This is a genomic window from Streptomyces sp. NPDC001617 (assembly GCF_053596855.1).
On sequence record NZ_JBSFHA010000016.1, the window covers coordinates 85714 to 141997 of the forward strand.

At 71.4% G+C, this 56284-nt stretch carries 53 protein-coding genes and 3 pseudogenes (1 of these 56 cut by a window edge); 31 read left to right on the plus strand and 25 right to left on the minus strand.

Annotated elements, in window-relative coordinates; genetic code table 11:
- Together ACWC09_RS15160 and ACWC09_RS15165 are read right to left on the minus strand one after the other, a co-directional pair.
- A partial coding sequence (locus ACWC09_RS15160) for a lysylphosphatidylglycerol synthase domain-containing protein (protein WP_450850980.1) occupies window positions 1-713 on the minus strand: 713 nt, incomplete at its 3' end.
- A gap of 97 nt (window positions 714-810) precedes the next feature.
- Window positions 811-2316: a hypothetical protein gene (locus tag ACWC09_RS15165; RefSeq protein WP_450850981.1), complete on the minus strand. Its 1506-nt coding sequence runs from the start codon at window positions 2314-2316 to the stop codon at window positions 811-813.
- A 145-nt stretch (window positions 2317-2461) separates the two neighbouring features.
- Between ACWC09_RS15165 and ACWC09_RS15170 the strand changes: the two genes are divergently transcribed.
- From ACWC09_RS15170 to ACWC09_RS15180, 3 genes are all read left to right on the plus strand, one after another.
- Window positions 2462-2845 carry a BlaI/MecI/CopY family transcriptional regulator gene (locus ACWC09_RS15170; RefSeq protein WP_450850982.1) on the plus strand — a complete coding sequence of 128 codons (384 nt, stop codon included), beginning with the start codon at window positions 2462-2464 and terminating at the stop codon, window positions 2843-2845.
- A gap of 121 nt (window positions 2846-2966) precedes the next feature.
- A complete protein-coding gene (locus ACWC09_RS15175) occupies window positions 2967-3854 on the plus strand; it encodes a M48 family metalloprotease (protein WP_450850983.1) in 888 nt (295 codons plus the stop codon).
- A 118-nt stretch (window positions 3855-3972) separates the two neighbouring features.
- Entirely contained in the window at window positions 3973-4458 is a 486-nt protein-coding gene (locus ACWC09_RS15180) for a DUF7144 family membrane protein (protein WP_450850984.1), read from the plus strand.
- A 25-nt stretch (window positions 4459-4483) separates the two neighbouring features.
- On the opposite strand, the gene ACWC09_RS15185 is transcribed toward ACWC09_RS15180, so the two are convergent.
- Entirely contained in the window at window positions 4484-5614 is a 1131-nt protein-coding gene (locus ACWC09_RS15185) for an MFS transporter (protein WP_450851040.1), read from the minus strand.
- Between the two features lie 16 nt (window positions 5615-5630).
- Entirely contained in the window at window positions 5631-5990 is a 360-nt protein-coding gene (locus ACWC09_RS15190; protein ID WP_450850985.1) for an ArsR/SmtB family transcription factor, read from the minus strand.
- Between the two features lie 137 nt (window positions 5991-6127).
- Between ACWC09_RS15190 and ACWC09_RS15195 the strand changes: the two genes are divergently transcribed.
- The 6 genes from ACWC09_RS15195 to ACWC09_RS15220 all read left to right on the plus strand — a co-directional run bounded on the left by ACWC09_RS15195 (window position 6128) and on the right by ACWC09_RS15220 (window position 12043).
- Window positions 6128-7771, plus strand: coding sequence for an AlkA N-terminal domain-containing protein (locus ACWC09_RS15195; protein ID WP_450850986.1), 1644 nt, complete (start codon window positions 6128-6130; stop codon window positions 7769-7771).
- A gap of 8 nt (window positions 7772-7779) precedes the next feature.
- A complete protein-coding gene (locus tag ACWC09_RS15200; RefSeq protein ID WP_450850987.1) occupies window positions 7780-8262 on the plus strand; it encodes a methylated-DNA--[protein]-cysteine S-methyltransferase in 483 nt (160 codons plus the stop codon).
- Between the two features lie 160 nt (window positions 8263-8422).
- Window positions 8423-9061 (plus strand): hypothetical protein, encoded by a 639-nt coding sequence (locus ACWC09_RS15205; protein ID WP_450850988.1) that lies wholly within the window; start codon window positions 8423-8425, stop codon window positions 9059-9061.
- Between the two features lie 113 nt (window positions 9062-9174).
- Window positions 9175-9402 carry a ferredoxin gene (locus ACWC09_RS15210; RefSeq protein ID WP_450850989.1) on the plus strand — a complete coding sequence of 76 codons (228 nt, stop codon included), beginning with the start codon at window positions 9175-9177 and terminating at the stop codon, window positions 9400-9402.
- Window positions 9359-10783, plus strand: a complete 1425-nt coding sequence (locus tag ACWC09_RS15215; RefSeq protein ID WP_450850990.1) for an NAD(P)/FAD-dependent oxidoreductase — start codon at window positions 9359-9361, stop codon at window positions 10781-10783. Before ACWC09_RS15210 ends, ACWC09_RS15215 begins: the two co-directional genes overlap by 44 nt.
- A gap of 24 nt (window positions 10784-10807) precedes the next feature.
- Complete coding sequence (locus ACWC09_RS15220) at window positions 10808-12043, plus strand: cytochrome P450 (RefSeq protein WP_450850991.1); 1236 nt, start codon at window positions 10808-10810, stop codon at window positions 12041-12043.
- Here the strand turns inward: ACWC09_RS15220 and ACWC09_RS15225 are convergent.
- From ACWC09_RS15225 to ACWC09_RS15240, 4 genes and pseudogenes are all read right to left on the minus strand, one after another.
- A pseudogene (locus ACWC09_RS15225) lies at window positions 12040-12327 on the minus strand (NAD-dependent deacetylase); the annotation flags it as partial. The gene ACWC09_RS15220 and the pseudogene ACWC09_RS15225 overlap by 4 nt on opposite strands.
- 177 nt (window positions 12328-12504) lie before the next feature.
- Window positions 12505-13242, minus strand: coding sequence for an SIR2 family NAD-dependent protein deacylase (locus ACWC09_RS15230; protein WP_450850992.1), 738 nt, complete (start codon window positions 13240-13242; stop codon window positions 12505-12507).
- Between the two features lie 187 nt (window positions 13243-13429).
- Window positions 13430-13924 carry an NUDIX domain-containing protein gene (locus ACWC09_RS15235; protein ID WP_450850993.1) on the minus strand — a complete coding sequence of 165 codons (495 nt, stop codon included), beginning with the start codon at window positions 13922-13924 and terminating at the stop codon, window positions 13430-13432.
- Between the two features lie 34 nt (window positions 13925-13958).
- The gene (locus ACWC09_RS15240) at window positions 13959-15032 is read right to left on the minus strand and encodes an ADP-ribosylglycohydrolase family protein (RefSeq protein WP_450850994.1); all 1074 of its coding nucleotides are present in this window, start codon (window positions 15030-15032) and stop codon (window positions 13959-13961) included.
- A gap of 212 nt (window positions 15033-15244) precedes the next feature.
- On the opposite strand from ACWC09_RS15240, the gene ACWC09_RS15245 reads away from it, so the two are divergent.
- Window positions 15245-16363, plus strand: coding sequence for a glycerate kinase (locus ACWC09_RS15245; RefSeq protein ID WP_450851041.1), 1119 nt, complete (start codon window positions 15245-15247; stop codon window positions 16361-16363).
- 74 nt (window positions 16364-16437) lie between these two features.
- Here the strand turns inward: ACWC09_RS15245 and pssA are convergent, their stop codons facing one another.
- From pssA to ACWC09_RS15290, 9 genes are all read right to left on the minus strand, one after another.
- A complete protein-coding gene (gene pssA / locus ACWC09_RS15250) occupies window positions 16438-17256 on the minus strand; it encodes a CDP-diacylglycerol--serine O-phosphatidyltransferase (RefSeq protein WP_450850995.1) in 819 nt (272 codons plus the stop codon).
- A gap of 22 nt (window positions 17257-17278) precedes the next feature.
- A complete protein-coding gene (locus tag ACWC09_RS15255) occupies window positions 17279-17935 on the minus strand; it encodes a phosphatidylserine decarboxylase (protein ID WP_450851042.1) in 657 nt (218 codons plus the stop codon).
- A gap of 170 nt (window positions 17936-18105) precedes the next feature.
- On the minus strand, window positions 18106-19311 hold the full coding sequence (locus ACWC09_RS15260; protein WP_450850996.1) for an acyl-CoA dehydrogenase family protein: 1206 nt from the start codon (window positions 19309-19311) through the stop codon (window positions 18106-18108).
- Window positions 19312-19313: 2 nt separating this feature from the next.
- Complete coding sequence (locus tag ACWC09_RS15265) at window positions 19314-19841, minus strand: MaoC family dehydratase (RefSeq protein WP_450850997.1); 528 nt, start codon at window positions 19839-19841, stop codon at window positions 19314-19316.
- 5 nt (window positions 19842-19846) lie between these two features.
- Window positions 19847-20812, minus strand: a complete 966-nt coding sequence (locus ACWC09_RS15270; protein ID WP_099932428.1) for an HpcH/HpaI aldolase/citrate lyase family protein — start codon at window positions 20810-20812, stop codon at window positions 19847-19849.
- Entirely contained in the window at window positions 20809-22857 is a 2049-nt protein-coding gene (locus tag ACWC09_RS15275) for a protein meaA (protein ID WP_450850998.1), read from the minus strand. Before ACWC09_RS15275 ends, ACWC09_RS15270 begins: the two co-directional genes overlap by 4 nt.
- Window positions 22858-22874: 17 nt before the next feature.
- Window positions 22875-24218: a crotonyl-CoA carboxylase/reductase gene (ccrA, locus tag ACWC09_RS15280; RefSeq protein WP_450850999.1), complete on the minus strand. Its 1344-nt coding sequence runs from the start codon at window positions 24216-24218 to the stop codon at window positions 22875-22877.
- Between the two features lie 414 nt (window positions 24219-24632).
- Window positions 24633-25445: a TetR family transcriptional regulator gene (locus tag ACWC09_RS15285; RefSeq protein WP_450851000.1), complete on the minus strand. Its 813-nt coding sequence runs from the start codon at window positions 25443-25445 to the stop codon at window positions 24633-24635.
- A gap of 160 nt (window positions 25446-25605) precedes the next feature.
- Window positions 25606-27411 carry a 3-hydroxyacyl-CoA dehydrogenase family protein gene (locus ACWC09_RS15290; protein ID WP_450851001.1) on the minus strand — a complete coding sequence of 602 codons (1806 nt, stop codon included), beginning with the start codon at window positions 27409-27411 and terminating at the stop codon, window positions 25606-25608.
- Window positions 27412-27813: 402 nt separating this feature from the next.
- Here ACWC09_RS15290 and ACWC09_RS15295 point away from each other — a divergent pair, with 402 nt between their 5' ends.
- Window positions 27814-28389, plus strand: coding sequence for an adenylosuccinate lyase (locus ACWC09_RS15295; RefSeq protein WP_450851002.1), 576 nt, complete (start codon window positions 27814-27816; stop codon window positions 28387-28389).
- A 7-nt stretch (window positions 28390-28396) separates the two neighbouring features.
- Here the strand turns inward: ACWC09_RS15295 and ACWC09_RS15300 are convergent, their stop codons facing one another.
- From ACWC09_RS15300 to ACWC09_RS15315, 4 genes are all read right to left on the minus strand, one after another.
- Complete coding sequence (locus ACWC09_RS15300; protein WP_450851003.1) at window positions 28397-28924, minus strand: N-acetyltransferase family protein; 528 nt, start codon at window positions 28922-28924, stop codon at window positions 28397-28399.
- Window positions 28925-28964: 40 nt separating this feature from the next.
- Entirely contained in the window at window positions 28965-29363 is a 399-nt protein-coding gene (locus ACWC09_RS15305) for a RidA family protein (protein WP_450851004.1), read from the minus strand.
- 57 nt (window positions 29364-29420) lie between these two features.
- Window positions 29421-31010, minus strand: coding sequence for an alpha/beta hydrolase (locus tag ACWC09_RS15310; protein WP_450851005.1), 1590 nt, complete (start codon window positions 31008-31010; stop codon window positions 29421-29423).
- A gap of 136 nt (window positions 31011-31146) precedes the next feature.
- Window positions 31147-32190: an Rv2578c family radical SAM protein gene (locus ACWC09_RS15315; RefSeq protein WP_450851006.1), complete on the minus strand. Its 1044-nt coding sequence runs from the start codon at window positions 32188-32190 to the stop codon at window positions 31147-31149.
- Window positions 32191-32369: 179 nt separating this feature from the next.
- On the opposite strand from ACWC09_RS15315, the gene ACWC09_RS15320 reads away from it, so the two are divergent.
- From ACWC09_RS15320 to ACWC09_RS15335, 4 genes are all read left to right on the plus strand, one after another.
- Window positions 32370-32813 (plus strand): SRPBCC family protein, encoded by a 444-nt coding sequence (locus ACWC09_RS15320; protein ID WP_450851007.1) that lies wholly within the window; start codon window positions 32370-32372, stop codon window positions 32811-32813.
- Between the two features lie 158 nt (window positions 32814-32971).
- Window positions 32972-35350, plus strand: coding sequence for an MFS transporter (locus tag ACWC09_RS15325; RefSeq protein WP_450851008.1), 2379 nt, complete (start codon window positions 32972-32974; stop codon window positions 35348-35350).
- Between the two features lie 145 nt (window positions 35351-35495).
- Window positions 35496-38018 (plus strand): SpoIIE family protein phosphatase, encoded by a 2523-nt coding sequence (locus ACWC09_RS15330; protein ID WP_450851009.1) that lies wholly within the window; start codon window positions 35496-35498, stop codon window positions 38016-38018.
- Between the two features lie 174 nt (window positions 38019-38192).
- A complete protein-coding gene (locus tag ACWC09_RS15335; RefSeq protein WP_450851010.1) occupies window positions 38193-38918 on the plus strand; it encodes a class I SAM-dependent methyltransferase in 726 nt (241 codons plus the stop codon).
- Between the two features lie 248 nt (window positions 38919-39166).
- On the opposite strand, the pseudogene ACWC09_RS15340 reads toward ACWC09_RS15335, so the two are convergent.
- Both ACWC09_RS15340 and ACWC09_RS15345 read right to left on the minus strand, forming a co-directional pair.
- A pseudogene (locus ACWC09_RS15340) lies at window positions 39167-39238 on the minus strand (hypothetical protein); the annotation flags it as partial.
- Between the two features lie 250 nt (window positions 39239-39488).
- Window positions 39489-40079, minus strand: a complete 591-nt coding sequence (locus tag ACWC09_RS15345; protein ID WP_450851011.1) for a TetR family transcriptional regulator — start codon at window positions 40077-40079, stop codon at window positions 39489-39491.
- A gap of 96 nt (window positions 40080-40175) precedes the next feature.
- Between ACWC09_RS15345 and ACWC09_RS15350 the strand changes: the two genes are divergently transcribed.
- The 8 genes from ACWC09_RS15350 to ACWC09_RS15385 all read left to right on the plus strand — a co-directional run bounded on the left by ACWC09_RS15350 (window position 40176) and on the right by ACWC09_RS15385 (window position 48150).
- The gene (locus ACWC09_RS15350) at window positions 40176-40838 is read left to right on the plus strand and encodes an NADPH-dependent F420 reductase (protein WP_450851012.1); all 663 of its coding nucleotides are present in this window, start codon (window positions 40176-40178) and stop codon (window positions 40836-40838) included.
- Window positions 40839-40910: 72 nt separating this feature from the next.
- Entirely contained in the window at window positions 40911-41666 is a 756-nt protein-coding gene (locus tag ACWC09_RS15355; RefSeq protein ID WP_450851013.1) for a dienelactone hydrolase family protein, read from the plus strand.
- Between the two features lie 499 nt (window positions 41667-42165).
- The gene (locus tag ACWC09_RS15360) at window positions 42166-42999 is read left to right on the plus strand and encodes a M55 family metallopeptidase (protein ID WP_450851014.1); all 834 of its coding nucleotides are present in this window, start codon (window positions 42166-42168) and stop codon (window positions 42997-42999) included.
- Entirely contained in the window at window positions 42992-44296 is a 1305-nt protein-coding gene (locus ACWC09_RS15365; protein WP_450851015.1) for a M20/M25/M40 family metallo-hydrolase, read from the plus strand. The genes ACWC09_RS15360 and ACWC09_RS15365 overlap by 8 nt, the downstream gene beginning before the upstream one ends.
- A 17-nt stretch (window positions 44297-44313) precedes the next feature.
- Complete coding sequence (locus ACWC09_RS15370; protein ID WP_450851016.1) at window positions 44314-46266, plus strand: prolyl oligopeptidase family serine peptidase; 1953 nt, start codon at window positions 44314-44316, stop codon at window positions 46264-46266.
- Window positions 46263-47198 carry a S66 peptidase family protein gene (locus tag ACWC09_RS15375; protein WP_450851017.1) on the plus strand — a complete coding sequence of 312 codons (936 nt, stop codon included), beginning with the start codon at window positions 46263-46265 and terminating at the stop codon, window positions 47196-47198. The genes ACWC09_RS15370 and ACWC09_RS15375 overlap by 4 nt, the downstream gene beginning before the upstream one ends.
- Before the next feature lie 135 nt (window positions 47199-47333).
- Window positions 47334-47579 (plus strand): LapA family protein, encoded by a 246-nt coding sequence (locus ACWC09_RS15380; protein WP_450851018.1) that lies wholly within the window; start codon window positions 47334-47336, stop codon window positions 47577-47579.
- 19 nt (window positions 47580-47598) lie between these two features.
- Window positions 47599-48150, plus strand: a complete 552-nt coding sequence (locus tag ACWC09_RS15385) for a GNAT family N-acetyltransferase (protein WP_450851019.1) — start codon at window positions 47599-47601, stop codon at window positions 48148-48150.
- On the opposite strand, the gene ACWC09_RS15390 is transcribed toward ACWC09_RS15385, so the two are convergent.
- Window positions 48122-48469, minus strand: a complete 348-nt coding sequence (locus ACWC09_RS15390) for a DUF6204 family protein (protein WP_450851020.1) — start codon at window positions 48467-48469, stop codon at window positions 48122-48124. The genes ACWC09_RS15385 and ACWC09_RS15390 overlap by 29 nt on opposite strands.
- 172 nt (window positions 48470-48641) lie before the next feature.
- Between ACWC09_RS15390 and ACWC09_RS15395 the strand changes: the two genes are divergently transcribed.
- Window positions 48642-50570, plus strand: a complete 1929-nt coding sequence (locus ACWC09_RS15395; protein ID WP_450851021.1) for a DUF5107 domain-containing protein — start codon at window positions 48642-48644, stop codon at window positions 50568-50570.
- Window positions 50571-50580: 10 nt separating this feature from the next.
- On the opposite strand, the gene ACWC09_RS15400 is transcribed toward ACWC09_RS15395, so the two are convergent.
- Window positions 50581-50928, minus strand: a complete 348-nt coding sequence (locus tag ACWC09_RS15400) for a VOC family protein (protein ID WP_450851022.1) — start codon at window positions 50926-50928, stop codon at window positions 50581-50583.
- A gap of 116 nt (window positions 50929-51044) precedes the next feature.
- Here ACWC09_RS15400 and ACWC09_RS15405 point away from each other — a divergent pair, with 116 nt between their 5' ends.
- From ACWC09_RS15405 to ACWC09_RS15435, 7 genes and pseudogenes are all read left to right on the plus strand, one after another.
- On the plus strand, window positions 51045-51578 hold the full coding sequence (locus ACWC09_RS15405; RefSeq protein WP_450851023.1) for a phage holin family protein: 534 nt from the start codon (window positions 51045-51047) through the stop codon (window positions 51576-51578).
- 24 nt (window positions 51579-51602) lie between these two features.
- Window positions 51603-51806: pseudogene (locus ACWC09_RS15410) on the plus strand (SDR family NAD(P)-dependent oxidoreductase); the annotation flags it as partial.
- A 499-nt stretch (window positions 51807-52305) separates the two neighbouring features.
- A complete protein-coding gene (locus ACWC09_RS15415) occupies window positions 52306-54162 on the plus strand; it encodes a transketolase (RefSeq protein ID WP_450851024.1) in 1857 nt (618 codons plus the stop codon).
- Window positions 54159-55088 carry a non-homologous end-joining DNA ligase gene (gene ligD / locus ACWC09_RS15420; protein ID WP_450851025.1) on the plus strand — a complete coding sequence of 310 codons (930 nt, stop codon included), beginning with the start codon at window positions 54159-54161 and terminating at the stop codon, window positions 55086-55088. Before ACWC09_RS15415 ends, ligD begins: the two co-directional genes overlap by 4 nt.
- A gap of 44 nt (window positions 55089-55132) precedes the next feature.
- Entirely contained in the window at window positions 55133-55477 is a 345-nt protein-coding gene (locus ACWC09_RS15425) for a gas vesicle protein GvpO (RefSeq protein WP_450851026.1), read from the plus strand.
- A 43-nt stretch (window positions 55478-55520) separates the two neighbouring features.
- Complete coding sequence (locus ACWC09_RS15430; RefSeq protein WP_450851027.1) at window positions 55521-55964, plus strand: gas vesicle structural protein GvpA; 444 nt, start codon at window positions 55521-55523, stop codon at window positions 55962-55964.
- Window positions 55961-56284 carry the start of a GvpL/GvpF family gas vesicle protein gene (locus ACWC09_RS15435; protein ID WP_450851028.1) on the plus strand. 450 nt of this gene lie beyond the right edge of the window, so 324 of the gene's 774 nt are visible here — the first part of the coding sequence; the start codon lies at window positions 55961-55963; the stop codon falls past the right edge of the window. Before ACWC09_RS15430 ends, ACWC09_RS15435 begins: the two co-directional genes overlap by 4 nt.

The following is a 56284-nucleotide window of genomic DNA, read 5'->3' on the forward strand; positions in this document are numbered from 1 at the left end:
CCCGTCCGCTGCGGGAGCGCCGTTTGCTGTCCGAGTCCCGTCCGCTGCGGGAGCGCCGTTTGCTGTCCGAGTCCCGTCCGCTGCGGGAGCGCCGTTCGCTGTCCGAGTCCCGTCTGCCGCGGGAGCGCCGTCCGCTGCCGGTGTCTCGCCTGACGCCCGAGCCGCACGGCCACGCCCACCGCCGCCGCCGCCGCGGCCCCAGCGACCACCGCCCCCACGACCAGCTTCGTCCCGCCCACCGAGGGCAGTCGCAGCACCCCCGGACAGGCCACGGCGAGCCCCGCGACCAGCCCCACCCGCACGACCGCTCCCGCCGCCCCCTTCACCGCCAGCGCCGTCGCCGCCCGTCCGGGTGCCAGCCCGCACCTCGTCAGGAACCGCAGATTGACGGCACCCGCCCCCAACCCGGCGGGCAGCACATGGTTCGCCGCGGACGCCGCGAACTGGGCCGCCACCAGCCGCCCGGCCGGCAGCGCCTCCCGCACCGCACCCTGCAGCGCGAGCGCCGCGCCTGCCCAGGTCAGCACGGAGAGGAGTGCGGCCAGCGACAGCCACCCCCGGTCGGCGACGACCAACTGATCGGCCCCCGCGTCGAGTACGGGCCAGTGCCGCACGGCAAGCCCGGCACCGACCGCCACCGCGACGACCGCGATCAGGGTCTGCCACGGAGCACGCGCGCCCACACCCACGGGCACGTCGACGGGTGCGCTCATCGGGAGAGCCCTTCCATGACAACTGCCGGACAGCAAGGGTGAGTCGGCCGACACACTCTTGCGCGGTGCACTTCTTTTGCGGTGCCTGGGGGCATGCTCACGCCCGTTTCCCCACGGCGACCGGCCCGAGATAGGCATACCCGTCCGGCAGCCGGTACAGCCGCCACCCGTGCGCGTAGGACGGCGGATGGGCGGGGTTGGCCGTCAGGAGGGCCACGGGCATGCGGTGGGCGGTGCGGATCAGCACCGCTGCGGTGGTGTTGGCGTCGTGGCCGCCGATGTGGGCGGAGCCGCAGCCGGCGGAGAAGGCGATCGGGACCGAGTCGCCGCCGGTGAGCAGGCACGGTGGGCGCATGCCGAGGCGGCGCAGGTCCTCGGCGGAGCGCGCCCAGACGCGGTGCTCGGCCGTCGTACGGGACACCGCGGCCTCCAACACCGCCGACTGCACCGCCAGATGACCCGCCACCCCCACGGCCACCAGCGGCACGACCACCGGCCGCCACCGCCCCGTCGGCAGGGTGACCAGGTGGATCAGGGCGTCCGCGACGGGGATCGCGAGCAGCGCGTAGGCGGGCAGCAGGAAGCGGGGTGCCGCGTACCCGATGAGGAAGAGGTAGGGCACGGCCGCCGTCGCGGCGCAGGCCAGCGGCAGCAGCGTCCGCATCGGGCGCCGGGCCCGCACCGCGATCACCAGCGCGGTGAGCGCGAGCAGTGGCAGCACGAACCACCAGGCGATCACCGGGGCGCTCGGCACGGCACCCGTGCACGGACGGCACAGCGCGCGTCCGCCGAGGCTGCGCAGCTGGTCGGTCACCGCGTTGTGCAGGCCCAGGCCCCCCTGGATGCGGGAGGCAGCGGAGAGCCGGGCGCCGAGGCCGCCGTAACGGACGTACGCCTCGACGACCCACTCGGCCGCGCCCGCCGCGAGCCCGCCGCCGAGGGCGAGCAGCAGGCCCGGTCGGCGGTCGCGGAGGAGCAGTGCCAGCAGCGGGAGCACGACCCAGACGGCGTCCGCCGGCCGCATCCAGGCCATCAGCGCGGCGCCGGCGGCCATGCCCCACACGGGGCCGCGGTGGGTGCGGTCGGTGCGGGCGCGGAGAGCGAAGCCCACCATGGCCGACGCGCCCACGGCCACCCAGTAGTTGGGCATCGCCTGAGGCCCGTAGAAGAGAGTGATCCACAGGGACGCGAAGAGCGCGCCGCTGGCCGCGATCACTCGGACCGGGAACAGGCCCCGCCAGGCGCGCAGGGCCCAGTGGAGACCGAGGCCGGCCAGGACCGCGAGATAGACCCGCAGCAGAGGGGTCGACGAGGACCAGGAGGCGATCGGGGCGACCAGCAGCGTGATGCCACGCGCGCGCGGTGCGCTGAAGAAGGCCGCCGGGGCGTGTCCGCTGACCTGGCTGACGTACACCGACTCGTCCCAGCCCAGGCCCATTCCGGGCCGCACCAGGGCGAGTTGGAGGAGGGTGAACGCGCCTGCCACTGCCGCGAGCCACAGCTCGTCCGGGCGACGGCGCCAGCGTGGACGGGCCTGGAGCGGGCCTCCGTCGCGCATGACGCGGGCGTGCTCGGCGGGTGCTGCGTCTGGAGCCCTGGCCATCGTCCGGTCCGTCCGTCCTTTCGGCCCTACAGGTTGTAGGGTCGGCGCCACCCTACAACCTGTAGGTCGGCGCGGAGTGGGAGGTGGGTAAGGCGGAGGTGGGAGTCGGTGACCGGCGGTCGCTACGCGCCGTAAGGTGGTGGCCATGGCAGGCACGACTCCCCGCGGCAGGGCCGAGCGCCGCAGCCCGGGCGAACTGGAGAGCGAGGTCCTCGCCACCCTGTGGGCGACGGACCGGGCCCTCACCCCGGCCGAGATACAGGCCGAACTCGGCGGCGGCCTCGCTTACAACACCGTGCACACCATCCTGCGGCGCCTCCACGACAAGAGCCTCGTCCTGCGCGACGCCGACGGCCGCCGCGGTGCCTACCGGCCCGTGAAGAACGCGGCCCAGATGACCGCCGAGGCCATGCACCAGGCGTTGGACCGGGGCCCGGACCCGATCGCGGCCCTGCAGCAGTTCGTCACGGGACTGAGCCCGACGGAGGAGGCGGCGCTGCGGGAGCTGCTGGGCGAAGGCGGATCGTGAAGGAGGCGGGCTCGGCGGGCCGGCCGGAGATCGGAAGCGGTGCGCGAGGTTCGGCGGCCGCGCCGGGTGCGCTCGGTGCGAACGGAGGGCGAGAGCAGGGCATGAGGACGGGAGGCAGTGCATGAGGATCGACGTCTACACCCCGCTGCTGCTGTCCCTCCTGCTCGCCGCCGTCACCCCTCAGGTCGCCCGGCATCTCGCGCCCGCCCCGGCGGCCCGTGCGCTGACCGTGGCCGCCGTCGTCACCGCGGCCGCCACCACCTGGGCCCTCGTCCTGCTGACCGCCACGCTCGTCGACGCGACCCCGCCGGTCGTCGCCGACGCCCGCGAGGACGGCCGGGCGCTGCCCGAACCGGTCCCCGAGACCGTCGCCCTCGCAGCGCTCGCGCTCCTCGCCCTGGCCCTCTGCCGCGGCCTGCACGCGGTCCGCGCCGAGCGCGCCACGCGCCGCACCCTGCGCCGCCTGTGCGAGGGCCACCCGGCCGACACCGAACTCGTCGTCGCCCAGTCGTCGCGGCCGCAGGCCTTCGCCGTCCCCGGCACCCCCGGCCGCATCCTGGTCACCTCCGCCATGCTCGCCGCGCTGCGCCCCGCCGAACGCCGCGTCCTGCTCGCCCACGAACGCGCCCACCTCACCCACCGCCACGCCCTGCTCGTCCACGCGGCCGGCCTCGCCGCCGCGGCGAACCCGCTGCTGGTACCGGTCCGTACGACGGTCGCCTACCTCGTGGAGCGCTGGGCCGACGAACAGGCGGCCGACGCGGTGGGCGACCGCACCACCACGGCCCGCGCCCTGGCGCGCGCCGCCCTGGTCGCCCACCGCCCGAACCGCACCCTGCACTTCTCCGACCGGGCCGTCACGCGTCGGGTCGCCGCCCTGCAGACCACCCCGCCACCCCATCTCCGCCCCGTGGCCGCGGCGGTCCTCGCCCTCGGCGCCCTCCCGGCCCTGGGCGCGGCGGACGCCACGGGAGATCTCCTACGACTGCTGGCGAGCGCCCTGACCTGAGCCGCTGGACGGGGCCGCACCTTTCACCCGTTCGGCGCAAGCGGGCTGGCTCCCCGCCCCCCGCCCCCGAAGGCTCGGACTCAGCCGACGACGGGGACAGCGGAAGGAACCACCGCCCATGAGCCAGCACGCAGCGAAGCCGTCCGGATCCCCGCGGGGCGAGATAGGCGAGCCCTGGTCCGCCGAGCGCAACCCGCCCACCCCGAAGGACGGCGGCGACGGCCGGGTGACCGGCGGCGCGATGTTCGCCGGCGTGCTGCTGCTGTGCGGCGGGGTGCTCGCGATCCTCCAGGGCATCGCCGCCCTCGCGCACGACGACGTCTACGGCCGTATCGGCAGCTACGTCTACGAGCTCGACCTCACCGGCTGGGGCGTGATCCACGTCGTCCTCGGCGCCCTGGTGGCCGCCACCGGCTGGGGCGTGCTCAAGGGCGCCTCCTGGGCCCGGTTCACCGGCATCCTGCTCGCCTCGCTCAGCCTGATCGCCCAGTTCCTGTTCCTGCCGTACGCGCCGGTGTGGTCCGTCGTGCTGATGGCGATCGACGTGTTCGTGATCTGGTCACTGGCCTCACAGCACGAGACGGCGGGACGCCGGGCGGCTTGAGCCGGTGGCTCTCCGGGCGGTCCGACTACTGGCGCGCCCCGCGCCGCACCACCAGCGCCGCCCCGCCCGCCAGCACCACCGCCAGCGCCGCGTACCCGGACGTCAGAGTCGCCGCCGTAGCCACCGCGGCCACCAGCAACGGCCCGCCCGCGTCGCCGAGTTCGCGCCCGAGCTCGGCCGCGCCCATGGTCTGACCGAGCCGTTCCTTCGGGGTGGAGGAGGCCAGGGCCGCGAAGCCCAACGGGGTGATCAGTCCCGTGCCGACGCCGACGAGGGCCGCGGCCAGGAGCACGCCGGTCAGCCCGGGAAGCATCGCGCAGGCCAGTCCCGCCGCCGCGAGCAGCAGCCCGGCGGTGAGGCCGGTGCGCGTGCCGAGCCGCCCCGCGTCCAACGCCCGCCCCGCACGCGGCTGTACGACCGCCGCGCAGGCCGCCAGCACCGACACCGCGGCCCCCGTCGCCACCGTCCCGAGCCCCGCCGCCCGGCCGGACACCGGCAGGAACCCCACCCCGACCGACAGCGCGGCCGTCGCGCCCGCGAGCGCGGCCGTCGGCACGACAAACGCCGGGTCCGCGAGCCGCCGCGCCAGGTCCAGCACGGTCTGCCGGGCACGGGGGAGCGGCGGTACGACGGGTACGGCGGCCCACGCCCACACCGCGACGCCCGCACCCAGCGCCGCCAGCACGGCGAACAGCAGCCGCAGCCCACCCGCCCACACCAGCACCCCGCCCAGCAGCGGCCCCAGCGTGTAGCCGATCGACTTGTAGAAGCCGTAACTCCCGAACGCCCGCCCCTGCTTCGCCGCCGGATTCAGCCGCGACACCAGCGCGGAGGCGGCCGGTGAGAACGCCGAGGCCGCCGCCCCCTGCCCCAGCCGCGCGGCCCAGAGCCACCCCGGGCTGTCCGCGAGGACGTACATCACGGATGCGAGCGCGAACGCCACCAGCCCGCCGAGCAGCACCGGACGCGCCCCGACCCGGTCGGCCAGCGTGCCGAACACCGGCTTGAGCAGCACTTCCGCACCGTCGTAGAGGGCGAGCAGCCCGCCCAGCACGAGCAGTGAGGTGACGGTGTCCTGTCCGGCGGCGCCGAGGTTCGCGGCGATGCCGTGCGCCCCGAAGGCCGTGGTGAACCCCGCGGCGTAGAGAGGCCACATCCGCCGCCGCGCGGGGTCACTCCCCGGCGTCACTGATCCCCAGTCGCAGGTGCTCCACGTGGTACACGGCCTGGTCGAGGAGCTCGGCGACATGGTGGTCGTGCAGCGTGTACACCACCGACCGCCCGTGCCGCTCGCCGACGACCAGACCCAGGTTCCGCAGCAGCCGCAACTGGTGCGAGCACGCGGACTGCTCCATACCCACCTCGGCCGCCAACTCCGTGGCCGGCAGCGGCCCTTCGCGCAGCCGCGCGAGGATCAGCAGCCGGGAGGGGGTCGACAGGGCCTGCAGGGTGGTGGCCACCTTGGCGACGTTGGCCGCGTCCAGACGTACGCGCTCGTCGGCGTCCTGCGCGGTGGCGGCTCCATGACCCATACGGGCATCCTACCCACCGGGCATGAACAGGTGAACGACCGTTCATGCACCCTGTGATCCGCACCGTCCCAGGACAGCCCACCTTGATGTCGGATATTCGCCAGCCCCGACTTCCTCCCATCGCCGATGCTGGACCCATGCAGAACGGGATGCACACCGACCGAGAGCGCTGCGTACGGGCCGTCCAGTCCAAGGACGCCCGCTTCGACGGCTGGTTCTTCACGGCCGTCCTGACGACCCGCATCTACTGCCGGCCCAGCTGCCCGGTCGTACCGCCCAAGCCCGAGAACATGACCTTCTATCCGAGCGCGGCCGCCTGCCAGCAGGCCGGCTTCCGGGCCTGCAAGCGCTGCCGCCCCGACACCAGCCCCGGCTCCCCGGAGTGGAACCGGCGCGCCGACGTGGTGGCCCGTGCGATGCGGCTGATCGCCGACGGCATCGTGGACCGCGAGGGCGTCCCCGGCCTCGCCGCCCGCCTCGGCTACAGCACCCGGCAGATCGAACGCCAGCTCCTCGCCGAACTCGGCGCCGGCCCTCTCGCCCTGGCCCGCGCCCAACGCGCCCAGACCGCACGTCTGTTGATCGAGACGACCCCGCTGCCGATGGCGGAGATCGCCTTCGCCGCCGGCTTCTCCTCCATCCGCACCTTCAACGACACCGTCCGCGAGGTCTTCGCGCTCTCACCGAGCGAGCTGAGGGCCCGCCTGCCGAAGGGGAGGATCCCGGCGGTGGCGGGAACCCTGACCGCTGCGGGAGCCTTCGGCACTCCGGGCCGTCGGGGTGCGCCCGGCGCCGCGGGAGCCCTCGGAGTCCCGGAGATCCGGGGCGTGCCCGGTGTCCGGGGAACCTCTGGCGTTCCGGGTACCCCAGGCACGACGGGCGTCCCGGGAACCCCGGCCACCCTCACCCTCCGCCTCCCCTTCCGCACCCCCCTCAACCCCGACAACCTCTTCGGCCACCTCGCGGCGACCGCCGTCCCCGGCGTCGAGGAGTGGCGCGACGGCGCCTACCGCCGCACCCTCCGCCTCCCCTACGGCCACGGCATCGTGACCCTCACCCCCAGGGCCGACCACATCGCCTGCCGCCTCACCCTCAGCGACCTGCGCGACCTGCCCGTCGCCATCAGCCGCTGCCGCCGCATGCTGGACCTGGACGCCGACCCGGTCGCGATCGACGACCAGCTGCGCACGGACCCGGTCCTGGCCCCGCTGGTCGACAAGGCCCCCGGCCGACGCGTCCCGCGCACGGTCGACGAGGCGGAGTTCGCCGTACGGGCCGTCCTCGGCCAGCAGGTCTCCACGGCGGCGGCCCGCACCCACGCGGCCCGTCTGGTCACGGCGTACGGCGACCCGGTGGACGACCCGGAGGGCGGCCTCACCCACCTCTTCCCGACCCCCGAGGCGCTGGCCGCCGTGGACCCCGAGTCCCTGGCGATGCCCCGCACCCGCCGCACCACCTTCACCACCCTGGTCAACCAACTGGCCGCCGGTTCCCTCCACCTGGGCCCGGAGAGCGACTGGCCGGAGACCCGTGCCCGCCTCCTCGCCCTGCCCGGCTTCGGTCCCTGGACGGTCGACGTCATCGCCATGCGCGCCCTCGGAGACCCGGACGCCTTCCTCCCCACCGACCTCGGAATCCGGCACGCGGCACAGGAGTTGGGCCTCCCCTCCACCCCGGCGGCGCTCACGGCCCGCGCGGCGGCCTGGCGCCCTTGGCGGGCGTACGCGGTCCAGTACCTGTGGGCGACGGGCCATCACCCGATCAACTTCCTCCCCGTGTAAGGACGTTCATGAAGCAGCACACCGTGACCGAGAGCCCGTACGGCCCCCTCACCCTCGTCGCCGAGGACGGCGTCCTGTGCGGCCTCTACATGACCGACCAGCGCCACCGGCCACCGCAGGAGACGTTCGGAGACCGGGACGACACCTTGTTCGCCGAAACCGAGGAGCAGCTGAAGGCGTACTTCTCCGGCGAGTTGAAGGAGTTCACCGTCGAACTCCACCTCCACGGAACCCCGTTCCAGCGCACTGTCTGGGACCAGCTCCGCAGAATTCCCTATGGCGAGACCCGCACGTACGGCGAACTCGCCGAAGCCCTCGGCAACCCGTCCGCCTCCCGCGCGGTCGGCCTCGCCAACGGCAAGAACCCGATCGGCATCATCGTCCCCTGCCACCGCGTGGTCGGTGCCGACGGCAGCCTCACGGGCTACGGCGGCGGTCTGCACCGCAAACAGCGCCTGCTCGACTTCGAGAGCGGAACCGCGCTGTTCTGACGGGGGAATTACGCCCCGACGTCGGATTCCGTGGGGAATCGGCCGTGCAGTGCTGACCTGTATGGCGCATCGTGGTCCTCCTCCCGAGTGACCCCGGTGGCGCGAGCCCCTGGATCGCTGGTGTCTGTAGGAAGGAAGAGCAGGCAGAGAGCGAGAGACCATGGAGCGGCAGCACGAGCGCCTGGCGACACCCTGGGCCGCCGGGGTGGCCGGGGTGGTGTTCGCGATCCTGACGGCCGCGGCGATCGTCCTGGTGCGCATCGCTCTGCCCGGTGGGGGCGGTGGGAACGACGTAACCGTCGACGCGGGACAGCGGAGCGCCGTGCGGACGGCGCTGGCGCTGCTCCCGTTCGCCGGGATCGCCTTCCTGTGGTTCATGGGCGCCCTGCGCGAGCAGGCCGGCGAGGGCGAGGACCGGTTCGTCTCCACCGTGTTCCTGGGCAGCGGCCTGATCTTCGTCGCCACCCTGTTCGGCGCCGCCGCGGCGGCCGGGACCGTGCTCGACGAGAGTCAGCAGCACCCTCCTTTCGGCCGCCACTTCGCCTACGCCCTGCTGACCACGTACGCCATGCGGATGGCGGCGGTGTTCGTCATCACGACCTCGACCATCGGCCGCCGACTCGGCGTCTTCCCACGCCCGCTGGTCCTCCTCGGCTACCTGGCGGGCCTGACGCTGCTCGTGGTGGGAACGAACCTCCCCTGGTCCGAACTGGTCTTCCCGGCCTGGGCGCTGGTGCTCAGCCTGAACATCCTGTGGGGCCGGCGTCCCGCCGGGCCACTGCCCGTCACCCCGACCTGAGCCGGCCGCACCGCTCACTCGAACGGTCGCCTCCTCCTGGCCGCATCACGTCCGGCCACCGAGGGTGGTCGCAGGGGGCTGAGCCGACCGGGCCATTGGAGAGGACCGATCCCGTGCCAAGGATTGCCGTCGATCTGAACCGCTGTCAGGGGTACGCGCAGTGCGCGTTCCTCGCCCCCGAGATCTTCGCCATGCACGGCGAGGAGGCGCTGCTGTACGACCCGGAGGCCGACGAGGCACAGCGCGAGAAGTTGGCCCAGGCCGCCGCGGCCTGCCCCGTCCAGGCCATCCTCGTCGATGCGGTGGACGTACCGGCCGAGGCGGTGTCCGGTGCTCGGTGACGGATCCCTGGAACGGCTCAAGCGCGAGGGCCGCATCGTCGTCGTAGGCGCCTCGCTGGCCGGCCTGCGCGCGGCCGAAACCCTGCGGGCCGAGGGCTTCGCGGGCTCCCTGACCATGATCGGCGACGAGCCCCACGATCCGTACGACCGGCCCCCGCTCTCCAAGCAGGTGCTGCTGGGCAGGGCGTCCGCCGACCGCACCGCGCTGCCCAGGCTCCGATCCGTCGACGCGACCTGGCGGCTGGGCGTCCCGGCCACCGGCCTGGACATGGCGGCACGGCGGGTGCGGCTGGCCGACGGCGACGAGGTGCCGTACGACCGGCTGCTGATCGCCACCGGGGTACGGGCGCGACCCTGGCCGCGCGAGGCCGAGGCGGAACTCGACGGCGTCTTCGTGCTGCGGACCAGCGACGACAGCGCCGCACTCGCGCGGCGGCTGGACGCGGGACCCAAGCGGGTCCTCGTCATCGGGGCCGGGTTCACCGGCTCGGAGATCGCCTCCGCCTGCCGCGAACGCGGCCTTGCCGTCACCGTCGCCGAACGTGGCGCGGCGCCCCTGGTCGGCGCACTCGGCGGGGTTGTCGGTGCGGTCGCCGCCGAGATGCAGCGCGAGCACGGTGTGGACCTGCGGTGCGGGGTCATGGTGACCGCTCTGGAGGGCGATTCCTCGGGACGGGTGCGCGCCGCGCAACTGTCCGACGGCTCCACCGTGGAGACCGACGTGGTGATCGTCTCGCTCGGCGCCACCCGCAACACCGACTGGCTCGCCGGATCCGGACTCGGGGCAGGCCCCCGCGGCATCGCCTGCGACGCCGGCTGCCGTGCCTTCGACATCCGCGGAATCGTCACCGACGACATCTACGCGGCGGGCGACGTCGCACGCTGTCCGCATCCACTGTTCGGCTACCAGTTCCTGTCCCTGGAGCACTGGGGCAACGCCGTCTCACAGGCCCGTGTCGCGGCGCACAACATGCTCAGCGAGAGCCCCGACCGCATCCCCCACATGGAGGTGCCGGCCTTCTGGTCCTCGCAGTTCGGAGTGAACATCAAGTCGGTCGGGGTGCCGTCGCTGGGGACGGAGATCCTCATCTCGCAGGGGTCGCTCAAGGACCACCGGTTCGTCGGCGTCTACGGGTACCAGGGGCGCGTCATCGGTGCGGTCACCTTCGACCACGGCCGATGGCTGCCGTTCTACCAGGAGCTGATCGAGACCACCGCGCCGTTCCCGCCCCTGTTCCCCACGGTCGACCGGAGCTCGGACGGAAAGCGGCCGATCGACGCCGACTTCCCCGACCCGTCGGTCCCCACCCACGGCCCCACCGTGACCCTCGGCGGATACTCGCCGGCCGACCGCCGGATGACCTTCACCCCCGCGCACTGACCCGTACGGCCACGAGGACTCGCCATGACGCAATCCCCGCTGCACCAGATCCTGGACTACGCCAACCGCGCCAACCCGTACCCGATCTACGAAGAGCTGCGGAAGACGCCGGTGCACCACGAAGACGACGGGCCGTACGTCGTCAGCACCTACTACGAGATCCGCAGCCTCCTGCACGATCCCCGGATCAGCTCCGACGCCCGCAATCTCGCCTCGACCGCCGGCGACCGGCTGGCCGAACCGCCTCAGGAGGAGAGCGCCCTGCCGCCGGGCTTCCTGAAGCTGGACCCGCCGGAACACGACCGTCTGCGCCGCATGACGAACCGGCCCTTCGGGCCGCCGCACTCTCCCCACCGGGTCGACGGGATGCGCGGAGAGCTTCACGGCATCGTCTCCGGCCTCATCGACGGCATCGGCGACCCGGGCCGGATCGACCTGGTGGAGCAGTTCTCCTACCCCTTCCCGGTGACCGTGATCTGCCGGCTGCTCGGGGTGCCGCGCGAGGACGAGGCGCGCTTCCACAGCTGGGCGGACACCATCGCGGCGAGCCTCGACCCCGACCCGGACGCGGATCCCACCGAGCGGGGCAAGGTCTCGCACGACGCCCGTATGCAGTTGGGCATGTACCTGGCCGGCCTGATCGAGGAGCGCCGCAAGAATCCCGGCGAGGACATGCTCTCCGAACTGGCGACGGCCCAGGGCGGGGACGGCCCGATGACCACGATGGAGCTGCTCAGCACCGCGGCGCTGCTGCTGATCGCGGGGCACGAGACCACCGTCAACCTCATCACCAACGGCATGCTGACCCTGCTGCGCCATCCCGACGTCCTCGAGCGACTGCGTACGGATCCACAGCTGGCCGTGCCCATCGTCGAGGAGCTGCTGCGCTACGAGCCGCCGGTGCAACTGGTGCCACAGCGCACCACCCTCGCCGACATCGAGGTCCGTGGCGTCACCATCCCCAAGGGCGCCTCCCTCTGGCTGGTTCTGGCGTCCGGCAACCGCGATCCCCAGCGCTTCGAGGACCCGGACCGCTTCGACCCGGACCGCCGGGACATCCAGCACCTCGGCCTCGGCAGCGGCATCCACAGCTGCTTCGGCGCACCACTCGCCCGGCTGGAGGCCCAGTTCGCCCTGTCGGAACTGGCCCGGAGGCTGGAAAACCCACGTCTGCTGGAGGACCCGCCGCCGTACCGGCAGAACGCCGTGCTGCGCGGGCCGCGGCATCTGCCCATCTCCTGCGACGGGATCCGTCCTTAGGGGTGCGCCATGCCCAGTCGGCGCAGCAGCTGCGGCAGCGCGGTGCCGATGGGTTCGCGGATGACTTCGTCGGCCCGGTCGTCGTACGGCGTCGGCTCGGCGTTGACGATGATCAGCCTGCCCCGTGGTCGGCGGCGACGCCGACGGGCGAGGGCCTCGCTGAGTACCACAGGGTCGAGGCGCTCGCCGAACATCACGGTCGCCGACTTGAGGATCCCGCCGCATTCCGGGCACGCCGGGTCGTCGTCGCCGGCCTCGACGCGGGCCAGGGCGTCCTCCATCGGGCACGGGAACAGCCGTGGGTCCGAGCCACCATGATCGTCGCCGGCCCTCCGCGGATCGACCACGACCCGGACACCGCATGGGTCGCCGCCCCGCCCATCGGCCCACAGACCGGCCGACCCAATTCCCCCAAGCCACCCCGCCGCATGACGACTCTTGAGCGGCGTCCGGGACCCTTCCTAGGCGTTGCCCTTGGCGCCGATCCTGCGCAGTAGTCCAGGCAGTGCGGTGCCGATCGGTTCGCGTACGACCTCATGTGCGCGGTCGTCGTACGGTGTCGGCTCGGCGTTGACGATCACCAGGCGCGCCCCGTGGTCGGCGGCAACACCCGCAAGTCCCGCCGCGGGCTGCACCTGGAGGCTGGTACCGACGGCTATGAACACCTGGCAGGCCTTGGTGATGGCGACGGCTTCGCCCAGGACGACCGGGTCGAGCCGCTCACCGAACATCACGGTCGCCGACTTGAGGATCCCGCCGCACTCCAGGCAGAGCGGGTCGTCCTCGCCGGCCTCGACGCGGGCGAGTGCGTCCTCCATGGGCCCCCGCGCATGACAGCTGGTACACACGAAACTCCGTGCGGTGCCGTGGAGTTCGAGCACCTTGCGGGCGGGCATCCCGGCGAGCTGGTGCAGCCCGTCGACGTTCTGCGTGATGACCCGCACCGGCACGCCGGACTTCTCCAGCTCGGCGACGGCGAGGTGCGCGCCGTTCGGCTCGGCGTTCAGCGTCCGGTTCTTGCGCCGCATCTGCCACGACCGCCGCCGGATCTCCGGATCGCCCATGTAGTACTCGTACGTCACGAGCTTCTCGGCCTCGGGATCGCGCCGCCACAGCCCGTTCGGACCGCGATAATCAGGGATCCCGGAATCGGTCGAGATGCCTGCGCCACTCAGGATGGCGACGAGAGGCTTGTTCATGGGCCGAGAGTAGGACGGCTGCGCCGTCGGAGGCGAATGGGTATCAGGCGCGGCCGTGTCCCAGGTGCGTCGCTCCGACCGAATCCCGTTGTCCCTCGCCACTCCCGGGCCGACGGTGGTCCGTCGTCAGCAAGTGCGCTCACCGACTGAGCCGGGGCACGGCGAGGAAGCTGAAGGAATGTCCGTGTCAGCCGACCCGCCGACCGTTCTCCAGTTCCGCCGTCCCCGAGCCCTCCGCCAGGACGTCCAGGGCGGCCAGGACGCGGAGGCCGAGGGTGCCCGGAAGGCAGTCCGCGAGGTCCTCGCGCGGGACCAGGCGCCAGGACAGCAGTTCCTCCTCCTGGAGGCGGATCGCCTTGAGGTCGTCCTCGGTGAGGACACCGCCGTCGTAGAGGTACGCCACCAGCGGCGGCCAGCTCGGCTTGTACACCCAGTCCACCGCGAGCAGCCGGCCGAGTTCGCGGTCGAGGCCGATCTCCTCGAGCGTCTCGCGGTGTGCGCCCTGGCGCGGGGTCTCGCCGTCGTCCGACTCGATCGTGCCGCCCGGCAGAGCCCAGCCCTCACGGTAGTTGGGCTCGACGAGCAGCACCCGGCCCTCGGCGTCCCGGAAGAGGGCGGCGGCACCGGAGAGGACACGGGGGAGGCCCGCGATGTACGTGGCGAAGTCCTGCGTGGAGGTCATCCAGGAAGGGTAACCAGGATCCGCGGATCCCCGGTCAGCTGTCCGCGCCCGCCAGCTGCACCGTCCGCTCCGCCAGCTCGCTGATCCGCGCCCTGTCGAAGCCGAAGACCGCACTGCGGACCGTGTTCTCGAGAGGGTCCTTCCATTGCGGTGGGATGGCGTCCGCCCCGGTGAGTACGCCGGCCACCGAGCCGGCCGTCGCTCCGTTGGAGTCGGTGTCCAGGCCGCCGCGGACGGTGAGCGTGATGGTGCGGGTGAAGTCGCCGTCGCCGTACAGCAACCCGGCCGTCAGCACCGCCGCGTTCGGGATCGTGTGGATCCAGCCGAGGCCCGTGGTCTCCTCGGCCACCGTCGTCAACGTGTCCTCCCAGGTCATCCGGGTGTCGTGCAGCGAGACGACCCGGCGGACCGTCCGGGCCAGGCGGCTGCTCGCCGGGATGACGGCCAGGGCCTCGTCGACCGCGTGGCGGACGGTCGGCGCCGTGAACGCCGCCGCGATCAGCGCCGCCGCCCACATGGCGCCGTACACGCCGTTCCCGGTGTGCGAGAGCACCGCGTCCCGGCGGGCCAGGGAGGCGGCGCGGCGCGGGACGCCGGGGCAGGTCCAGCCGTAGATGTCGGCGCGGATCAGGGCGCCGATCCACTCCTGGTAGGGGTTGTCGTACGTGGCGGTGAGCGGCGGCTTGAGGCCGTTCGCGAGGTTGCGGTACGCCGCCCGTTCCGCCGTGAAGGTCTGGAGGTACGGCAGCCGCAGCAGCCACAGGTCGCCGACCTGCTCGGTGCTGAAGCCGAAGCCGTGGGTCTCCAGGAGGTCCAGGCCGAGGATCGCGTAGTCGACGTCGTCGTCCCGGCAACTGCCGTGGATACGGCCGCGCACGCACTGGCGCCACTCGGGGCGCAGCTCGAAGCCGTCGCTCTCGTCGGCGGGCTCGGGGAGGTAGTCGGTCAGGGGCAGGGCGGCGGCCTGCCGCAGATAGCGGTCGATACGGTCCCGCGTCCACAGGTCGCCCTGCTCGACCGGCTTGCCGAGCATGTTGCCCGCGATCCGGCCCAGCCAGCCTCCGAGGACGCGGTCGGCGAGCTCTGGCTCAGTGCCCACAGGGGTCATAGGACCGGTTTACCCAATTACGGAGGTGGCTGCGAGGGATTCGGCTGTCCGCACAGGCGCTTCCCAGGGCGCTCGTACGTTGCTCCCACGCCGTGCTCAGCGTCCGGGCTCGGCATGACGGCGGGGACGTTCGCCGGTTAAGGTCGCAACGGCGCGACTGGCCTTGACATGCGAGAGGCCCGGAGAGCAAGGGGAAACACGTGACACAGCGCGTGCTCATCGCCGCGGACAAATTCAAGGGGTCGCTGACGGCCGTGCAGGTCGCCGAGCGGGTGACGGCCGGGCTGCGCCGGGTCGTACCGGACCTGGAGGTCGAGGCGCTGCCGGTGGCCGACGGCGGTGACGGGACCGTCGACGCGGCGGTCGCGGCCGGTTTCGAGCGGCGGGAGGTACGCGTCGCCGGGCCCCTGGGACACGAGGTGACCGCGGCCTTCGCGCTGCGCGGCGACACGGCCGTGGTGGAGATGGCCGAGGCGAGCGGGCTGCAGCGCCTGCCGGCCGGTGTCTTCGCACCGCTCACCGCCTCCACGTACGGCGCCGGAGAGCTGCTGCGCGCTGCCCTCGACGCGGGCGCCCGCACCGTCGTCTTCGGCGTCGGCGGCAGCGCCACGACCGACGGCGGTGCCGGGATGCTGTCCGCGCTGGGCGCGCGGTTCCTGGACGCCGACGGCGAGCCGGTTCCCCCGGGTGGCGGTGGGCTCGCCGAGCTGGCGCGTGCGGACCTGTCCGATCTCGACCCGCGGTTCGCCTCCGTCGAACTGATCCTGGCCAGCGACGTCGACAACCCGCTGACCGGCCCGAAGGGCGCCCCGGCCGTGTACGGCCCGCAGAAGGGCGCCTCGCCGGACGACGTGGAGGCCCTGGACTCGGCCCTCGCGAACTACGCGAAGGCGCTGGAGGAGGCGGTCGGGGCGAAGGCGGCGGAGTACGCGGCCTCCCCGGGCGCGGGCGCGGCGGGCGGCATCGGCTACGGCGCCCTCCTGCTCGGCGCCGAGTTCCGCCCCGGCATCGAGGTCATGCTGGACGTGCTCGGCTTCGCGCCGGCGCTGCAGTGGGCCTCGCTGGTGATCACGGGCGAGGGCTCCCTGGACGAGCAGACCCTGCACGGCAAGGCCCCCGCGGGCGTCGCAGCGGCGGCACGGGCCGCCGACAAGGAGGTCATCGCGGTGTGCGGACGGCTCGCGCTGCCGCCGGAGGCGCTGGGGCGGGCGGGCATCCGACGGGCGTATCCGCTCACGCAGGTCGAGCCGGACGTGGTGAAGTGCATCGCGGACGCGGGGCCGATTCTGGAGCGGGTGGCGGAGCAGATCGCGCGGGACTTCCTCACCTGACGGTGCCCCCATGGGAACGCCGAAGGGCCCCGAACCTATGAGGTTCGGGGCCCTTCACCGTCGTAGGACATCCGCTACGGCAGCTGTGCCGCCCGCGCCTCGCGCCTGTTGCCGCGGAAGTTGTTCACCCGGCGGGCCGTGGCGAACAGGGGGATCACCGCGCCCGTGACCAGCTGGAGCGCGCAGCCCGTCTGGAGCAGGAGCTGACCGCTGGGGGCGTCGAAGGCCCAGGCGGCCAGGAGGCCCATGGACACGACGATCCAGGACAGCATGGCCACCGCGAGGCGGCCCCGCGGCTTCGGGTACTCGACCCGGCTCACCATCAGCCAGGCCGTGCCCACGATGGCGAGGAGCGTCGCCACGAAGGGCAGCTCCAGGAGCACGATCGAGACCACCGTCAGCGCACCGAACGGGGACGGCATGCCTTGGAACATGCCGTTCGGCACCGTCACGCACGAGAAGCGCGCGAGGCGGAGTACGACGGCCAGGAGCACCACGATTGCCCCGACCGCAGCCACTCTCTGGTGCGCGTCGTCCGCGACCATGCCGTAGACGAGGACGAAGTACGCCGGCGCCAGACCGAAGCTGATCAGGTCCGAGAGGTTGTCCAGCTCCGCGCCCATGGGGGAGGAGCGCAGCTTGCGCGCGACCAGGCCGTCGAACAGGTCGAAGACCGCCGCGCACAGCATCAGGATGACCGCCGTGGCCGCGCTGTGGCGGGCCATGCCGGTCTCCTGGTCACCGGTGAGATGCGGGATCAGGATGCCGGTGGTGGTGAAGTACACCGCCATGAAGCCGCACGTCGCGTTGCCGAGGGTGAGGGTGTCCGCTATTGAGAGGCGGAGAGAAAGAGGCATCTCCTCCTCTTCGTCGACCTCGTCTGCCTCGGGCACCCAGCCCGCCTGGGTATCAGGATCAATCACGGTCAATGCGAGTCACCCCAGCCACGGTTTTCTGACCGACCTCGACCGCGACCTCCACGCCCTCGGGCAGGTAGATGTCGACGCGCGAGCCGAAGCGGATCAGACCGATGCGGTCGCCCTGCTCGACCTTCGTGCCCTGCGGGACGTAGGGCACGATGCGACGGGCCACCGCGCCGGCGATCTGGATCATTTCGATGTCGCCGAGTTCGGTGTCGAAATGCCAGACTACGCGCTCGTTGTTCTCGCTCTCCTTGTTGAACGCCGGAACGAACCCGCCGGGGATGTGCTCGACCGACGTCACCTCGCCGGAGAGGGGCGCGCGGTTGACGTGGACGTTGAGCGGGCTCATGAAGATCGCGACGCGGGTGCGGCCGTCCTTCCACGGCATGATGCTCTGCACCACACCGTCGGCGGGTGAGATGACCCGGCCCTGGGCGATCTCGCGCTCGGGGTCGCGGAAGAACCACAGCATGCCCGCCGCGAGCGCGGTGGCGGGCACGGCCACGGCCTTCGCGACGCCGGAGCGGCGCGCGCGGGCCAGGCTGAGGGCTGCGGTGGCGACGGTCGGGAGGAGCCACGGCGATGCTCCGCGCGCGAGGCGTACGCCGGCCCGGCTGTCGCGAGGTGCAGAGGTTTGGCTGTGGGGCATGGATGACCTTCGTAGCGGATGATGCCGCGCTGTAACGGGGGACGGCGGCTTTCCGGGGATCGTACCGGTCGACGGCCACAACTGGGCAAGCCAGGAAGCCGAGTCGGCGGCCGAAGAGTGTCTACGGGGTGTGACCTTCTTCTCCAAGAAAACACCCCGTATCCGGACATCTAGCCCTGGAACCGATACTCTTCGAGCAACCTGCGACCGATGATCATTTTCTGGATCTCGGCGGTACCTTCACCGATGAGGAGCATCGGTGCCTCACGGTAGAGACGCTCGATCTCGTACTCCTTGGAGAAGCCGTAACCACCGTGGATCCGGAAGGCGTCCTCCACGACCTCCTTGCAGTACTCGGAGGCGAGGTACTTCGCCATGCCGGCCTCAAGGTCGTTTCGTTCCCCGGAGTCCTTTTTGCGTGCGGCGTTGACCATCATCGCATGGGCGGCCTCGACCTTGGTAGCCATCTCGGCGAGCTTGAACTGGATGGCCTGATGCTGGGCGATCGGCTTGCCGAAAGTATGACGCTGCTGGGCGTACCGGACGCCGAGTTCGAAGGCGCGCTGGGCGACGCCACAGCCACGCGCCGCCACGTTGACGCGGCCGACCTCGACGCCGTCCATCATTTGGTAAAAACCTCGGCCGGTCTCGCCGCCGAGCACCCGGTTGGCCGGAATCCGCAGGCCATCCATGATCAGCTCGGTGGTGTCGACACCCTTGTAGCCCATCTTGTCGATCTTCCCGGGAATGGTGAGGCCGGGGCGGACCTCTCCGAAACCGGGCTCCTTCTCCACGAGGAAGGTCGTCATCGACTTGTGGGGCGCGGTGCCCTCGGGGTGTCCTTCATCACTTCGGACGAGTACGGCGACCAGATTCGAGGTTCCGCCGTTCGTCAGCCACATCTTCTGGCCGTTGAGGACGTATTCGTCGCCGTCCTTGACCGCCTTGGAGGTGATGGCCGACACATCGGAGCCGAGCCCCGGCTCCGACATCGAGAACGCGCCGCGGATGTCGCCGGCCGCCATGCGCGGCAGGAAGTGGTCCTTCTGCTCCTGCGTGCCGTGCTGCTTGAGCATGTACGCCACGATGAAGTGGGTGTTGATGATGCCGGACACCGACATCCAGCCGCGGGCGATCTCCTCGACGCACAGGGCGTAGGTGAGGAGCGACTCGCCCAGGCCCCCGTACTCCTCGGGGATCATCAGGCCGAACAGGCCGAGTTCCTTGAGGCCGTCGACGATCTGCTGCGGGTACTCGTCGCGGTGCTCCAGCTCGGTCGCGACCGGGATGATCTCCTTGTCCACGAAGTCGCGGACGGTGGAGAGGATCTCCTGCTGGATGTCGGTCAGACCGGCGGTCTGGGCGAGTCGCGCCATGGCTACTTCTCCGTGTTCTTTTCCGCAGGTGCGGCGAGCTCAGGGCGGCCGGGCTGCTCGCCGCCGCGCTCCTTGATGTACGTCTCGGTGGGCACCATCACCTTGCGGCGGAACACGCAGACCAGGGTGCCGTCCTGCTTGTAGCCCTTGGTCTCGACGTAGACGATTCCGCGGTCGTTCTTCGACTTCGACGGCCACTTGTCGAGCACGGTCGTCTGGCCGTAGATCGTGTCGCCGTGGAAGGTCGGCGCCACGTGCTTGAGCGACTCGATCTCCAGGTTGGCGATCGCCTTGCCGGAGATGTCCGGGACGGACATGCCGAGCAGCAGGGAGTAGATGTAGTTCCCGACGACGACGTTCTTGCCGAAGTCCGTCGTCTTCTCCGCATAGTTGGTGTCCATGTGGAGCGGGTGGTGGTTCATCGTGAGGAGACAGAACAGGTGGTCGTCGTACTCCGTGACCGTCTTGCCCGGCCAGTGCTTGTACGTCGCCCCGACCTCGAACTCCTCGTAGGTGCGTCCGAACTGCATCGCGCTCAGGCCTCCGGGATCTCGAACTTCGACGTGCGCTGCATGCCGGCGGCGCGGCCCTTGCCGGAGATGACCAGCGCCATCTTGCGGCTGGCCTCGTCGATCATCTCGTCGCCGAGCATCGCGGAGCCCTTCTTGCCGCCCGCCTCGGACGTGTAGTAGTCGTACGCGTCCAGGATCAGCTCGGCGTGGTCGTAGTCCTCCTGGGAGGGCGAGAAGATCTCGTTGGACGCCTCGACCTGGCCCGGGTGCAGCACCCACTTGCCGTCGAAACCGAGGGCGGCGGCGCGCTGGGCGACCTCGCGGTAGCCGTCGATGTTGCGGATCTGCAGGTAGGGGCCGTCGATCGCCTGGAGGTTGTTGGCGCGGGCGGCCATCAGGATCTTCATCAGGATGTAGTGGTAGGCGTCCGCCGGGTAGCCGGGCGGCTGCTCGCCCACGACGAGCGACTTCATGTTGATCGACGCCATGAAGTCGGCCGGGCCGAAGATGATCGTCTCGACGCGCTGGGAGGCCGTCGCGATCTCGTTGACGTTGTTGAGGCCCTGGGCGTTCTCGATCTGCGCCTCGATGCCGATCTTGCCGACCTCGAAGCCCATCGTCTTCTCGATCTGCGTCAGCAGCAGGTCCAGGGCGACGACCTGCTGGGCCGTCTGCACCTTCGGCAGCATGATGCAGTCGAGGTTCTGCCCGGCGCCCTCGACGACCGTCACGACGTCGCGGTACGTCCACTCGGTCGTCCAGTCGTTGACGCGCACGACCCTCGTCTTGCCGGTCCAGTCGCCCTCGTTGAGGAACTTGACGATCGTGTGCCGTGCCTCGGGCTTGGCGAGCGGGGCACACGCGTCCTCCAGATCGAGGAAGACCTGGTCGGCCGGGAGGCCCTGCGCCTTCTCCAGGAAGCGGGGGTTGCTTCCGGGGACCGCGAGGCAGGAGCGTCGCGGACGCAGACGGTTGACGGGCGTGGTCATGCGGGGACCTCCAGGGGGTCGAGCTTGTTCGCTTTCCGGATCTCGTCGACGATGCGGCCGATGATCCCGGTGATGTCGAAGTCCTTCGGGGTGAAGACCGCGGCCACGCCCGCAGCCCTGAGCTGTTCGGCGTCGCCATGGGGGATGATCCCACCGGCGATGACGGGTATATCTGTGGCACCGGCCACACGGAGCCGTTCCAGGACATCCGGCACCAGTTGGGCGTGCGAGCCGGAGAGGATGGACAGGCCGACCGCGTGCACGTCCTCGGCGAGGGCCGCGTCCACGATCTGCTCGGGCGTCAGCCTGATGCCCTGGTAGACCACCTCGAAGCCGGCGTCACGGGCCCGCACGGCGATCTGCTCGGCGCCGTTGGAGTGCCCGTCCAGGCCCGGCTTGCCGACCAGGAAGCGCAGCTTGCCGACGCCGAGGTCACGGGCGGTGGCGTCCACCTTGCGGCGCACCTCACTCAGCGCCGAGCCCTCCGCCGCGGCGATCGCCACCGGCGCCGACGAGACGCCCGTCGGAGCCCGGAACTCCCCGAACACCTCGCGCAGGGCCCCGGCCCACTCGCCGGTGGTGACACCTGCGCGGGCGCACTCCAGGGTGGCCTCCATGAGGTTGTCGGTGCCCTTGGCGGCCTCCTTCAGCTTCTCCAGCGCCTTGCACGGGCGCGGGTGGTTGAAGGGCGGCTGGTAACGGGTGTCGCGCCAGTGCTGGAGCGAGGCGATGACGCGGGCCTCGACGGCCGGATCGACCGTCTGGATCGCCGTGTCGAGATCGGCCGTCAGCGGATTCGGCTCGGTCGTCTCGAAGATGTTGACGCCGACGATCTTCTCTTGACCGGACTCGATGCGAGCCCTGCGCTCCGCGTGCGAGGAGACGAGCTGCGACTTGAGGTAGCCGGACTCCACGGCGGCCATCGCACCGCCCATCTCCTGGATCCGCTCGATCTCCGCCAGGGACTCCTCGACCAGCGTGGCCACCTTCGCCTCGATGACATGCGAGCCCTCGAAGATGTCCTCGTACTCCAGCAGGTCGCTCTCGTGGGCGAGTACCTGCTGGATACGCAGGGACCACTGCTGGTCCCAGGGGCGGGGCAGGCCCAACGCCTCGTTCCAGGCCGGGAGTTGGACGGCACGAGCGCGTGCGTCCTTGGAGAGGGTCACGGCCAGCATCTCGAGCACGATCCGCTGGACGTTGTTCTCCGGCTGCGCCTCGGTCAGACCCAGGGAGTTGACCTGGACGCCGTACCGGAAACGGCGCTGCTTGGGGTTCTCGATGCCGTACCGCTCGCGCGTGACCTTGTCCCAGATCCGCCCGAACGCCCGCATCTTGCACATCTCCTCGATGAAGCGGACACCCGCGTTCACGAAGAAGGAGATACGGGCCACGACGTCCCCGAACTTCTCGGCGGGGACCTGCCCTGAATCGCGTACGGCATCGAGAACCGCGATCGCGGTGGACATCGCGTAGGCGATCTCCTGGACCGGCGTGGCGCCCGCCTCCTGCAGGTGGTAGCTGCAGATGTTGATCGGGTTCCACTTCGGTATGTGGGAGACCGTGTACGCGATCATGTCCGTCGTCAGCCGGAGTGAGGGCCCCGGCGGGAAGACATGGGTTCCCCGCGACAGGTATTCCTTGACGATGTCGTTCTGGGTCGTGCCCTGGAGCCTGGTGATGTCCGCACCCTGCTCCTCGGCGACGACCTGGTAGAGCGCCAGCAGCCACATGGCGGTGGCGTTGATCGTCATCGAGGTGTTCATCTGCTCCAGGGGGATGTCCTGGAACAGCCGGCGCATGTCACCGAGGTGCGCCACCGGCACACCGACCCGGCCGACCTCGCCGCGGGCGAGGATGTGGTCGGAGTCGTAGCCGGTCTGGGTCGGCAGGTCGAACGCGACCGACAGACCGGTCTGGCCCTTGGCGAGGTTGCGCCGGTACAGCTCGTTGGACGCCTCGGCGGTGGAGTGGCCGGCGTACGTGCGCATGAGCCACGGCCGGTCCTTCTCCCGCGTGCCTTCGGCGGGCTGACGCTCAGTCATCTATGACCCCGGGTGTCTCAGATGTTGCGGAAGCGGTTGATGGCGTCGATGTGCTGGGCGCGCATCTCCTCGTCGCGCACGCCGAGGCCCTCCTCGGGGGCGAGGCACAGCACGCCGACCTTGCCCTGGTGGAGGTTGCGGTGCACGTCGTAGGCGGCCTGACCGGTCTCCTCCAGGGAGTAGACCTTCGACAGGGTCGGGTGGATCTTGCCCTTCGCGATCAGCCGGTTGGCCTCCCAGGCCTCGCGGTAGTTGGCGAAGTGCGAGCCGATAATCCGCTTCAGGGACATCCACAGGTAGCGGTTGTCGTACTCGTGGTTGTAGCCCGAGGTCGAGGCGCAGGTGACGATGGTGCCGCCCTTGCGCGTGACGTAGACGGAGGCACCGAAGGTCTCGCGGCCGGGGTGCTCGAAGACGATGTCGACGTCCTCGCCGCCGGTGAGCTCACGGATGCGCTTGCCGAAGCGCTTCCACTCCTTCGGGTCCTGGTGGTGCTCGTCCTTCCAGAACTTGTAGCCCTCGGCGTTGCGGTCGATGATCGCCTCGGCGCCCATCGCCCGGCAGATGTCCGCCTTCTGGGGGCTGCTCACCACACAGATGGGGTTGGCGCCACCGGCCAGTGCGAACTGCGTGGCGTACGAGCCGAGTCCGCCACTCGCGCCCCAGATCAGGATGTTGTCGCCCTGCTTCATGCCGGCGCCGTTGCGGGAGACCAGCTGGCGGTACGCGGTCGAGTTGACCAGGCCCGGAGCGGCGGCCTCCTCCCAGCTCAGATGGTCCGGCTTCGGCATCAGCTGGTTGGACTTGACGAGCGCGACCTCGGCGAGACCGCCGAAGTTGGTCTCGAAGCCCCAGATGCGCTGCTCGGGGTCGAGCATCGTGTCGTTGTGGCCGTCCGAGGACTCCAGTTCGACGGAGAGGCAGTGCGCGACGACCTCGTCGCCCGGCTTCCAGGCGTTGACGCCCGGGCCGGTGCGCAGGACGACGCCCGCGAGGTCGGAGCCGATGATGTGGTACGGCAGGTCGTGGCGCTTGGCCAGCTCGTTGGTGCGGCCGTAGCGCTCCAGGAACCCGAAGGTCGACAGGGGCTCGAAGATCGAGGTCCACACGGAGTTGTAGTTGACCGAGGAGGCCATCACGGCCACCAGGGCCTCGCCCGGGCCGAGCTCCGGCAGCGGAACCTCGTCCAGGTGGATCGACTTGCGCGGGTCCTTGTCGCGGGTCTCCAGGCCCGCGAACATCTCCGTCTCGTCCTTGTGCACGGTGATCGCGCGATACGACTCGGGGAGCGGCAGTGCGGCGAAGTCGGCCGGCGTCGAGTCGGTCGACTGGATCGCGTCCAGGATGTCCTTCACGGTCACGGTGTTGCCTCCGGCGATGCGCACCCTGAGGGAGGGGTGCTGAGGGTTACGTCGGTGTGCTGCTGAGGGTTTGGGGAAGTGCCGTCGGTTCGGCGGTGGTGCTGTTCGGCAGCGCTTTGTGGCGCGGGAGGTTGCCTGTGACGCAGGCGTCCGGGCGCGCAAGCCATTGGCTTGAGGGGACAGCCGACGTGCGTATGGTCTCTGCACGCCGGCCGCCCGGACTCCTTCAACGTATGACACCGCGTGTCACCTCGCAAGGCACTGAGTGCCAGAGATTGCTCTCAGGTGAAATCTTTACGTAACAAATGAGCGATGATCGATCGAACGGCCGCTGAAATCCGCTCGAAAAGGGGCTCTGACATGGCAAAACGGCCACCCCGAAGGGTGGCCGTCATCACAGTGCTGCGAAGCTCCTCAGCGCTCCTTGAGTGCCTGCTCGATGGTGCGCATGACCTCGTCCAGCGGGGCGTCCGTGCGGGCGACGGCGACGAGCACCTCGCCCTGGGTGGAGACCGTCGCGCCGGCCGACGGCGTCGGGGCCGTCGTGCGGCCCGCTCCGATGCCCGTCCCGAACGTCTTGCGGACGATCGCGAACGCGTGGTCCAGCTGCGCCTCCACATCGCCCTGGCCGCCCGCCCGCAGCCAGCGTCTGAGGACGTGGTTGTGGGCGGTGACGACCGCGGACGCGGCGACCTCCGCGAGCAGCGGGTCGTCGTTGGCGTCGTCGTCGTGGGCGTGCTCGTCGAAGTGGCCGAGGAGGTAACGGGTGAAGAGGCGCTCGTAGCGGGCCACCGACGCGATCTCCGCCTCGCGCAGGGTGGGCACCTCGCGCGTGAGCTTGTAGCGGGCGACCGAGATCTCCGGGCGGGCCGCGTACATCCGCATGACTTCCTTGATACCGCGGCACACCGTGTCGAGTGGATGCTCGTGCGAGGGAGCCGCGTTGAGCACGGCCTCCGCGCGGATCAACGTGTCGTCGTGGTCGGGGAAGATCGCCTCTTCCTTGGAGCGGAAGTGACGGAAGAAGGTGCGGCGCGCGACCCCGGCCGCGGCCGCGATCTCGTCGACGGTGGTCGCCTCGTACCCCTTGGTCGCGAACAGCTCCATCGCCGCGGCCGCCAGTTCTCGGCGCATCTTGAGCCGCTGGGCGGCGGCGCGACTGCCTGCGGCACTTTCCGGCGCGTCGGGCGTAGCTGGTGTACGTGAGGACTTGGCGGGCTGGGGCATGACCCGAACGTACTGCATGTGTGCAGCTCGCTGCGCAGGTACGGGGTTTCCCCCGCCCGAGGTGGGCGGGGGTGTGCCGGGCCCGGCGGGGACGGGGTGGCTGCTCGGGTCGAGCAGCCCGCCCCAGTCCGTCCCGCCTCTGAACCAGTCGCCGGCGCCGTCAGCGGCGGGCATATTCGCGGAAGCCACGGCCCGTCTTCCGGCCGAGGCAGCCCGCGGCCACCAGGTGCTCCAGGAGCGGTGCCGGAGCCAGGCCCGGGTCGCGGAACTCGCGGTGCAGGACCTTCTCGATCGCAAGGGAGACATCGAGCCCGACGACGTCCAGCAGCTCGAAGGGGCCCATCGGGTAGCCGCCGCCCAGCCTCATCGCCGCGTCGATGTCGTCGAGAGACGCATAGTGCTCCTGCACCATCTTGATCGCGTTGTTGAGGTAGGGGAAAAGCAACGCGTTCACGATGAAGCCCGCTCGGTCGCCACAGTCGACGGCGTGCTTCTTGATCCGGACGCAGACCTCGCGGACCGTCGAGTGGACGTCCTCGGCCGTCAACACCGTACGGACGACCTCGACCAGCTTCATCGCCGGCGCCGGGTTGAAGAAGTGCATCCCGATCACGTCCTGCGGACGCGAGGTGGCACGGGCGCAGGCGACGACCGGCAGCGAGGACGTCGTGGTGGCCAGCACCGCGCCCGGCTTGCAGACCTTGTCCAGCGTCGCGAAAAGCTGCTGCTTGATCGCCAGATCCTCGGCGACCGCCTCGACGGCCAGATCGACGTCCGCGAAGGCGTCGTAGGAGCCCGCCGGGGTGATCCGCTCCAGGGTCTGCGCGGCGGCCTCGGCGGTCATCCGGCCCTTGTCGACAGAGCGCGAAAGCGACTTGCCGATACGGGCCTTGGCGGTCTGCGCCTTCTCCTCGCTGCGGGCGGCCAGGACCACCTCGTAGCCGGCCTTGGCGAAGACCTCGGCGATTCCGGAGGCCATCGTGCCGGAGCCGGCGACACCGACGGAGCGGATCTCGCGGCCCGGGGTGAGGGCGGCGCCCTCCAGCGGCGTCAGCGCGTCCCGCACGACGGTGGCGCTGCCGGGGGCCTCGTAGGTGTAGAAGCCGCGTCCCGACTTACGGCCCGTCAGGCCCGCCTCGCTGAGCTGCTTGAGGATCGGGGCGGGGGCGTGCAGCCGGTCGTGGGACTCGGCGTACATGGCGTCCAGGACCGTGCGGGCGGTGTCGACGCCGATCAGGTCGAGCAGCGCCAGCGGACCCATCGGGAGGCCGCAGCCGAGCCGCATCGCCGCGTCGATGTCCTCGCGGGAGGCGTACTTGGCCTCGTACATCGCGGCGGCCTGGTTGAGGTAGCCGAACAGCAGCCCGTCGGCGACGAATCCGGGCCGGTCGCCGACCGCGACGGGCTCCTTGCCGAGGTCCAGCGCGAGGTTGGTGACCGCGGCGACGGCGGTCGGCGCGGTGAGCACCGAGGAGACGACCTCGACCAGCCTCATCGCCGGCGCCGGGTTGAAGAAGTGCAGGCCGAGCACGCGCTCCGGACGGGCCGAGTCGGCGGCCAGACGGGTCACGGACAGGGCATTGGTGCCGGTCGCCAGGATGGTCTCCGGGCGCACGATCCCGTCGAGCTCGCGGAAGATCTGGTGCTTGATCTCGTACGACTCCGGAGCCACCTCGATGACCAGGTCGGCGTCGGCCGCCGCGCCCAGGTCGGTGGAGGTGCGGACGCGGGCGAGGACGTCGGAGCGCTCCTGCTCGGTCAGCCGGCCCTTCTTCACGGCGCGGACGGTGGCGGCCTCCAGGGCGGCGACCGACTGGGCGGCCGCGGCCTCGCTGATGTCGATGCCGACGACCTCGCGACCGGCCTTGGCGAGGACCTCGGTGATACCGGTGCCCATGGTGCCGAGGCCGACGACGGCAATGGTCTTGAGCTGGGACAGAGGGGTGTCGGACAGGGGAGTGGCCATCGCGGGACTCCAGGAATGAGGGTGACGACTGGGAGTGCGCCCGGGTGCGCCGAAGGAGGCTCGACCGGAGGAGGAGCCATGGCACACCGGGTGCGTGAAGAAGTGCGGGTGTTGCCGGGCTGCAAGCGCACACGCCCGGTGCCGTCGCTGTGGGCGTGCACACGCCTGCGGCGAACGGCGGGAATCCGACCGGCCCTGTCCCGAGGCCGGGTCGTGCTGCGGTACCTGATGTACCGAACCGACTGCTTCTTCTCACGACGGCTGCGTCACCAGGCCGTCGTAAGCGGGTATGCGAGTGGGTAACTCGCTCTTCTGAGCTTAACCGGCGGGTAACGAGCGCGCTAGTCCCCGTGTTTGTGATGTACGTCCCGAGAGATCGTCGGTCCCTCTAGTCTCGGATCCATGGACGAAGAGTTGCGATCGCTCACGGAGCGTTTACGAGAGGAGTCGGGCGGGTCCGCCGCGTGTGACCGCCTGCTGGCGGTCGAGGACCTCGACGAGCTGGCCGCGGTGCTCACCGAGCCCGGACAGCCGCTGTGGGCCCGGGAGCTGGCGGCGTTCCGGCTGGGGCTGGCGGGCGACCGGCGCGCCTTCGAGTCCCTCGTCCTCTTCCTCAACCACCGCGACCCGCAGCGCTGTGCCTCCGCCGCGTACGCCCTCGCCCGGCTCGGCGACCCGCGCACGGCCCGCGCGGCGGCCGCCCTCGCCACCAACGAACTCCGCGTCGCCTACGCCCTGCACCCGGTCCGCCTCCTGACCGAGCTGCGCGCCCCCGAGTCCGTGCCGGCCCTGATCACCACCCTGGAGCGACGGCTGCGCCCGCACGACCCGTACCGTCGCGTCGCCCTCGCCTGCGTGGAGGGCCTCGGCACGCTGGAGGACGCCCGCGCGAGGTCCGTACTGAACGAGGCCCTGGCACATCCGGCCCTCGCGGAGGCGGCGGTACGGGCGCTGGGGCGGATTCCGAAGCAGAGGTGACGGTGGGTCAGTCGGCGAGGTCCCTGGCGTACCGCATCTCCGGGACCTCCACGCCGTCCACCTCGAAGGATTCCTCGGTGCCGTCGGGGCGGAAGCCGGACGCCTCGTAGAAGCGGCGGGCGCGGGCGTTCTTCTTGAGCACCCAGAGGTACATGCGGGGGTGTCCGGCGGACGAGCAGCGCCGTATGGACTCCTCGATCAGGGTCCGCCCCACGCCCGCGCCGAAGTGGGCCGGGTCGATGTAGATCGCGTACAACTCGGCGTCCTCGGTGCGCAGTTCGCCGTCCCGGTACGGGCCGTGGCAGATCCAGCCGACGATCTCACCGTCCTGCTCGGCGACCAGGTTCTCCACACCCGGGTTGCCCTCCAGGAAGCGCATGCGGCGGCGCTCGGTGTCCTCCGGCACGCTCATCGCGTCGAGGTGGGGCTGCGGGATGATCCCTTGGTACGCGGTCTGCCAGCCGGCGACGCGGATCTCGGCCACGCGCTCGCAGTCGGCGAGGGTCATGTCGCGAACAAGGATGCGGTCGTCCATGGCCGCACCCTAGGCAGGAGCGGATCGGGCCCGCCGCTGATTATTCGCCCACGACCGCGAACGCCTCGATCTCCATCAGGAACTCGGGCCGGACCAGCGAGGCGACCTGTACGGCCGAGGCGGCCGGGAGGCGGTCGTCGGGTATGTGGGCGGCGCGGGCCGTGCGGATCGCGGGCAGGTGGGCCATGTCCGTGACGAAGTAGGTGAGTTTGACGATGTCGTCGAAGGCCGCGCCGGCCGACGCCAGGCAGCGGCCGAGGTTCTCGAAGACCTGGCGGGCCTGTGCCTCCGGGTCGCCCTCGCCGACGAGTTCGCCGTCCTCGTCCAGGGCGAGCTGGCCGGCGATCGCCACGAAGCGGCCGGTGCCCATGACGACGTGGCTGCACTGGGCGGCGGGGAAGACACCGTCGGGGGCGGGAATCCTGGTCAGCTCACTCATGCGTCCATGGTGGACCATGGGTCTGACAACGCCCGCCCCCGACGGTCGGTCAACCGCTCAGCCGCGGAAGCCGAGCATGCCGTGCAGGGTCGCGCCCCGCGACGACCCCGACGTCGTCGTCGCCGCCGCCTTCGAGCTCAGCGGCTTCGGGTCGGGCAGCTTCTGGCAGACCGCGTCGATCTCGCCGCCGCTGCGCGGCACCGTACCGTCGTACAGGTAGTTCGCGAGGTACTTGTCCAGGCAGGCGTTCCCGCCCAGCGTGATGCCGTGGTTCCCGCCGCCCTGCTCGACCACGAAGCTCGAACCGGCCAGCAGACGGTGGACCGTGAGACCGCCCACGTAGGGGGTGGCCGCGTCGTTGGTCGCCTGGAACAGCAGCACCGGCGGCAGCTTGCCGTTGGCGATGTTGACCGGCTGCATCGAGCGGGTCGGCCAGAACGCGCACGGCGCGTTGTACCAGGCGTTGTTCCAGGCCATGAACGGCGCCTTGTCGTACACCGCCCAGTTGTCCTTGCGCCACTGGTTCCAGTCCCGCGGCCAGGAGGCGTCACGGCACTGCACCGAGGTGTAGATGCTGTAGCCGTTGTCCCCCGACGCGTCGACCGCGGCGAAGTTCTCGTACGCCTCGACCAGCGGATCGGCGTTCTTGTCGTTCACATAGGCCGCGAACGCCTCGGCCAGGTAGGGCCAGTAGCCGTTGTAGTAGCCGCCCGGGATGAAGGTGTCCTCCAGCTCGGAGGCGCCCACCTTGCCGCCCGCCGGCTTCTTGGCGAGGGCCTTGCGCATGGCGTACCACTTGGCCTCGATCTTCTCCGGATCGGTGCCGAGCTTGTACGTCGAGTTGTACTTGGCGATCCAGGACATCAGCGCCAGGTGCCGGTCGTTGAAGGCGTAGTCCTGCCCGATGTTGTCGTCGTACCAGACCCCCGTCGGGTCCACGATCGAGTCCAGGACCAGACGCCTGACCCGCTGCGGGAAGAGCTTGGCGTAGACCGCGCCCAGGTAGGTGCCGTACGAGTAGCCGAAGTAGCTGGTCTTCTTCCAGCCCGTGGCCGCACGGATCGAGTCCATGTCCTGCACGGCCTGGATCGTGTTGATGTACGGCAGCACGCCCGCGTACTTCTTGCCGCAGGCGTCGGCGAAGGACTTGGCGCGCTGGAGGTTGGCCCGCTCCAGGGCCGGCGTGCTGGGCACGGAGTCCGGGCGCACCGGGTTGAAGTAGCCCGGCTTGCAGTCGAGGGCGGGCTTGCTCTTGCCCACCCCGCGCGGGTCGAAGCCGATGACGTCGTACTGTGCCGCGACCGCCTTGGGCAGCGAGGACGCGACGAACCCCGCGAGCGTGAGACCACTGCCGCCGGGGCCGCCGGGGTTGACCAGCAGCGGGCCCTGGCTCTTCTTCGCGGTGTGCGGCACGCGCGACAGGGCGAGCGTGATCTGCTTCCCGTGCGGATGCCGGTGGTCGAGCGGCACCTTGAGGGACGCGCACTGGAGCGTCGGGTAGTCGGTCGTGCCGCATTTCTTCCAGGTGAGTTTCGCCGCGTGAGCGGTTTCCGCGCTGTTCGGGGCGCTCGCGTCAGCGGGGACGGCCGTGACGGTCCCGGCCACGACGACGGCGGCGCCGCACAGCACGGCTGCGCGTTTTCTCATGGAGTCCTCCCAGGACGGAGGGGCTTCGGACCGCGAGTCTCACGGTCCGAACCGCATCGTCCCGGAAAGCACGTCCGGAAGAACTCGTTCTGGCGATACTTGACCCAATCGGATCGAGGGATGCGCTCGAACGCTCTCAAATCAGCGTGAGTTGGGTTGGTTCGGACACGGCCGCTTCGACCGGCTCCGCCGGCGGGATCCGCCGTGGCATCCCCGCGCGCGTGGGGCCGATCCCGTACTCCTGTGCCAGCTCGTGGACCTGACGGGTGATCCGGCGCTGGTACCACTTCGGGGCATAGGCGCCGTCCGCGTACAGGCGCTCGTAACGTCGCACCAGGTGCGGGTGATGGTGGGTCAGCCAGGCCATGAACCACTCGCGCGCGCCCGGGCGCAGATGCAGCACCAGAGGCGTGACGGAGGTGGCGCCGGCGGCCGCGATGGCGCGCACGGTGGCCCGCAGCTGGTTCGGGTGGTCGCTCAGGAACGGGAGCACCGGGGCCATCAGGACCCCGCATCCGATGCCGTGCTCGGCGAGGGTGTGCACGACGTCCAGGCGGCGCTCCGGCGCCGGCGTACCCGGCTCCACGGTGCGCCACAGCTCGGGGTCGGTGAAGCCGACCGAGACCGAGATGCCGACGTCCGTCACCTCGGACGCCTGCACCAGCAGGTCCAGGTCGCGCAGGATCAGCGTGCCCTTGGTCAGGATCGAGAAGGGGTTCGCGTGGTCGCGCAGGGCGGACAGGATGCCCGGCATCAGGCGGTAGCGGCCCTCGGCACGCTGGTAGCAGTCGACGTTGGTGCCCATCGCTATGTGCTCGCCCTGCCAGCGGCGTGAGCCGAGCTGGCGGCGCAGCAGCTCCGCGGCGTTCACCTTGACCACGATCTGCGAGTCGAAGTCGAGACCCGAGTCGAGGTCCAGATAGGTGTGCGTCTTGCGGGCGAAGCAGTACACGCACGCGTGCGAGCACCCGCGGTACGGGTTGAGCGTCCACTCGAAGGGCATCCGCGAGGCGCCCGGCACCCGGTTGATGATCGACCGGGCCCGCACCTCGTGGAAGGTGATCCCTCTGAACTCGGGTGTGTCGAACTGCCTGCTGACCACGGCGTCCGCGCCGAACAGCGCGGCGTCGGCCGTCCGGCTGTGGCCGCCGGACTCGGCTGTGAGGTTCTCCCAGCGCATGACGCCTCCTCGGTAGCGCTGCTCCCAGAGTGAAACACGTGTTCGAATTTCCGTGCAAGGGCGGTTTCTGATCGCTTCGAGCCCCGGGGGCGCCCCCGGGGGCACCCCGATTTGGGCGGCCGTGGGCGGGGGTGGTTGGCTTGCCCCCACCCCGAGAAAGCAAGTCCTGGAGGAAATCGATGGCGCAGGTCGAGGCCACTACGGAGCGAGTCGTCGCGGCGGACGCGGAGAAGGTGTTCGACGCCCTCGCCGACTACAGCGGCACGCGCGCGAAGGTGCTGCCCGAGCACTTCAGCGAGTACGAGGTGCGCGAGGGCGGCGACGGCGAGGGCACCCTCGTCCACTGGAAGCTCCAGGCCACCAACAAGCGCGTCCGCGACTGCCTCCTGGAGGTCAGCGAGCCCACCGACGGACAGCTCGTCGAGAAGGACCGCAACTCCTCCATGGTGACCACCTGGACGGTCACCCCGGCCGGCGAGGGCAGGTCCCGCGTCGTCGTCACCACCGTCTGGAACGGCGCGGGCGGCATCGGCGGCTTCTTCGAGAAGACCTTCGCACCCAAGGGCCTCGCCCGGATCTACGACGCGGTGCTCGTCAGGCTGGCCACCGAGGTCGAGAAGTAAGTCCGCGGTGAGCAGGGGCTGTTGACCCCTCACCGGTTCGAGTGGATCTCCGTTCGACACGCCGGAACGCCGTAACTCGTCGCGCTTGCTCGTAGTTGTCGATTTGGGCCGGTTTTCAGCCGGAAATCGGCGCGGCAGCGCGACGAGGGGAGCGGTACGTGGGCGGGTCCACTTTGGTGCACGAGGAAGCGGCGCTCCCGCAGGCCGCCGCCCCCGCACCGGCCGCGGCGGCCGAACTGGGCCAGCGCCGGGTGCGGTTGGTCTTCCTCGGGCTGATGCTGGCGCTGCTGCTCGCCGCCCTGGAGCAGATGATCGTCGCCACCGCGCTCCCGAAGATCGTCGGCGAGCTGCACGGCCTGGACCGGATGTCCTGGGCGATCACCGCCTATCTGCTCACGGCCACCGTGGGACTGCCGATCTACGGCAAGCTCGGCGATCTCCTCGGCCGCAAGGGCGTCTTCCAGTTCGCCATCGTCGTCTTCGTGATCGGTGCCGGACTCGCCGGCCGGGCGCAGTCCATGGACCAGCTGATCGCCTTCCGCGCCGTCCAGGGCGTCGGCGCGGGCGGGCTCATGATCGGCGTACAGGCGATCATCGCGGACATCGTGCCGCCACGGCAGCGCGGTCGCTTCATGGGGCTCATCGGCGCCGCCTTCGGCCTCGCCTCCGTCGCGGGCCCCCTGCTCGGCGGTTACTTCACGGACCACCTCTCCTGGCGGTGGTGCTTCTACTTCAACGTCCCCTTCGGCCTCGTCACCCTGGCCGTCGTCACCGTTGTACTGAAGCTCCCGAAGCCGCGGGCCAAGCCCCGGTTCGACGTCCCGGGCGCGCTGCTGCTGGCCGCTGCCTCCACCTGCCTGGTGCTGCTGACCAGTTGGGGCGGCACCGAGTACGCGTGGGACTCGCGCGTCATCATCGGCCTCGGCGCGGGAGCGGCCGCCTCCACCGTGCTGTTCCTCCTCACCGAGCGCTTCGCCGCCGAACCCCTCATCCCGCTGCGGCTGTTCAGGGACTCCGTCTTCAACGTCACCGGTCTGGTGGGCCTGGTGATCGGCGTCGCGCTGTTCGGCGCCGCCAGCTATCTGCCGACCTTCCTGCAGATGGTCGACGGGGCCTCCGCCACCGAGTCGGGGCTGCTGATGCTGCCCATGATGGGCGGGATCGTCGGCGCCTCGATCGTCGCGGGACAGCTCATCAGCCACACCGGGCGCTACAAGATCTATCCCGTCCTCGGCAGCGCGGTCTCCGCGCTCGGCATGTGGCTGCTGTCCCGCCTTCAAGTGGACACGCCCCGGCTGCAGTACAGCCTCTGGATGGCCGTCCTCGGCGCCGGTATCGGCATGGTGATGCCGGTCCTGATCCTCGCCGTGCAGAACTCCGTGCGCCCCGCCGACCTCGGCACCGCCACCAGCGCCAACAACTACTTCCGGCAGATCGGTGGCAGTGTCGGCGCCGCGATCTTCGGCACTCTGTTCGCCCACCGGCTCGCCGACGCCCTCGAAGAACGCCTCCCCACGCGCGCGGGCGCACAGGTTCCCGACCCGCAGTCCCTCACCCCGCAGCTCGTCCACGCGCTGCCCCCGGCGCTCCGGGACGACTGCATCCGGGCGTACGCCGACGCCATGCCCCGGATCTTCCTGTACCTCGTGCCGGTGCTCGCCCTCGGCCTGCTCATCGCCTTCTTCCTCAAGGAGAAACCGCTGGTGTCCCACAACGCCGACGAAAGGGAGCCCGCACCCGTCAAGGCCCCGATCCCACAGGCACGTTCGCAGCACGTCGCCGGAGTCCCCGTCCGCGGCACGGTCCAGCACGCCGACGGGACCGTCGTGGCGCGCGCGGCGCTCACGCTCATCGACGTGGCAGGGCAGCAGATCGGGCGGGGCGCGAGCGGCGAGGACGGGCGGTACGCGCTGTCCACCCCCGGCTCGGGCGCGTACGTGCTCATCGCCGCCGCCGGCGGACACCAGCCCCAGGCCGTCCCCGTCACCGTCGGCGAACGCCCCGTGGAGCTGGACATCGTCCTCGGCGGCGCCGGGTGCCTCACCGGGCAGGTACGCACCGCGGACGGCACACCCGTGCGGGACGCCACCGTCACCCTCACCGACGTGCACGGCGAGGTCGTCGCCACCACCCGCAGCGGACGCGAGGGCGGTTACGCCATCACCGAGCTGGTCGCCGGCGAGTACACCCTGTCCGCCGGCGCGTCCGCGTACCGCCCGGCGGCGCTCCCCGTCAGCGTCCGGGCCGCCCGCGAGACCCGCCAGGACGTCCAACTCGCGGGCGGCGCCGTCCTGCGCGGCACCGTACGCGCGGGTGGCGGACGGGCCGTCGAGGACGCGCGCGTGACGCTGCTCGACGCGGCGGGCAACGTCGTCGACACGCTCACCACCGGGCCCGACGGAACGTTCCGGTTCGTCGACCTGTCCTGCGGCGAGTACACCGTCATCGCGACGGGTTACCCGCCGGTCGCCACCGTGCTCCAACTGGCCGGTGGCGGGCTCACCGAGCGGGACCTGCGGTTGGGACACGAGGACTGAACCTGCCCCCGGCGCACGCCCCCGCGCGCGGGGGCCGACGCGCGGCATCAATTCGCGCATTGCCGCACATCGCCATCGGACGGAGCCGTACGGTGGAGTAGGCGGCACAGATCTTGCGGAGCCGTGGGGAGAGAGGGCCTGGGCCATGGAAAGTGGCGCTGACCGTGGCACCGAGAGGGACACACCTCCCAGCCGCGGAGCCGGGAACGGCGCGGTGAGCGGGCAGACCGCCCCCGGCCGTGTCCCCCTGGCCGTGGTCGTCGTCGACCGGGGCGGCCTCGTGTCCCACTGGAGCACCGGCGCACGCCGCCTGTTCGGCGTGCCCAAGGACGAGGCGATCGGCCGCGCGGCCGTCGACCTGCTGCCCGTCTCCGGCGCGCTGCCCGACGAGGAGGACGCCCCGCCTTACGGGACGTACGCCGCCTACGACGGACTCGGCCCCGACCTCGAATCCTCCCTCGACGGAAGGCTCTCCTACCCCGCCGCGGGCCGCGCCCGCCTCACCGTCCCCGAGCGGAGCGAGACGGGGGTCCCCTCGTCCGAAGGGCGGGGGAGGGACCGTGTCGACGTGCTGTGGTGGGCGTACCCCCTGGTGGGCCCCGGCCAGGAGCGGCTCCTCGTGCTCGCCGCCGACACGGGCGGACTCCGCCAGGACGAACCGGACGGCGTCGAGGGCGACTTGGCGTTCGAGCGGATCGCGCCCGGCTTCGCCCTGCACACCGACTTCCCCGGCGCCGAGGAACTGGCCCAACGGCTGCCCGAGATCCTGCCCAGCATGAGCGTCGACGAGAGCGCCCGCATCGTCGCGCAGGTCCTCGAACTGGGCTATCCCGTCCTGGAGTTCAGCCAGAACGACCGGGTGCCCGTCACCCCCGACTGGGGTGTGCCCCGCCGCGCCGAGCGCAGGGCCCGCCGCGAGCGCGCCGCCCGCGCCGCGGCCGAAGGGCTGCCGGTGCCGCAGGAACTCACCGACGAGGGCGAGGACCTGGAGTACGCGGCAGTCCGCGAACACCTGGAGTTCCTCAACGAGGTCAGCGGCCGCATCGGCACCTCCCTCGACCTGGCGACCACCATCATCGAGGTCAGCCGGGCCGTCGTGCCGCGCTTCACGGACGTCGCCGGCACCTATCTGCGCGAACAGGTCGTCGCCGGCGAGGGGTTCCCCGACGGCGTACCGGACACCACCACCATGTGGCACCGGGTCGCCCTCGAGCACACCGACGAACCCGGCCGCTGGGACGACGTCGTACCGGTCGGCGAGGCCATGCCCTTCCCGGCCCACACGCCGTTCTTCCAGTGCATGACCACCGGAGATCCCGTCCTGGTGCCGCGGATCACCGAGGAGATGGGCCACGCCATCGCCTCCCAGTTCGAGAAGCGCGACATCCGGCCCCTGATCACCCACCGCTCCATGCTGGTCGTACCGCTCAAGGCCCGGAACGTGGTGCTCGGCTTCATGATCCTGCTGCGCCACCCCGAGCGGCCCGTCTTCAACGACATGGACAGGGTCACGGGCGCCGAACTCGCCGCCCGCGCGGGGCTCGTGCTCGACAACGCGCGCATGTACACCTACCAGGAGAGCGTCGCCGAGACCCTCCAGGACAGCATGCTGCCGCACATCCCGCCACGCATGGCGGGCTGCGACATCGCCACCCGCTACCTCCCCGGCACCCTGCTGGGACGCGTCGGCGGCGACTGGTTCGACTCCGTCAAGCTGCCCGGCGCCCGCACCGCCCTGGTCGTCGGCGACGTCATGGGCCACGGCCTCAACTCGGCCGCCATGATGGGCCAGTTGCGTACGGCCGTACAGACCATGGCCGCCCTGGACCTGCCGCCCGCCCAGCTCCTGCGCAACCTCGACGACCTCGCCCAGCGCCTCGGCGACACCTACCTCGCGACCTGTCTGTACGCCGTCTACGACCCGATCGCCGGCGAACTGCACATCGCCAACGCGGGCCACATCCCGCCCGTCCTGGTCCGTGCCGAGAACGGCCGCAGCGAGCTGCTCGACCTGCCGACCGGTGCGCCGATCGGCGTCGGCGGGGTGGCGTTCGAGGCGGTACGCGTGCGTGTGGAGCCCGGCGACCGGATCGTCATGTGCACCGACGGACTGGTCGAGGTGCGCGGCGAGGACATCGGCGTGGGCCTGGCGACCCTCAGCGAGTCCGCGGCCCACCCGGCCGCCTCGATGGACGACGCCTGCGACTCGATCATCCGCGCCCTCAACACCCGCGGCGGCCGCAAGGACGACGTGGCGCTTCTGATGGCCCGCCTCAACGGCATCGACGCCGACGACGTCGCCGAGTGGCGGCTGGGGCTCGACCCCGCCGAGATCCCCCGCGCGCGTGCCGTGGTCCGTGAGCAGCTGCACGACTGGGGGCTCGCGAAACTCGCCGACACCGCCGAGCTGCTGGTGAGCGAGCTCGTCACCAACGCCGTACGGCACTCTCACAGCCGTCCGGTCGAACTGCGCCTCATCCGTGGCGACGCCTTGCTGTGCGAGGTGGATGACGACGACCACGAGCTGCCGACCCTGCTCAGTGCCCGCCCCACCGACGAGTTCGGGCGCGGACTGCGGGTGGTGTCCACCCTGGCCCGTGAGTGGGGCACCAGCCGTACCAAGGCCGGAAAGACCGTCTGGTTCGAGCTGACGCTGCCCCGGCGCTGACGGCACATCAGGCGCTCCCGCCTCACAGGGGCGCGTGCGGCGCACGGGGGCGTACGCATATCGAAAGCGGGGTGAAGGAATGCGCCACGCGCTTGTAGCCGTGACCAGGGCGCGATAAACCGTACTGGCCCGTCAACTTGGGGCGGGTTCGCGGCGCACCCTGGGGAGTTGGCCATGAGCGTGACGAGTCGGTACCGGGAGGCCTGGGAGGGCTTCTGGCGCGAGGCTCCGGAGGATAAGGGGGCCGTGTTCTGGGACGCGGATCCGGCCCTCACCGTCGGCATCCACCTCGCCCTCTTCGAACCGCACCTCACCGACTCCGGTCTGGCGATGGTGGACCTCGGCTGCGGCAACGGCACTCAGACCCGGTTCCTCGCCGAGCGCTTCCCGCACGTCCTCGGCGCCGACCTGTCCGCCGTCGCCCTCGACCACGCCCGGCACGCCGACCCGGCGGGACAGGCCACGTACCGTGTGGTCGACGCCGTGGAGAAGGGCGAGACGGAGACGCTGCACGCCGAACTCGGCGACGCCAACGTCTATATGCGCGGCGTCCTCCACCAGGCCGAACCCGACGACCGGCAGCCCATGGTGGACGGCATCGCCGCGCTCGTCGGCGAGCGGGGCCGGGCGTTCCTCGTGGAACTCTCCGAGGCGGCCAAGCCCGTCCTGCTGGGCCTGGCGCAGAGCCCCTCAGGACCGCCGCCCAAGCTCGCACCGATCTTCCGGCACGGCATCGCGCCCGGCGAGGTGGCCGACGACGCCGTGCCCGAATACCTGCGCGCGGCCGGCCTGACGATCCTGGCGAGCGGCGAACTCCCGCTCGTCACCACGGAGTTCGCACCCGACGGCACCCGGATCGAGCTGCCGTCGAAGTGGCTGGTGGCGGGTCGCACGAACTGAGGGGGCGAAGGCTCGGAAGGGGACGGTGGGGCGCACGGGAATTCCAGCGGACGGCGGCTCGTCGGCGCGAGCGGAAATCGTCTCGGGCACGCACCAGATGCCCTTGATCGCGGCGTCGGCGGGCGGCCAGGCGCTCGACCTCGTCCATGTCCGGGCCCTCGGGTGTCATCGGGACCGGGATGATGTCGATGCCGAAGCGCTCGCACAGGGCGCAGACAGTCGTCCATCAGCTCCAGGCTCGAGTTGATGCCGGGCAGGAGCTGTTCGGTCGGTACCTGGAGGAACCCGCCGAAGATCGCCCGGAGTTCGGGCAGGCCCAGGGGCGCGCCGTAGGTGCGGCAGTCCGTGCCGTCGGCGGCGGTCCCGCCGGTCGCCGGGCAGGGTCAACAGGGCGTCGGAGACGGCGAGTTGGCGTGGGGAGGGCTTGTCTCGGGTCAGGTCCGTGACAGGCCCAGGGCGAGCAGGGCGGCGTAGTCACTTCGCGCCTCTTCCAGGCGGGCCGAGAGCGTGGCGGGGGTTTCGTTCGCGAGGACGGTCACGGGGGCAGTCGACCAAATCCCCGCGCCGCTCTCACTCGATATTGAGGGCCGCGAAGGCGGCGTCCAACAACTCGACCAGGTCCTCGCGGCCGTCGGAGGCCAGCCAGTGGTCGAGGGCGACGTTCAGACAGTCCAGGGCGGCGGCGGTCCGCACCGACTGGGCGAGGGTCGGCCGCTCGGAGCCGGCGCGCTCGGCCAGGGCCTGCGACAGGGCCGGGCGCCAGGTGTACTGCTTCTCCAGGTGCCGGGCGCGGAGCGCGGGGGTCTCCCGGACCAGCCGGGTCGTCTCCAGGGAGCCGGCCGGATCCTCGTGGTAGCGCTCGATGACCACGTCCAGGGCGCGCCGCAGCGCCCTCCACTCGCCCTCGTCGGCCGGGCGGGCGCGCAGCGCGTCGGCGACGCGCCGGTCATGCCCGTCGAAGGCGCCCAGGACGGCGTCCTCCTTGGTGCCGAAGTAGCGCAGGAAGGTGCTGCGCGAGACGCCCGCCGCCGCCGCGAGGTCGTCCACCGTGACCTTGTCGAAGCCCTTGCGACGGAACAACTCGAAGGCCACCTGGGCCAGTTCGGCTCGTACGGCGGCCCGGGCGATGTCCCTCGTGTTCGTACGTGCTGCTCCGGTCACCTGCCGATCCTATCTCCCGTGCCGGCCCCTGTTGCAGTGTCGATACTCAGTGGCTACTGTGACACTCAGTTTCACATACGGCGCGGAGGTGCACCAGTGGCCTGGACACCAGGGACTCTCGGAATCATCGGCAGAGGCATGATCGGCAGCGCGCTCGCCCGGCTGGCGGTGGCCGCCGGACTGGACGTGGTCGTGGCCAACTCGCGCGGCCCCGAGACCCTGGCCGACCTGGTCGTGGCCGCCGTCCCGCTCAAGGCCTACGACCGGCCGCCCTCGGAGGCCCTCGCCGGCCAGACCGTGATCGACACGATGAACCACCACCCGGACCGCGACGGCAGCATCACCGAGCTGGACGCGGGCGCGCTGACCTCCGGCGCGCTGGTGCGGCGGCAGCTGGTCGGGGCCCGGGTGGTCAAGGCGTTCAACAGCATCGACTTCCGGCGCCTGTTCACCGGCGCCCGCCCGGCCGGTGACCCCGACCGCAGCGCTCTGCCCGTCGCCGGCGACGACGTGGCGGCCAAGGCCCAGGTGACCGCGCTGCTGGACGCCCTCGGCCATGACGCGGTGGACATCGGCACCCTCGCCGACAGCTGGAGCAGCCGGCCCGGCACACCGGTCTACGTGGAGCCGTACCTGGGGAAGCGGCCGGCGGGGCTGAGCCAGGAGGAGGCCTCGTGCTGGTCATTCGAGACGCCGGGCGTGCCGACCCCGGCGGGCCGGGTGAAGGAACTGGCCGACCGGGCGACCCCCGAGAAGTGACCGACACAGCCACCTCCGCGCACTGACGCACCTCCGCCACACAACGACCCCCGAGAACTGAGAGACCAGCACATGACCGTCGTCCAGGGCACCTCCGTCGACATCACCACCCCCGACGGAACCGCCGACGCGTACTTCGTCCACCCGTCCGACAACGCCCCGCACCCCGCCGTCCTGCTCTACATGGACGCCTTCGGTCTGCGCCCGCACCTGCGGTCGATGGCCGACCGGCTCGCCGGGGCCGGTTACACGGTCCTGGTGCCCAACGTCTTCCACCGCTACGGCCGCGCCCCCGTCGTCGAACTTCCCGAGTTCATCAACCCCGCCGAACGCCCGGAGATCATCCAGCAGTTGGGCCCCGCCGCGCGCACCCTCACCCCGGAGGGCGCCATGCGGGACGCCGCCGCGTACCTGGACTGGCTGGCCGCGTCGCCCCTCACCACCGACGGCCCGGCCGGCATCACGGGCTACTGCATGGGTGCCGGCCTGACGCTGCGGACCGCGGGCACCTACCCGGACCGTGTCGCCGCCGCGGCCGGCTTCCACGGCGCGTACCTCGCCACCGACGCACCGGACAGCCCCCACCTGCTCGCCGAGCACATCACCGCCGAGCTCTACTTCGGCCACGCCGACCAGGACTCCACCAACCCGGCCGAGCAGATCGACCGCCTCGACAAGGCCCTCACCGCGGCCGGCGTCCGCCACCGGGGCGAGGTCTACGAGGGCGCCCACCACGGCTTCACCCAGGCCGACACGGCGATGCACAGCGCGGAGGCGACCGAGCGGCACTGGGCGGCGCTGCTGGACCTGTTCGGCCGTACGCTCTGAGGACGGCCGCCGGGGTCGTGCTCCGCTGCGACGCCCTCCCGGCCGACCTGCGCAGGGTCGCTGTCGCACCGGCGTGATCCGCGGCGGCCACAGCACGTCGACCGCCGGCAGCAGGGACGGGCGCAGAGGGACCGGGCAGACGGCCAGTGCGGGCTGCCGGAGGCGGAGGACTTCGAAGCGGGCGGCGTTCGGGCAGTCGGCGCCGTCCTCCGGGTGGCCGTACGGCCCCTGGCAGCGGGTGGTGGTGCCTCCGGGGCGCCGGTGGTCTGCGGGGAGATCGATCCTCGTCGGGCCCTCGCCTTCGGTGTCGACGGAATCCCGTCCGATGCCGCCTCCGCCGGAGCCGCAAGCCGGGGTCGGCCGACCGGACCTCCCGCTCGGCCGACCCGCCCGACCACCGACCCCGGATCAGCGCGCCACCCCGCAGCCCCGCGCCGTGATGCAGCCGAGCGGCCGAGTCCTGGAACCCGACCTGCCTCGGCGCGTAACGTGACCAGGCATGAAGATCCTGATCAGCGCAGACATGGAGGGCGCCACCGGCGTGACCTGGCCGGCCGATGTGCTGCCGGGGACGCCGCAGTGGGAGCGGTGCCGTTCGATGTTCACCTCGGACGTGAACGCCGCCGTGCTGGGGTTCTTCGACGGCGGGGCGGACGAGGTGGTCGTCAACGAGGCCCACTGGACCATGCGCAACCTGTTGCTGGAGCGGCTGGACGAGCGCACGGAGATGCTCACCGGGCGGCACAAGTCCCTGTCCATGGTCGAGGGCGTGCAGCACGGGGACGTGGACGGGATCGCCTTCGTCGGCTATCACGCGGGCGCCGGTATGGAGGGCGTCCTCGCCCACACCTATCTCGCCAACTCCATCACCGGTGTGTGGCTCAACGACGTACGGGCGAGTGAGGGGCTCCTCAACGCGCATGTCGTGGCCGAGTACGGCGTCCCCGTCGTCCTCGTCACGGGCGACGACGTGGCCTGTGAGGACGCCCTCGGATATGCGCCCGAGGCGCTGAAGGTCGCCGTCAAGGACCATGTCTCGCGGTACGCGGCCGTCTGCCGTACGCCGGCCAGGACCGCCGCCGACATCCGGGCCGCGGCCAAGCAGGCCGCGCAGCTGGCGGTCCGTCAGGAACCGGTGCAGACAGGGCCGTTCACCATCGCGCTCGAATTCGACGCCGAGCACCTGGCGATGGCCGCCACCGTGGTGCCGGGTGTGGGCCGGATCGGGGAACGGAAGGTCGCGTACACCAGCGGGACCATGTACGAGGGCATTCGTACCTTCAAGGCGGTCACCACGATCGTCTCGGCCGCAGTGGAGGAGCAGTATGGCTGACGAGCAGGCGCTGGACGAGGTGGTCCGGTTCACCTCCGACCTCATTAGGATCGACACCACCAACAGGGGTGGTGGGGACTGCCGGGAGCGGCCGGCCGCCGAGTACGCCGCCGAGCAGCTGGCCGGGGCGGGGCTGGAGCCCACGCTCCTCGAACGGACCAAGGGGCGCACGAACCTCGTCGCGCGGATCGAGGGCACGGACCCGGGCGCGGACGCGCTGCTCCTGCACGGTCATCTGGACGTCGTACCCGCGCGGGCCGACGACTGGACCGTGCACCCCTTCTCCGGGGAGGTCCGGGACGGGGTCGTGTGGGGGCGCGGGGCCGTCGACATGAAGAACATGGACGCCATGATCCTTGCGATCGCGCGGAGTTGGGCCCGGAAGGGCGTCCGGCCCCGGCGGGACGTCGTCATCGCCTTCACCGCCGACGAGGAGGACAGCGCGCGGGACGGGTCCGGATTCCTCGCCGATCGGCACGCCGAGCTGTTCCAGGGCTGTACCGAAGGGGTCAGTGAGTCCGGGGCGTTCACCTTCCACGACGGCGGCGGTCGCGAGCTCTATCCCATCGCTGCCGGTGAACGGGGCACCGGCTGGCTGAAGTTGACCGCCCGAGGGCGGGCCGGGCACGGCTCCAAGGTGAACAACGAGAACGCGGTCACCCGGCTCGCCGCCGCCATCACCCGCATCGGCGAGCACGAGTGGCCGCTGCGGCCGACCCCGACCGTGTCCGCGGCTCTCACGGAACTCGCCGCGCTCTACGGCATCGAGAGCGGCCTCGACGACGTGGACGCCCTGCTGGAGAAGCTCGGCCCGGCCGCCAAGCTGGTCGAGGCGACCGTCCGCAACAGCGCCAACCCGACCATGCTGGACGCCGGTTACAAGATCAACGTGATCCCGGGGGAGGCGGTCGCGTACGTCGACGGGCGGTATCTGCCGGGCGGCGAGGACGAGTTCCGCGCCACCCTCGACCGGCTCACCGGGCCGGACGTGGACTGGGAGTTCCACCACCGCGAGGTCGCCCTTCAGGCGCCGGTCGACTCGCCGACCTACGCGAAGATGCGGGCCGCCGTCGAGGAGTTCGCGCCCGAGGGGCACGTCGTGCCGTACTGCATGTCGGGCGGCACCGACGCCAAGCAGTTCTCACGACTTGGCATCATCGGCTACGGGTTCACGCCTCTGAAGCTCCCGGATGGGTACGACTACCAGGCGATGTTCCACGGCGTCGACGAGCGGGTGCCCGTGGAGGCACTGCACTTCGGAGTGCGGGTACTCGACCGGTTCCTGCGCACGGCCTAGGCGAGTTGGGGGAGAACGTGCAGACCCTGCCGTACGGTTCCTGGCCCTCGCCCATCGACGCGGCGCTCGCCGCCGCGCACGACGGGCACCCCGAGTACGTCGGCTTCGTCGGCGCCGAGGCGTGGTGGACCGAGCCCCGGCCCACCGAGGGCGGCCGGCGCACGCTGGTGCGCAGACGCGTCGGCGGCCGGGAGGAGCCGGTGCTGCCCGCGCCGTGGAACGTGCGCAGCCGAGTCATCGAGTACGGCGGCCACCCATGGGCGGGCGCCATCGTGGACGGCCGGCCGCTTGTGGTGTTCGTGAACTTCGCCGACCAGCGGCTGTACCGCTACGAACTCGACGGCGATCCCCAGCCGTTGACCCCTGTCTCCCTCGTCGGCGGCGGACTGCGCTGGGCCGAGCCCCGGTTGCTGCTCGACCGCGGCGAAGTATGGTGCGTCCTCGAGGAGTTCACCGGCGACGGCTCCACCGACGTGCGCCGCGTCCTGGCCGCGGTACCGCTGGACGGATCGGCCGTCCAGGACCGGGACGCCGTACGCGAACTCACCGACGACCGGCACCGGTTCGTCACCGGACCCCGTGTCTCTCCCGACGGCCGCACCGCGGCCTGGCTCGCCTGGGACCACCCGCGCATGCCGTGGGACGGGACCGAGCTGGTCGTCGCCGGGGTGGGCGACGACGGCACCCTCCACGAGGCGCGGACCGTCGCCGGCGGGACGGACGAGTCGATCGCGCAGGTCGACTGGGCGGCCGACGGCTCCCTGCTGTACGCGAGCGACCGCACCGGCTGGTGGAACCTCTACCGCGACGGCGTGCCTCTCTGCCCGCGCGAGGAGGAGTTCGCCGGGCCGCTGTGGAAGCTCGGCCAGCGCTGGTTCGCGCCACTGGAGAGCGGACTGATCGCCGTTGTGCACGGCGGTGGCGCCACCGCCCTCGGCGTACTCGACCCGGAGACCGGCGAGATCGTCGACGCGGCGGGCCCCTGGACGGAGTTCGGGCCCACGCTCGCGGTGCACGGCGAGCGGATCGTCGCCGTCGGGGCCAGCCCGCGCAGCGCCTACGAGGTGGTGGAGCTGGACACCCGGACCGGCCGGGCCCGGGTCATCGGCGCCGAGCACGAGGACGCCGTCGACCCCGCCCACTACCCCGAACCCCAGATCCGCACCTTCACCGGCCCCGCCGGACGCGACATCCACGCGCACATCTACCCGCCCCACAACCCCGGTTGCGTCCCGCCCGGCGACGAGCTGCCGCCGTACGTCGTCTGGGCGCACGGCGGCCCCACCAGCAGGGCGCCGCTCGTCCTCGACCACACCATCGCCTACTTCACCTCCCGCGGCATCGGGGTCGCCGAGGTCAACTACGGCGGCTCGACGGGGTACGGGCGGGAGTACCGCGGCCGGCTGCGTGAGCAGTGGGGCGTGGTCGACGTCGAGGACTGCGCGGCCGTCGCGCTCGCCCTCGCCGACGAGGGCACCGCCGACCGGGACCGGCTCGCCATCCGGGGCGGCAGCGCGGGCGGCTGGACCACGGCCGCCTCGCTCACCGCGACCGACGTCTACGCCTGCGGCACGATCATCTACCCCATCCTCGACCTCGCCTCCTGGGCCGAGGAGGAGACCCACGACTTCGAGTCGCAATACCTGGAGACCCTGGTCGGCCCGCTCGCCGAGGTGCCCGGACGGTATGCGGAGCGCTCGCCCACCGAGCACGCCGACCGCATCACCGCGCCCTTCCTGCTGCTCCAGGGCCTGGACGACGTGATCTGCCCGCCCGCCCAGTGCGAGCGGTTCCTGGAGCGGATGCGGGGGCGACGGGTGCCGCACGCCTACCTCGCCTTCGAGGGGGAGGGGCACGGATTCCGGCGCTCTGAGACCATGATCCGCGTCCTGGAGGCCGAACTCTCCCTGTATGCCCAGGTGTTCGGGCTCAATCCACGCGGCATCCCGACCCTGGAGCTGTCCAAGTGACAGAAGCGGTAAGAGAACTCGTCCGGCCGTCCAGGCTCGCTCCCGGCGCCCGGGTGGCCGTCGTCGCCCCCAGCGGGCCGGTGCCCGAGGAGCGGGTGCAGGCGGGGCTGGACATTCTGCGGGCCTGGGACCTCGACCCGGTCGTGGCGCCCCATGTGCTGGACCGGCACGGCGAGTTCACGTACCTGGCGGGCACGGACGCCGACCGGGCCGCCGACTTCCAGGCCGCCTGGTGCGACCCGTCCGTGGACGCCGTGCTGTGCGCCCGCGGCGGATACGGCGTCCAGCGCATGGTCGATCTGCTCGACTGGGAGGCCATGCGCGCCGCAGGTCCCAAGGTCTTCCTCGGTTTCAGCGACATCACCGCGCTGCACGAGGCCATCGCCACCCGGCTGGGCCTCGTCACCCTGTACGGACCGATGGCCGCCGCCGCCGACTTCCTCGAGAACGCACACGCGCAGGCACACCTCAAGGCCACGCTCTTCGCGCCGGAGACGGTCCGCACCCTCACCTCCGGCGGTACCGCCCTGGTGCCGGGCCGGGCGCGGGGCGTCACCCTCGGCGGCCTTCTCTGTCTGCTCGCCGCCGAGCTGGGCACGCCGTACGCCCGGCCCGGCGCGCGCGGCGGACTGCTCTGCCTGGAGGACGTCGGCGAGGAGACGTACCGCCTCGACCGCTACGTCACCCAACTCCTGCGCGCGGGCTGGCTCGACGGGGTGCGCGGTGTGCTGCTCGGCTCGTGGAAGCGGTGCGAGCCGTACGACAGGGTGCGCGCGATGCTCGTCGACCGGCTCGGCGGACTCGGTGTGCCCGTGGCCGAGGAGTTCGGATTCGGGCACTGCGACGGGGCGTCGACGATCCCTTTCGGTGTGCGTGCCGAACTCGACGCCGACGCGGGCACCTTGACCCTCGACGAGCCCGCCCTGCGCTGAGCGACCGTCACTGGCTTTCTGTCAGGAAACACTCGTCTCGGTGATTGACCGCAAAGCTGCCGGTGGTGGGCGGCCGAGTCACCCGGAGGCAGGCCTCACCGTGCGTGACGGGGGTTTCGGGCCCAGGCTGGTCCCATGAGCCCGAAGACTTCCGAGAGCGGAACCAAGAGCGGGGGCCGGGGCCGGCAGATGCTGACGCCGGCCCGGGTCACCGTCCTCCTGCTCGCCGTCCTCGCCCTGATCTTCATCTTCGAGAACACCGGTGCCACCAGGATCCGGCTGCTGATCCCCGAGGTGACGATGCCGCTGTGGATGGCGCTGCTGGGGACCGGGGTCATCGGTGCCCTGTGCGGGGCGTATTTCATGAGACGGCGCGGCTAGCGGATCGTAGGGTGGCGGGATGCCGCACACCGCATCCCGCTATCTCGCCGAAGGCCCCCGGGTGGGGATACGTCACTTCACCTACGAGGACGGTGCGGAGTTCACCGCCCGCGCCCGCGAGAGCAAGGACCTGCACCATCCCTGGCTCTTCCCGCCGGACACCCCCAACGCGTACACCGCCTACGCGGGCCGGCTGATCGAGGACCGGTCCAAGGCCGGGTTCCTCGTGTGCGAGGTCGACGGCGGGGGCATCGCCGGGTTCATCAACATCAACAACATCGTCGAGGGCGGCTTCCAGTGCGGCGCGCTCGGCTACGGCGCCTTCGCGCACGCCGTCGGGCGCGGGCTGATGCGGGAGGGGCTGGACCTGGTGGTCGGGTACGCCTTCGGCCCGATGCGACTGCACCGGCTGGAGATCAACGCGCAGCCCCGGAACACCGGCTCCATAGCCCTGGCCCGCAGCTGCGGCTTCCGCCTGGAGGGCTTCTCCCCGAACATGATCTTCATCGACGGCGCCTGGCGGGACCACGAGCGCTGGGCGATCACCGCCGAGATGCGGCCTTCCGGTTGACCTTCATCGTGTCGAGGTCCGTGACGGTGGACTTGAGGTCGCGGAAGCCGTAGCCGAGCTCCCGGAGCGTGGTCTCGGCACGGTCCTCCGCGACAGCGCCCGCCATCTCGTCGCCGTCGGCCGCGTCGGACACGACCACGTACCGCATCGAGAAGTGCTTGAGCGGCGACGGCTCGTACGACAGTGAGCCCTCCTCGGTGAACCGCATGCTCGGCATCCCGTGGTCGGCGGCCTCGGCGAGCAGCCGCTCGCGGGCTTCGTCGGCCAGCCCGTCCCACGTGCCCCGGACGATCACCCGGTACGTGTGCTGCTCACTCATCGGTCCACTCCTGGGTCGATTTCCGTCTGGGCGCCGACTGTACGTCGACGAGGACGACCCCGCATGCGGAATTGCGTGGTGCTCGACGCCCCCTCCGACCTGGGCCTGCGTCGACCCTTTGCGGAATCCTGACCGGTGCCTCCCCTGGTCAGCTCACCGGTGAGCGGCTTCCATGGTGATCGTGACGACCATCCGACGTGAGGTACTGACGTTGCCCGCCGCGGAGTTGGGGCCGGACAATCCGCTGCCCCCGTTGCGGCTGCTCCACGAGGTGCACCGGATCGAGGACCGGGACCGGGACGAGCTGCCGCGCGAGATGGCCCTGCAGGCGGGATACGAGCCCCTGCGGAGTCTGCTGCCGGTGCGGGTCCGGGACGGCTATGGCAGAGTGCGCGAGCCGCGCGAGATGGACGCCCTCGTCATCGAGAACGACCGCCTGCGCGCCACCGTCCTGCCCGGCCTCGGCGGCCGGGTCGCCTCCCTCCTCCACAAGCCGACCGGACGTGAACTCCTGTACCGCAACCCGGTGTTCCAGCCCGCCGGCTTCGCCCTCAACGGCGCCTGGTTCTCCGGCGGCATCGAGTGGAACATCGGCGCCACCGGCCACACGACTCTCTCCTGCTCGCCTCTGCACGCCGCCCGGGTCCCCGCCCCCGACGGCGGCGAGATGCTCCGCCTCTGGGAGTGGGAGCGGCTGCGCGACCTGCCCTTCCAGATCGACCTCTGGCTGCCGGCGAGGTCCGATTTCCTCTACGTCGGCGTCCGCGTCCGCAACCCGCACGAGAAGCCGGTGCCGACGTACTGGTGGTCCAACATCGCCGTCCCCGAGGAACGCCGGGTGCTCGCGCCGGCGGACGAGGCCTGGCACTTCGGGTACGAGCGGCGGCTGCGCAGGGTGCCCAGCCCCTCGTACGACGAGATCCGCCGACTCCCTTGTGCGGCGGACTACTTCTACGACCTTCCCGAGGCCCGGCGACGCTGGATCGCCGCCCTCGACGAGGACGGGCACGGGCTGGTGCAGACGTCCACCGACGTGCTGCGCGGACGCAAGCTGTTCGTCTGGGGGCAGGGGCCCGGCGGGCGGCGCTGGCAGGAGTGGCTCACCGAGCCCGGCACCGGCGGCTACCGCGAGATCCAGGCCGGGCTCGCCCGTACCCAGTTGGAGCATGTGCGGCTGGACGCGGAGAGCGAGGTGGCGTGGCTGGAGGCGTACGGGCCGCTGGACGCCGCGGAGGCCGTCGACGAGGTGGAAGCGCGCCTCGAAACCGTGCTGGCCCGCGCCGACGTCGACGCCGCGTACGCCGCCTGGAAGCCGTACGCCGACACCGAACCCGGCGAGGTTCTCGCCACCGGCTCCGGCTGGGGCGCGCTCGAAGTGCTGCGTGCCGACTGGAAGTTGCCCGGTACGCCCTTCGAGGAGAGCACTCTCGGCGCGGCGCAGGAGCCCTGGCTGCAGCTGCTGCGCGCCGGGGCCTTCCCCGAGCCGCGCCGGGTGCGGCCGCCCGGTGAGACGCTCGTCGCCCCGCACTGGCGGGACATGCTGGAGACCGCGCCGGCCACCCCGCTCACCGAGTACCACCTGGGCGTCGCCCAGTGGCACGCCGGTGATCGGGCCCAGGCCGTGCGGAGTTGGGAGCGGGCCCTCGAACTCGCCCCGTCCCTCTGGCCGTTGCTGCGCTGCCTCGCCGTCGCCGACCAGGACAGCGGCAACCACGAGCGGGCCGCCGACCGGTACGCCGACGCCTTCGACGACCTGTGCGCCGAGCGCCGCGACCACGGCGAGTCGTGGACGGCGGCCACGGCGGCGCTGGGCCGGGAGACGATCGAGGCGCTGCTCGCCGTACGCCGCACCGCGCAGGCACGTGCCGTGTGGGACCGGCTGCTTCCCGGGATTCGGCAGCGCGGTCGGTTCCGGCTGGTCGAGGCCGGGTTGCTGCTCGCGGAGGGGCTGCCGGAGGAGGCGTTGGACGTCTTCCGCGCGGGGTTCGAGGTCGCCGATCTGCGGGAGGGAGCGGAGGCGATCGGCCGTCTGTGGTCGAGGCTGACCGACGAACCGCTCCCGGCGCACTACGACTTCCGGATGCGACCGCCGGAGCTGTGAGGGGGGCGGGTCACTGGTTGCGGTCCACGTACTCGTACACCATGCCGTCGGGATGCATCGCGATCAGGTTGCGGCCGCCCGGCGTCGCCACCGGGCCGGCCACGATGCGGGCGCCGAGCTCGGTGAGTACCCGGTGGGTCTCCTCGACGTCCTTCACGGCGATCGTCGCGGCGATCTTGCGGAGCACGTCCAGCTCGGCCTCGGGTCCGCTCATCAGCAGGAAACACCCGACCGCGGCCACTTGGACGCCACCGCGTTCGAAACGCAGAGCTCTGCCGCCCGCCAGGCGTTCGTAGAAGGGGACCGCGGTCTCCAGGTCGTCGACGCAGATGCGCAGCGTGGCTCCCAGAATGTCCATGCGGACGAGCCTAGTTGGGGTGGCCGGGCGAGGAGATCACTTCCGGTCCATTCGGCAGCGTGTTCCGCCCGTGACGGACCGCGTTATGCGTACGCCTGTACGGGTACTCGGCGTCCATGGAAGGCTTGGATCATCTGGAACACCTGGACAAGCACCTGGTCGACGAGCTGGCGCAGGTGGCGCGCGAGACTGTGCGCGACGAACTGCGCGAACAGACTCGTAAACAGCGCCGCACGGCCATGCTCTACGCCGCCTCCGGCGCCGTCGCCCTGTACGCGGGCGCGGCTCTGGCGCTGACCGTGGGGCTGGCCTTGGCGATCGGCCTGCCCGACTGGGCGGCCGCGCTCATCACCGCCGCGATCCTCGGTGTCGTCGCCTATGTCCTGCGGGGCGCGGCGCGGCCCCACGCGTCCCGGCCCACGCCGGAGCACGGGGCGGAGCCGGCCGCCGCGGGGCAGGGCGACCGTGTCGTCGGCGGCGGCAGGGCACCCGCCGCCCCGCCGAGCGGACTCGGCATGCCCTACCCGCCGGTTCCGCCGGTCCCACCCGCCGGCACGCCCGGCGCGGGCATCCCGGAGCCCGGCACGGGCGAACCGGCGGCGTCCAGCCCCGACGACATCGACCCCGAGCAGCCCCACCACCGGGCGTGATGCGGGGTGCGCAGGCCCTGGGGCATGCCCGTGCCCGGGGGCCGCAGGGGCGTCGTGGTGACCGGGGCCAGCGGCGGCGCGGGGCGGGCCACGGCCCTGGCCTTCGCCGCCCGGGGCGACCCGGTCGCCCCGCCGGCCCGGGGACGCGAGGGCCTCGCCGCGGCCGCTGACGAGGCGCGGTAGGCCGGGGGAGAGGCTCTCGTCGCCTGCGTGGACATGGCCGACACGTAGGCCGTCGACGACGCGGCCCGGCAGGTCGAGATCACGCACGATCGTGCAGGTCGGCTCGGCGCCGGCGTATCGCGGCATACCCCTCCTGCGAGCTGTTGCACGCGCACGGCGGCGTCCGTACGGTGCAGCGGACCGCCCTTGGGGCCTCGTCGCTGGTCCGAGCTCCACAGCACCTCCGAAGGCGGGCGACGCGCGGGGGCCGGTCGGCGTCCGGGTACCCGGCGGTCACGCGGAAACCGGAGCACGTTTGGCGGCGCTGACCAGGGGGACGCGGAAGGCTCCGTACGACGCACGCGACAGCGCCGGAGGCGAACCGTGGCTCGACCCCGCATCGTTCGCATGGGGACCTCCGTGAAGGAGGCCACGCCGGAACTGGCCCGGGGACCGTGCAGCAGCCTCAACAGGACGCGGAGTCGCCGGAGTTCGCGTTCGGGTCCGCCAAGAACCAGCCCGCCGGCCCCGTCAAGCGTCCCGGCACCCCTGCGGAAGGAGACTCATGAACACCGCCGAACTGACCGAGCTCGCCCAGCAGTTGCGCGTCGACAGCGTACGGGCCGCCGATGCCGCGGGGTCCGGGCATCCGACGTCCTCGATGTCCGCCGCCGATCTGATGGCCGTACTGCTCGCCCATCACCTTCGCTACGACTTCGACCGCCCTGCCCACCCCGGAAACGACCGCTTCGTCCTCTCCAAGGGACACGCCTCGCCGCTTCTCTACTCCGCCTACAAGGCAGCCGGTGCCATCGACGACACCGAGCTGCTGAGCTTCCGCAAGCTCGGCAGTCGGCTGGAGGGACATCCGACTCCCCGGCGGTTGCCGTGGGTCGAGACCGCCACCGGGTCGCTCGGGCAGGGACTGCCCGTCGGCGTCGGTATCGCGCTGGCCGGCAAGCGGCTGGACCGCGCCGCGTACCGGGTGTGGGTGCTCACCGGCGACAGCGAGCTGGCCGAGGGGTCCGTGTGGGAGGCCGCCGAGCACGCGGCGTACGAGCACCTCGACAACCTCACCGCGATCGTCGACGTGAACCGCCTCGGACAGCGCGGCCCGACCCGGCACGGGCACGACCTCGACGCCTACGCCCGCCGCTTCCAGGCGTTCGGCTGGCACACCATCGAGGTGGACGGCCATGACGTCGACGCCGTCGACCGCGCCTACGGCGAGGCGATCTCGACCACCGGCCAGCCGACGGCGATCCTCGCCCGCACCCTCAAGGGCAAGGGCGTCGCCTCCGTCCAGGACCGCGAGGGCCTGCACGGCAAGCCGCTCCCCGACGCCGACGAGGCGATCCTCGAACTCGGCGGACCCCGCGACCTTCGCGTCCAGGTCCACGAGCCGCCCGCCGCCCGCATGCTGCACGCCGTACGCGCCGGGCACCTCGAACTGCCCCGCTGGGACATGGCAGACCCCGAGAAGGGGGTCGCCACGAGGAACGCCTACGGTCAGGCGCTCGCCGCACTCGGCACCGCGCGCGGCGACATCGTCGCCCTCGACGGCGAGGTCGGCGACTCCACGCGGTCCGAGTTCTTCGGCAAGGAACACCCCGACCGCTACTTCGAGTGCTACATCGCCGAGCAGCAGATGGTCGCGGCGGCGGTGGGGCTCGCCTCGCGCGGCTGGGTGCCGTACGCCTCCACCTTCGCGGCCTTCCTCACACGCGCGTACGACTTCGTGCGCATGGCCTCGATCAGCGGCGCCGGCATCAACCTCGTCGGCTCGCACGCGGGGGTCGCGATCGGGCAGGACGGGCCCAGCCAGATGGGGCTGGAGGACCTGGCGATGATGCGGTCCGTGTACGGCTCGACCGTGCTGTACCCGTGCGACGCCAACCAGACCGCGATCCTGGTCGCCGAGATGGCCGGGTGCGAGGGCATCCGCTATCTGCGTACCTCGCGCGGCGAGAGCCCGGTGATCTACGGGCCCGACGAGGAGTTCCCGATCGGCGGGAGCAAGGTGTTGCGCTCCTCCGGCGAGGACCGGCTCACCCTCGTCGCGGCCGGCGTCACCGTGCAGCAGGCGCTGACCGCCGCCGACGCGCTGGAGGGGAAGGGCATCCGGGTCCGGGTGATCGACCTGTACTCGGTCAAGCCCGTCGACCGGCGCACCCTGCGCCGGGCCGCCGAGGACACCGGCTGCCTCGTCACCGTCGAGGACCACCACGAGGAGGGCGGCCTCGGCGACGCGGTGCTCGACGCCTTCCTCGACGGGCGGCCCGTGCCGCGCCTGGTGCGGCTCGCCGTCCGCGACATGCCGGGCTCGGCCTCGCCGGACGAGCAGCTGCACGCCGCCGGCATCGACGCCGAATCGATCGCCGCCGCCGGGAAGCTCCTGGTGGAGGAGGCGGTCGTGCGGTGAGCGACGACGTACGGACCGTGCGGGCCGGACGTCGCACGGTGGAGGTGCACCGGCCGGACAAGGTGCTCTTCCCGGGGAGCGGCGACACGAAGGAATACACCAAGGGCGACCTCGTCGACTACTACCGGTCGGCCGCCCCCTTCCTGCTGCCGCACCTGCGAGGCCGCCCGCTGATGCTGGAACGGCATCCGGACGGTGTCGACGGGCCGCGCTTCATGCAGAAGAACACCCCGGACTCCTATCCGGACTGGATCACCCGCGCCGAGGAGCCCAAGGAGGGCGGCACGGTCTGCCACACCGTGTGCGACGACTCCGCGACTCTTGTCCACCTCGCCGACCAAGCCGCCCTCACCCTGCACCGTTGGCTGTCCAAAGTCGGGCGCGAGGACCGGCCCGACCGGATGGTGTTCGACCTCGACCCGACCTCCGGCGACGACTTCGCCGCCGTACGCGAGGCGGCCTGGCTGCTCGGCGAACTCCTCGACGAGCTCCGACTCCCCTCCGCTCCGATGACCACCGGCTCGCGCGGGCTGCACATCGTCATCCCCCTGAACGGTCGTCAGAACTTCGACGAGACAAGGCAGTTCGCCCGCGACGTGGCCGACACCCTCGCCGAGGCGCACCCCGACCGGCTCACCACCGCGGCCCGCAAGAAGGACCGCGGCGACCGCCTCTACCTCGACGTCGGCCGCAACGCCTACGCACAGACCGCGGTCGCTCCGCTCACCGTGCGGGCCCGGCCCGGAGCGCCCGTGGCCACCCCGATCGACTGGACCCAGCTGGCCGACCCGGGTCTCACCGCACGCCGCTGGACCATCGCCGACGCCGTCGAACAGGCACGTACCGACCCCTGGGCCGGTGTCATGAGCAGGGCACGCGCGCTGGGGCCCGCGCGGCGCAGGCTCGACGCGTTGCGCGGCTCCTGAGGTTTGGCCGCGGACATAGAGGCCACCCGGTCACAGAGGTGGCCATGGCAAACACAAGAGACACCCCAGGTTCGCAAAATTCACAGAATTCCGACAAGAAGAACACGGCGGAGAAGCGGCCGAAGCCCATGGAGGTGCTGCGCCACGCGCGCACGCAGCTCGCGGAGCTGACCGGCATGGCGGCCGAGAGCGTGTCGTCCTTCGAACAGACGGAGGACGGCTGGCGCCTCGAGATAGAGGTGCTGGAGCTGACTCGGGTGCCGGACACGATGAGTCTGATGGCCAGCTATCAGGTCGATCTCTCGCCCGACGGGCAGCTCACGGGTTACCGACGCGTCCGCCGCTACGAGCGCGGGCGGGCCGACGCACACAGGCCCGGCGGCCGATAGGCCGCCCGCCCGCCACTCACACAGACAAGGAGGGACGGTCGGTATGACCGTTGTCCCGGCACAGCAGACCGGCGGCGGAGGCGGCAGCAGCCTCTACGACGTTCTGGAGCTCATCCTAGACAGGGGCCTGGTCATCGACGCCTTCGTGCGCGTATCCCTGGTCGGCATCGAGATTCTGAAGATCGACATACGTGTGGTCGTGGCCAGCGTCGACACCTATCTGCGCTTCGCCGAGGCGTGCAACCGCCTCGATCTGGAGGCCGGACCGCGCAAGGATCCGGGTCTGCCCGACCTCGTCGGCGAGATCACCGAGTCCGGCGCGCGCGGCAAGTCGAAGGGCGCGCTCTCCGGAGCCGCCGAGACGATTTCCGACGCCTTCAAGCAGGGACGTGACGAGAGTGGCGGCGAGCGGGAGGCCGAGTCCCGGCCGCGTGCCCGCAAGACCACCGCCTCGCGCACCTCGCGCAGGAAGGAGGAGCAGGAGTGAGCACGTATGTCTACGGCATCACGTCGAACTCGCACCCCACGCTCCCGGAGGACATGGTAGGGATCGGCGATCCGCCCATGAAGGTGCGCGTCCTCGAGGAGGGCGAGCTGGCGGCCGTCGTGAGCGACGCCCCGGAGGGGCTCAGGCCCAAGCGCAGGGACCTGCTCGCCCACCAGGCCGTGCTCGCCGAGGCGGAGGCCGGCGGATCGGTACTGCCCATGCGGTTCGGCAGCGTCGCCCCCGACGACGACACCGTCACCGGTGTGCTCGCCGAACGCGCCGACCACTACGGGGAGCGTCTGCGCGCCCTCGACGGCAAG

Bases quoted from the DNA above. Each gene is read 5' to 3' on its own strand.
- ACWC09_RS15360 (WP_450851014.1), top strand. From the start codon at position 42,166: ATGAAGATCCTGATCAGCGCAGACATGGAGGGCGCCACCGGCGTGACC.
- ACWC09_RS15165 (WP_450850981.1), bottom strand. From the start codon at position 2,316: ATGGCCAGGGCTCCAGACGCAGCACCCGCCGAGCACGCCCGCGTCATG.
- ACWC09_RS15395 (WP_450851021.1), top strand. From the start codon at position 48,642: ATGGTGATCGTGACGACCATCCGACGTGAGGTACTGACGTTGCCCGCC.
- ACWC09_RS15255 (WP_450851042.1), bottom strand. From the start codon at position 17,935: ATGCCCCACAGCCAAACCTCTGCACCTCGCGACAGCCGGGCCGGCGTA.
- ACWC09_RS15385 (WP_450851019.1), top strand. From the start codon at position 47,599: ATGCCGCACACCGCATCCCGCTATCTCGCCGAAGGCCCCCGGGTGGGG.
- ACWC09_RS15305 (WP_450851004.1), bottom strand. From the start codon at position 29,363: ATGAGTGAGCTGACCAGGATTCCCGCCCCCGACGGTGTCTTCCCCGCC.
- ACWC09_RS15415 (WP_450851024.1), top strand. From the start codon at position 52,306: ATGAACACCGCCGAACTGACCGAGCTCGCCCAGCAGTTGCGCGTCGAC.
- ACWC09_RS15190 (WP_450850985.1), bottom strand. From the start codon at position 5,990: ATGGGTCATGGAGCCGCCACCGCGCAGGACGCCGACGAGCGCGTACGT.
- ACWC09_RS15425 (WP_450851026.1), top strand. From the start codon at position 55,133: ATGGCAAACACAAGAGACACCCCAGGTTCGCAAAATTCACAGAATTCC.
- ACWC09_RS15220 (WP_450850991.1), top strand. From the start codon at position 10,808: ATGACGCAATCCCCGCTGCACCAGATCCTGGACTACGCCAACCGCGCC.
- ACWC09_RS15400 (WP_450851022.1), bottom strand. From the start codon at position 50,928: ATGGACATTCTGGGAGCCACGCTGCGCATCTGCGTCGACGACCTGGAG.
- ACWC09_RS15195 (WP_450850986.1), top strand. From the start codon at position 6,128: ATGCAGAACGGGATGCACACCGACCGAGAGCGCTGCGTACGGGCCGTC.
- ACWC09_RS15230 (WP_450850992.1), bottom strand. From the start codon at position 13,242: ATGAACAAGCCTCTCGTCGCCATCCTGAGTGGCGCAGGCATCTCGACC.
- ACWC09_RS15260 (WP_450850996.1), bottom strand. From the start codon at position 19,311: ATGGCGCGACTCGCCCAGACCGCCGGTCTGACCGACATCCAGCAGGAG.
- ACWC09_RS15200 (WP_450850987.1), top strand. From the start codon at position 7,780: ATGAAGCAGCACACCGTGACCGAGAGCCCGTACGGCCCCCTCACCCTC.
- ACWC09_RS15235 (WP_450850993.1), bottom strand. From the start codon at position 13,924: ATGACCTCCACGCAGGACTTCGCCACGTACATCGCGGGCCTCCCCCGT.
- ACWC09_RS15285 (WP_450851000.1), bottom strand. From the start codon at position 25,445: ATGCCCCAGCCCGCCAAGTCCTCACGTACACCAGCTACGCCCGACGCG.
- ACWC09_RS15330 (WP_450851009.1), top strand. From the start codon at position 35,496: ATGGAAAGTGGCGCTGACCGTGGCACCGAGAGGGACACACCTCCCAGC.
- ACWC09_RS15185 (WP_450851040.1), bottom strand. From the start codon at position 5,614: ATGTGGCCTCTCTACGCCGCGGGGTTCACCACGGCCTTCGGGGCGCAC.
- ACWC09_RS15295 (WP_450851002.1), top strand. From the start codon at position 27,814: ATGGACGAAGAGTTGCGATCGCTCACGGAGCGTTTACGAGAGGAGTCG.
- ACWC09_RS15205 (WP_450850988.1), top strand. From the start codon at position 8,423: ATGGAGCGGCAGCACGAGCGCCTGGCGACACCCTGGGCCGCCGGGGTG.
- ACWC09_RS15270 (WP_099932428.1), bottom strand. From the start codon at position 20,812: ATGACCACGCCCGTCAACCGTCTGCGTCCGCGACGCTCCTGCCTCGCG.
- ACWC09_RS15380 (WP_450851018.1), top strand. From the start codon at position 47,334: ATGAGCCCGAAGACTTCCGAGAGCGGAACCAAGAGCGGGGGCCGGGGC.
- ACWC09_RS15265 (WP_450850997.1), bottom strand. From the start codon at position 19,841: ATGCAGTTCGGACGCACCTACGAGGAGTTCGAGGTCGGGGCGACGTAC.
- ACWC09_RS15180 (WP_450850984.1), top strand. From the start codon at position 3,973: ATGAGCCAGCACGCAGCGAAGCCGTCCGGATCCCCGCGGGGCGAGATA.
- ACWC09_RS15315 (WP_450851006.1), bottom strand. From the start codon at position 32,190: ATGCGCTGGGAGAACCTCACAGCCGAGTCCGGCGGCCACAGCCGGACG.
- ACWC09_RS15290 (WP_450851001.1), bottom strand. From the start codon at position 27,411: ATGGCCACTCCCCTGTCCGACACCCCTCTGTCCCAGCTCAAGACCATT.
- ACWC09_RS15365 (WP_450851015.1), top strand. From the start codon at position 42,992: ATGGCTGACGAGCAGGCGCTGGACGAGGTGGTCCGGTTCACCTCCGAC.
- ACWC09_RS15170 (WP_450850982.1), top strand. From the start codon at position 2,462: ATGGCAGGCACGACTCCCCGCGGCAGGGCCGAGCGCCGCAGCCCGGGC.
- ACWC09_RS15355 (WP_450851013.1), top strand. From the start codon at position 40,911: ATGACCGTCGTCCAGGGCACCTCCGTCGACATCACCACCCCCGACGGA.
- ACWC09_RS15430 (WP_450851027.1), top strand. From the start codon at position 55,521: ATGACCGTTGTCCCGGCACAGCAGACCGGCGGCGGAGGCGGCAGCAGC.
- ACWC09_RS15240 (WP_450850994.1), bottom strand. From the start codon at position 15,032: ATGACCCCTGTGGGCACTGAGCCAGAGCTCGCCGACCGCGTCCTCGGA.
- ACWC09_RS15175 (WP_450850983.1), top strand. From the start codon at position 2,967: ATGAGGATCGACGTCTACACCCCGCTGCTGCTGTCCCTCCTGCTCGCC.
- ACWC09_RS15335 (WP_450851010.1), top strand. From the start codon at position 38,193: ATGAGCGTGACGAGTCGGTACCGGGAGGCCTGGGAGGGCTTCTGGCGC.
- ACWC09_RS15390 (WP_450851020.1), bottom strand. From the start codon at position 48,469: ATGAGTGAGCAGCACACGTACCGGGTGATCGTCCGGGGCACGTGGGAC.
- ACWC09_RS15300 (WP_450851003.1), bottom strand. From the start codon at position 28,924: ATGGACGACCGCATCCTTGTTCGCGACATGACCCTCGCCGACTGCGAG.
- ACWC09_RS15310 (WP_450851005.1), bottom strand. From the start codon at position 31,010: ATGAGAAAACGCGCAGCCGTGCTGTGCGGCGCCGCCGTCGTCGTGGCC.
- ACWC09_RS15215 (WP_450850990.1), top strand. From the start codon at position 9,359: ATGCGGTGGACGTACCGGCCGAGGCGGTGTCCGGTGCTCGGTGACGGA.
- ACWC09_RS15275 (WP_450850998.1), bottom strand. From the start codon at position 22,857: ATGACTGAGCGTCAGCCCGCCGAAGGCACGCGGGAGAAGGACCGGCCG.
- ACWC09_RS15405 (WP_450851023.1), top strand. From the start codon at position 51,045: ATGGAAGGCTTGGATCATCTGGAACACCTGGACAAGCACCTGGTCGAC.
- ACWC09_RS15320 (WP_450851007.1), top strand. From the start codon at position 32,370: ATGGCGCAGGTCGAGGCCACTACGGAGCGAGTCGTCGCGGCGGACGCG.